This window comes from Kitasatospora sp. NPDC005751 (assembly GCF_040630835.1).
Taxonomy (GTDB): Bacteria; Actinomycetota; Actinomycetes; order Streptomycetales; family Streptomycetaceae; genus Kitasatospora.
Map to the genome: position 1 here is coordinate 1 of NZ_JBEXYC010000008.1, position 55161 is coordinate 55161.

General features: G+C 73.8%; 55 protein-coding genes (1 of these 55 only partly in view). 14 read left to right on the forward strand and 41 right to left on the reverse strand.

Annotation, left to right across the window (positions count from 1 at the left end; translation table 11 throughout):
* Positions 1–453 precede the first annotated feature (453 nt).
* Positions 454–1722 carry a tyrosine--tRNA ligase gene (gene tyrS, locus ABZ497_RS10820; protein ID WP_329492299.1) on the reverse strand — a complete coding sequence of 423 codons (1269 nt, stop codon included), beginning with the start codon at positions 1720–1722 and terminating at the stop codon, positions 454–456.
* Between the two features lie 339 nt (positions 1723–2061).
* On the opposite strand from tyrS, the gene ABZ497_RS10825 reads away from it, so the two are divergent.
* Positions 2062–2586, forward strand: coding sequence for an HNH endonuclease (locus ABZ497_RS10825; RefSeq protein ID WP_359804342.1), 525 nt, complete (start codon positions 2062–2064; stop codon positions 2584–2586).
* Between the two features lie 109 nt (positions 2587–2695).
* Here ABZ497_RS10825 and ABZ497_RS10830 read toward each other — a convergent pair whose 3' ends face one another.
* The 7 genes from ABZ497_RS10830 to ABZ497_RS10860 form a co-directional block, all read right to left on the reverse strand.
* Complete coding sequence (locus tag ABZ497_RS10830; protein WP_359804343.1) at positions 2696–4690, reverse strand: PQQ-binding-like beta-propeller repeat protein; 1995 nt, start codon at positions 4688–4690, stop codon at positions 2696–2698.
* 161 nt (positions 4691–4851) lie between these two features.
* A complete protein-coding gene (locus ABZ497_RS10835) occupies positions 4852–5154 on the reverse strand; it encodes a 4a-hydroxytetrahydrobiopterin dehydratase (RefSeq protein WP_359804344.1) in 303 nt (100 codons plus the stop codon).
* Between the two features lie 38 nt (positions 5155–5192).
* On the reverse strand, positions 5193–5369 hold the full coding sequence (locus ABZ497_RS10840) for a DUF1272 domain-containing protein (RefSeq protein WP_359804448.1): 177 nt from the start codon (positions 5367–5369) through the stop codon (positions 5193–5195).
* An 88-nt stretch (positions 5370–5457) separates the two neighbouring features.
* On the reverse strand, positions 5458–6216 hold the full coding sequence (locus tag ABZ497_RS10845; protein WP_359804345.1) for a sulfite exporter TauE/SafE family protein: 759 nt from the start codon (positions 6214–6216) through the stop codon (positions 5458–5460).
* A 261-nt stretch (positions 6217–6477) separates the two neighbouring features.
* Entirely contained in the window at positions 6478–7524 is a 1047-nt protein-coding gene (locus tag ABZ497_RS10850; protein WP_329490150.1) for an SPFH domain-containing protein, read from the reverse strand.
* A 10-nt stretch (positions 7525–7534) separates the two neighbouring features.
* Complete coding sequence (locus tag ABZ497_RS10855) at positions 7535–7957, reverse strand: NfeD family protein (RefSeq protein ID WP_359804346.1); 423 nt, start codon at positions 7955–7957, stop codon at positions 7535–7537.
* Positions 7958–8123: 166 nt separating this feature from the next.
* The gene (locus ABZ497_RS10860) at positions 8124–8915 is read right to left on the reverse strand and encodes an ABC transporter ATP-binding protein (RefSeq protein WP_329490148.1); all 792 of its coding nucleotides are present in this window, start codon (positions 8913–8915) and stop codon (positions 8124–8126) included.
* 147 nt (positions 8916–9062) lie between these two features.
* On the opposite strand from ABZ497_RS10860, the gene ABZ497_RS10865 reads away from it, so the two are divergent.
* Positions 9063–9860, forward strand: a complete 798-nt coding sequence (locus ABZ497_RS10865; protein ID WP_329490147.1) for a hypothetical protein — start codon at positions 9063–9065, stop codon at positions 9858–9860.
* A 30-nt stretch (positions 9861–9890) separates the two neighbouring features.
* Here the strand turns inward: ABZ497_RS10865 and ABZ497_RS10870 are convergent, their stop codons facing one another.
* The 3 genes from ABZ497_RS10870 to ABZ497_RS10880 all read right to left on the reverse strand — a co-directional run bounded on the left by ABZ497_RS10870 (position 9891) and on the right by ABZ497_RS10880 (position 14555).
* Positions 9891–10547, reverse strand: coding sequence for a response regulator transcription factor (locus ABZ497_RS10870; protein WP_329490146.1), 657 nt, complete (start codon positions 10545–10547; stop codon positions 9891–9893).
* Positions 10540–11637: a GAF domain-containing sensor histidine kinase gene (locus tag ABZ497_RS10875; RefSeq protein WP_352297545.1), complete on the reverse strand. Its 1098-nt coding sequence runs from the start codon at positions 11635–11637 to the stop codon at positions 10540–10542. Before ABZ497_RS10875 ends, ABZ497_RS10870 begins: the two co-directional genes overlap by 8 nt.
* A 338-nt stretch (positions 11638–11975) precedes the next feature.
* Positions 11976–14555, reverse strand: coding sequence for an FHA domain-containing protein (locus ABZ497_RS10880; protein ID WP_359804347.1), 2580 nt, complete (start codon positions 14553–14555; stop codon positions 11976–11978).
* A 301-nt stretch (positions 14556–14856) separates the two neighbouring features.
* On the opposite strand from ABZ497_RS10880, the gene serB reads away from it, so the two are divergent.
* Positions 14857–16113: a phosphoserine phosphatase SerB gene (serB, locus tag ABZ497_RS10885; RefSeq protein ID WP_329490144.1), complete on the forward strand. Its 1257-nt coding sequence runs from the start codon at positions 14857–14859 to the stop codon at positions 16111–16113.
* A 94-nt stretch (positions 16114–16207) separates the two neighbouring features.
* On the opposite strand, the gene ABZ497_RS10890 is transcribed toward serB, so the two are convergent.
* The 3 genes from ABZ497_RS10890 to ABZ497_RS10900 form a co-directional block, all read right to left on the reverse strand.
* On the reverse strand, positions 16208–16735 hold the full coding sequence (locus ABZ497_RS10890; RefSeq protein WP_352297539.1) for a histidine phosphatase family protein: 528 nt from the start codon (positions 16733–16735) through the stop codon (positions 16208–16210).
* Positions 16736–16926: 191 nt separating this feature from the next.
* Complete coding sequence (locus tag ABZ497_RS10895) at positions 16927–17049, reverse strand: SGM_5486 family transporter-associated protein (RefSeq protein WP_329490142.1); 123 nt, start codon at positions 17047–17049, stop codon at positions 16927–16929.
* 46 nt (positions 17050–17095) lie between these two features.
* A complete protein-coding gene (locus tag ABZ497_RS10900) occupies positions 17096–18397 on the reverse strand; it encodes an MFS transporter (protein WP_329490141.1) in 1302 nt (433 codons plus the stop codon).
* A gap of 129 nt (positions 18398–18526) precedes the next feature.
* On the opposite strand from ABZ497_RS10900, the gene ABZ497_RS10905 reads away from it, so the two are divergent.
* A complete protein-coding gene (locus ABZ497_RS10905) occupies positions 18527–19201 on the forward strand; it encodes a FadR/GntR family transcriptional regulator (protein ID WP_329490140.1) in 675 nt (224 codons plus the stop codon).
* A gap of 97 nt (positions 19202–19298) precedes the next feature.
* Here ABZ497_RS10905 and fabI read toward each other — a convergent pair whose 3' ends face one another.
* Positions 19299–20066: an enoyl-ACP reductase FabI gene (gene fabI / locus ABZ497_RS10910; RefSeq protein ID WP_329490139.1), complete on the reverse strand. Its 768-nt coding sequence runs from the start codon at positions 20064–20066 to the stop codon at positions 19299–19301.
* Positions 20067–20068: 2 nt separating this feature from the next.
* Entirely contained in the window at positions 20069–20788 is a 720-nt protein-coding gene (gene fabG, locus ABZ497_RS10915; RefSeq protein ID WP_329490138.1) for a 3-oxoacyl-[acyl-carrier-protein] reductase, read from the reverse strand.
* A 341-nt stretch (positions 20789–21129) separates the two neighbouring features.
* Between fabG and ABZ497_RS10920 the strand changes: the two genes are divergently transcribed.
* The 6 genes from ABZ497_RS10920 to ABZ497_RS10945 all read left to right on the forward strand — a co-directional run bounded on the left by ABZ497_RS10920 (position 21130) and on the right by ABZ497_RS10945 (position 26958).
* On the forward strand, positions 21130–22275 hold the full coding sequence (locus ABZ497_RS10920; RefSeq protein ID WP_329490137.1) for an MBL fold metallo-hydrolase: 1146 nt from the start codon (positions 21130–21132) through the stop codon (positions 22273–22275).
* Between the two features lie 146 nt (positions 22276–22421).
* A complete protein-coding gene (locus ABZ497_RS10925; protein ID WP_359804449.1) occupies positions 22422–23975 on the forward strand; it encodes a TldD/PmbA family protein in 1554 nt (517 codons plus the stop codon).
* On the forward strand, positions 23975–25372 hold the full coding sequence (locus tag ABZ497_RS10930) for a metallopeptidase TldD-related protein (RefSeq protein ID WP_359804348.1): 1398 nt from the start codon (positions 23975–23977) through the stop codon (positions 25370–25372). The genes ABZ497_RS10925 and ABZ497_RS10930 overlap by 1 nt, the downstream gene beginning before the upstream one ends.
* A gap of 28 nt (positions 25373–25400) precedes the next feature.
* Entirely contained in the window at positions 25401–25949 is a 549-nt protein-coding gene (locus tag ABZ497_RS10935) for an RNA 2'-phosphotransferase (RefSeq protein ID WP_359804349.1), read from the forward strand.
* Positions 25950–26052: 103 nt separating this feature from the next.
* Positions 26053–26436 (forward strand): DUF3099 domain-containing protein, encoded by a 384-nt coding sequence (locus ABZ497_RS10940; protein WP_359804350.1) that lies wholly within the window; start codon positions 26053–26055, stop codon positions 26434–26436.
* Between the two features lie 264 nt (positions 26437–26700).
* Positions 26701–26958, forward strand: coding sequence for a hypothetical protein (locus ABZ497_RS10945; RefSeq protein ID WP_329490133.1), 258 nt, complete (start codon positions 26701–26703; stop codon positions 26956–26958).
* Positions 26959–27005: 47 nt separating this feature from the next.
* Here ABZ497_RS10945 and moaA read toward each other — a convergent pair whose 3' ends face one another.
* From moaA to ABZ497_RS10965, 4 genes are all read right to left on the reverse strand, one after another.
* The gene (moaA, locus tag ABZ497_RS10950; protein ID WP_359804351.1) at positions 27006–27995 is read right to left on the reverse strand and encodes a GTP 3',8-cyclase MoaA; all 990 of its coding nucleotides are present in this window, start codon (positions 27993–27995) and stop codon (positions 27006–27008) included.
* 92 nt (positions 27996–28087) lie between these two features.
* On the reverse strand, positions 28088–29698 hold the full coding sequence (locus tag ABZ497_RS10955; protein WP_359804352.1) for a cation acetate symporter: 1611 nt from the start codon (positions 29696–29698) through the stop codon (positions 28088–28090).
* On the reverse strand, positions 29695–30051 hold the full coding sequence (locus tag ABZ497_RS10960) for a DUF485 domain-containing protein (protein ID WP_329490130.1): 357 nt from the start codon (positions 30049–30051) through the stop codon (positions 29695–29697). The genes ABZ497_RS10955 and ABZ497_RS10960 overlap by 4 nt, the downstream gene beginning before the upstream one ends.
* 250 nt (positions 30052–30301) lie before the next feature.
* Positions 30302–31345, reverse strand: a complete 1044-nt coding sequence (locus tag ABZ497_RS10965) for a zinc-dependent alcohol dehydrogenase family protein (RefSeq protein ID WP_329490129.1) — start codon at positions 31343–31345, stop codon at positions 30302–30304.
* 159 nt (positions 31346–31504) lie between these two features.
* On the opposite strand from ABZ497_RS10965, the gene ABZ497_RS10970 reads away from it, so the two are divergent.
* Both ABZ497_RS10970 and ABZ497_RS10975 read left to right on the forward strand, forming a co-directional pair.
* On the forward strand, positions 31505–32500 hold the full coding sequence (locus ABZ497_RS10970) for a DEDDh family exonuclease (RefSeq protein ID WP_329490128.1): 996 nt from the start codon (positions 31505–31507) through the stop codon (positions 32498–32500).
* 31 nt (positions 32501–32531) lie between these two features.
* Positions 32532–33332, forward strand: coding sequence for an SURF1 family protein (locus tag ABZ497_RS10975; RefSeq protein WP_329490127.1), 801 nt, complete (start codon positions 32532–32534; stop codon positions 33330–33332).
* Between the two features lie 8 nt (positions 33333–33340).
* Here the strand turns inward: ABZ497_RS10975 and ABZ497_RS10980 are convergent, their stop codons facing one another.
* Together ABZ497_RS10980 and ABZ497_RS10985 are read right to left on the reverse strand one after the other, a co-directional pair.
* Positions 33341–33673 (reverse strand): thioredoxin domain-containing protein, encoded by a 333-nt coding sequence (locus ABZ497_RS10980; RefSeq protein WP_329490126.1) that lies wholly within the window; start codon positions 33671–33673, stop codon positions 33341–33343.
* Positions 33674–34099, reverse strand: a complete 426-nt coding sequence (locus tag ABZ497_RS10985; protein WP_329490125.1) for a MerR family transcriptional regulator — start codon at positions 34097–34099, stop codon at positions 33674–33676.
* 178 nt (positions 34100–34277) lie between these two features.
* Between ABZ497_RS10985 and ABZ497_RS10990 the strand changes: the two genes are divergently transcribed.
* Positions 34278–35048, forward strand: a complete 771-nt coding sequence (locus ABZ497_RS10990) for an SDR family oxidoreductase (protein WP_329490124.1) — start codon at positions 34278–34280, stop codon at positions 35046–35048.
* 28 nt (positions 35049–35076) lie between these two features.
* Here ABZ497_RS10990 and ABZ497_RS10995 read toward each other — a convergent pair whose 3' ends face one another.
* From ABZ497_RS10995 to ABZ497_RS11035, 9 genes are all read right to left on the reverse strand, one after another.
* Positions 35077–35718: an alkaline shock response membrane anchor protein AmaP gene (locus ABZ497_RS10995; protein WP_329490123.1), complete on the reverse strand. Its 642-nt coding sequence runs from the start codon at positions 35716–35718 to the stop codon at positions 35077–35079.
* Positions 35719–35797: 79 nt separating this feature from the next.
* Entirely contained in the window at positions 35798–36472 is a 675-nt protein-coding gene (locus tag ABZ497_RS11000; RefSeq protein ID WP_359804353.1) for a DUF6286 domain-containing protein, read from the reverse strand.
* Positions 36473–36582: 110 nt separating this feature from the next.
* Positions 36583–36972 carry a hypothetical protein gene (locus ABZ497_RS11005; protein WP_359804354.1) on the reverse strand — a complete coding sequence of 130 codons (390 nt, stop codon included), beginning with the start codon at positions 36970–36972 and terminating at the stop codon, positions 36583–36585.
* Positions 36972–37163, reverse strand: coding sequence for a hypothetical protein (locus ABZ497_RS11010; RefSeq protein ID WP_329490120.1), 192 nt, complete (start codon positions 37161–37163; stop codon positions 36972–36974). Before ABZ497_RS11010 ends, ABZ497_RS11005 begins: the two co-directional genes overlap by 1 nt.
* Before the next feature lie 42 nt (positions 37164–37205).
* A complete protein-coding gene (locus tag ABZ497_RS11015; protein WP_329490119.1) occupies positions 37206–37712 on the reverse strand; it encodes an Asp23/Gls24 family envelope stress response protein in 507 nt (168 codons plus the stop codon).
* A 165-nt stretch (positions 37713–37877) separates the two neighbouring features.
* A complete protein-coding gene (locus ABZ497_RS11020; protein WP_352288345.1) occupies positions 37878–38684 on the reverse strand; it encodes an enoyl-CoA hydratase/isomerase family protein in 807 nt (268 codons plus the stop codon).
* A gap of 231 nt (positions 38685–38915) precedes the next feature.
* Complete coding sequence (locus ABZ497_RS11025) at positions 38916–39149, reverse strand: helix-turn-helix domain-containing protein (protein WP_049658450.1); 234 nt, start codon at positions 39147–39149, stop codon at positions 38916–38918.
* A gap of 361 nt (positions 39150–39510) precedes the next feature.
* Positions 39511–41109, reverse strand: coding sequence for an ABC-F family ATP-binding cassette domain-containing protein (locus ABZ497_RS11030; protein WP_329490117.1), 1599 nt, complete (start codon positions 41107–41109; stop codon positions 39511–39513).
* A 203-nt stretch (positions 41110–41312) separates the two neighbouring features.
* Positions 41313–42242, reverse strand: coding sequence for a hypothetical protein (locus ABZ497_RS11035; protein WP_359804355.1), 930 nt, complete (start codon positions 42240–42242; stop codon positions 41313–41315).
* A gap of 353 nt (positions 42243–42595) precedes the next feature.
* Here ABZ497_RS11035 and ABZ497_RS11040 point away from each other — a divergent pair, with 353 nt between their 5' ends.
* Positions 42596–43840 carry a glycosyl hydrolase gene (locus ABZ497_RS11040; RefSeq protein ID WP_359804356.1) on the forward strand — a complete coding sequence of 415 codons (1245 nt, stop codon included), beginning with the start codon at positions 42596–42598 and terminating at the stop codon, positions 43838–43840.
* A 34-nt stretch (positions 43841–43874) separates the two neighbouring features.
* On the opposite strand, the gene ABZ497_RS11045 is transcribed toward ABZ497_RS11040, so the two are convergent.
* The 10 genes from ABZ497_RS11045 to ABZ497_RS11090 form a co-directional block, all read right to left on the reverse strand.
* Positions 43875–45038, reverse strand: a complete 1164-nt coding sequence (locus ABZ497_RS11045; RefSeq protein ID WP_359804357.1) for a GNAT family N-acetyltransferase — start codon at positions 45036–45038, stop codon at positions 43875–43877.
* Positions 45035–45853, reverse strand: a complete 819-nt coding sequence (locus tag ABZ497_RS11050) for a Wzz/FepE/Etk N-terminal domain-containing protein (protein ID WP_359804358.1) — start codon at positions 45851–45853, stop codon at positions 45035–45037. The genes ABZ497_RS11045 and ABZ497_RS11050 overlap by 4 nt, the downstream gene beginning before the upstream one ends.
* A 65-nt stretch (positions 45854–45918) precedes the next feature.
* Positions 45919–47034: a glycosyltransferase gene (locus ABZ497_RS11055; protein ID WP_359804359.1), complete on the reverse strand. Its 1116-nt coding sequence runs from the start codon at positions 47032–47034 to the stop codon at positions 45919–45921.
* The gene (locus ABZ497_RS11060; protein WP_359804360.1) at positions 47031–48056 is read right to left on the reverse strand and encodes a polysaccharide deacetylase family protein; all 1026 of its coding nucleotides are present in this window, start codon (positions 48054–48056) and stop codon (positions 47031–47033) included. Before ABZ497_RS11060 ends, ABZ497_RS11055 begins: the two co-directional genes overlap by 4 nt.
* Entirely contained in the window at positions 48046–49755 is a 1710-nt protein-coding gene (locus ABZ497_RS11065) for a lipid II flippase MurJ (RefSeq protein WP_359804361.1), read from the reverse strand. The genes ABZ497_RS11060 and ABZ497_RS11065 overlap by 11 nt, the downstream gene beginning before the upstream one ends.
* A complete protein-coding gene (locus ABZ497_RS11070) occupies positions 49752–51080 on the reverse strand; it encodes an O-antigen ligase family protein (RefSeq protein ID WP_359804362.1) in 1329 nt (442 codons plus the stop codon). The genes ABZ497_RS11065 and ABZ497_RS11070 overlap by 4 nt, the downstream gene beginning before the upstream one ends.
* A 5-nt stretch (positions 51081–51085) precedes the next feature.
* A complete protein-coding gene (locus ABZ497_RS11075) occupies positions 51086–52609 on the reverse strand; it encodes an exopolysaccharide biosynthesis polyprenyl glycosylphosphotransferase (protein WP_329490108.1) in 1524 nt (507 codons plus the stop codon).
* A gap of 333 nt (positions 52610–52942) precedes the next feature.
* The gene (locus ABZ497_RS11080) at positions 52943–54097 is read right to left on the reverse strand and encodes a glycosyltransferase (protein ID WP_359804363.1); all 1155 of its coding nucleotides are present in this window, start codon (positions 54095–54097) and stop codon (positions 52943–52945) included.
* Between the two features lie 186 nt (positions 54098–54283).
* Positions 54284–54724 carry an SRPBCC family protein gene (locus tag ABZ497_RS11085; RefSeq protein WP_359804364.1) on the reverse strand — a complete coding sequence of 147 codons (441 nt, stop codon included), beginning with the start codon at positions 54722–54724 and terminating at the stop codon, positions 54284–54286.
* Between the two features lie 126 nt (positions 54725–54850).
* On the reverse strand, positions 54851–55161 hold the final stretch of the coding sequence (locus ABZ497_RS11090; RefSeq protein ID WP_359804365.1) for an ABC transporter permease. Its footprint extends 691 nt past the window's final position; only the last 311 of its 1002 coding nucleotides appear in the window; its start codon lies off the right edge, out of view — the gene reads right to left on this strand; the stop codon is at positions 54851–54853.

Below are 55161 nucleotides of genomic sequence, written 5' to 3' on the forward strand. Positions count from 1 at the left end.
CGCTGTTGAGTTCTCAAGGAACGGACACTTCCTTCGGACCGCCTTCCAGCGGGCCCTCCGGGCGCTTCGTTCTTTCGTGTTTCCAGCTTACCAGATGTTTTCCGCTCCGTTTTCCGGAGTTTCATTCATCCGACCCTTGCTGGGAAGGTCCGCTTTTCTGCGGCGACCTCCACATTAGCTTATTCCGGGACTGGCCCGAAATTCCCCGCTCCCACCGTTCGACGAAAACGCCGAGCGACCCAAGTTAATGGGCGACGAGTGAGAGTTGGACTTGCCGATTGCGATGGCCGCTCGGCCGACCCCCGGCTGCCTCTCGGCCCGCCGTGTGTCCGCCCGCTTCAGCGACTCGTCCAACACTAGGCCAGTCGGAGGAGGACGTCAAACACCGGAGGGCCGGATCTGTCCAGATCCGGCCCTCCGTGCTCAAAACCGCAGGTCAGCGGTGGTGCTTTTTCAGCCGGCCGCAACCAACTCGATGGCGGCCAGGTTGCGCTTGCCACGCCGCAGGACGAGCCAGCGGCCGTGCAGCAGATCGGCCTCGGCCGGCACCGCCTCCTCGTCCGTCACCTTGACGTTGTTGAGGTACGCGCCGCCCTCCTTGATCGTCCGGCGGGCGGCCGAGCGGCTCGGCGCCAGGCCGACGGCGACCAACAGGTCGACCACCGGCTGGAGTTCGGCCACCTCGGCCCTCGGCACCTCGGCCAGCGCGGCGGCCAGGGTCGGCGCCTCCAGGTCGGCGAGGTCACCCTGGCCGAAGAGCGCCTTGGACGCGGCGACCGCGCGGTCGTACTGCTCGGCGCCGTGCACCAGGGTGGTCAGTTCCTCGGCGAGTGCGCGCTGGGCGAGACGGGCGGCGGGGCGCTCAGTGGTCTCGCGCTCCAGCTCCTCGATCTCCTCCTTCGAGCGGAAGCTGAAGATCCGCAGGAAGGTGGAGACGTCCCGGTCGTCCGCGTTCAGCCAGAACTGGTAGAAGGCGTACGGGGTGGTGAGCTCGGGGTCGAGCCAGACCGTGCCCGACTCCGTCTTCCCGAACTTGGTGCCGTCCGCCTTGACGATCAGCGGAGTGGCCAGCGCATGCACGGACTTGGCCTCGGCCTTGCGGATGAGGTCCGTGCCGGCGGTCAGGTTGCCCCACTGGTCGCTGCCTCCGGTCTGCAGCGTGCAGCCGTAGCGGCGGTTCAGCTCCAGGTAGTCCATGCCCTGGAGGATCTGGTAGCTGAACTCGGTGTAGCTGATGCCCGCGTCGGAGTTGAGCCGCCGCGAGACGGCCTCCTTGGCGATCATGTTGTTGACGCGGAAGTACTTGCCCACGTCGCGCAGCAGGCCGATGGCCGACATCCCGGAGGTCCAGTCCAGGTTGTTGACCATGCGCGCCGCGTACGGGCCCTCGAAGTCGAGGAAGCGCGAGATCTGGCCACGCAGGCGGTCGACCCAGCCGGCCACCGTCTCGGGGTCGTTCAGGACGCGCTCGGCGGTCGGCTTGGGGTCGCCGATCAGGCCGGTGGCGCCGCCGACCAGGCCCAGCGGGAGGTTTCCCGCCTGCTGGATGCGGCGCATGGTCAGGATCTGCACCAGGTTCCCGAGGTGCAGGCTGGGGGCCGTCGGGTCGAAGCCGCAATAGAACGTGACCGGGCCGTCCGCGAACGCCTTGCGCAGTGCGTCCTCGTCGGTGGACAGGGCGATCAGCCCACGCCACCGCAGCTCGTCGACGATGTCCGTCACGGTCACGCTTCTCCTTGGATCGGGCGTCCGCCCGGTACGGACCCGGTTCGGTCGGGCCCCGGTACGGAACGGCTCCAGCGTGGTAGAGCCTACGCGGTCCCGGCCATCGGGTTTTCGCCGAGGCGTCCTACCGGGCGGCTTCCCGCAGCGCTCCCGCGGGCCGTACGGACTCCCGGCGGAACGCTCCCCCTCCCCTGCCCCACCCCTCACCTCCACCGGAAATTCCGTTGTTCGTCGGCCCGGGGCCCCTTCAGAGTGGTCCCACCGCCGTGCGGCGGCAGTGACGTGTGTGGAGACGGTCGTGCCGCCGTGGCACGCCCGGGGAAAGGGTGTGCCGAGGTGCGCAACACGCTGGTTCTGAACGCGAGCTACGAGCCCCTGACGACGGTGTCGCTCCAGCGCGCCGTGGTCCTGGTGCTCCAGGACAAGGCCGTGGTCGAGCAGGCCCATCCGCTGCGGAGCATCCGCGGTACGGGCGTCTCCGTCCCGGTGCCCCGGGTGATCAGACTGCAACGCTACGTGCGGGTGCCGTTCCGACAACAGGCTCCGTGGTCCCGCCGCGGTGTCCTCGTCCGGGACCAGCACCTGTGCGCCTACTGCGGGCGCCGGGCCACCACCGTGGACCACTTGCAGCCCCGCTCCCGCGGCGGGGCCGACAGCTGGCTGAACACGGTGGCCGCCTGTGCCGAGGACAACCAGCTCAAGGCCGACCGGACGCCGGAGCAGGCGGGGATGAAGCTGCTGCGCAAGCCGTTCGTCCCGACCCCGCAGGCAACCCTGATGATGGCGCTCGGCCTGCGCGGCTCGGACCTCCGGGACCTAACGGACTGGCTGCCTGCCCCGGTGACCGCCTCCGCCGCGTAGCCGCCCCGGCCGCACGGCCACCCCGACCGCCCCGGCCGTGAAGGACTGAGCCCCGGCCCCGAAGGGCTGAGCCCCGGCCGCGAAGGGCTGGGCCCCGGACGGCCGGGGCTCAGCCCTTGGCCTGGTACCCGGCCGCTATCCCGAAGTTGGCCGAGTGCTCGGGCACCGCGACGACCCGGCCACCGCCGATCAGGACGCGGCCGGAGACCAGCAGCGAGCCGGTGCCCTGCGGGAAGTTGCCGCCGACCGTCTCCTGGCCGCCGGCGAGTGCGAAGCGGCTGAGGTGGGCGGGCTGTTCGAGACGTTCGTCGGCGGCGAGCACCAGCGCGCCGCCGTCCACACCGACGGCCCGGGCGACGCCCTTCTCGGCGGCGGCCGCCTTCCAGCGCTGCTTGCCGCTGTCCAGGTCGTACCCGACGACGGAGATCGCACCGCCGCCGTTCGCCGGGGCCAGCGTGGTGACCATCGTCCGGTCCTGGAAGAAGACACCGGGGGTGGCCGAAAACGTCCCGTGGGCGGCGTCCAGCCTGCCCTCGCCGGCGGCGACCGGTATCTCGGCGGCCGGGTCGCCGGCCGGGCCCCAGGCGAACACCTTGTCGTCCTCCGGCCTGGCCCCCGTGGTCAGCACCACGGAGGGCTCGGCGGAGAGCACCGTGACCGTCTTCGGCTGGTTGTTGAGGCCGCGCCACCAGCTCACCTTGCCGTCGGCGGTGTTCAGCGAGACGGCCTGGTCGACGGGGGTGGAGTCGGCGCAGGAGCTCGCCACCATGACGGTCTTGCCGGTGACTCCACCGGAGAGGGTGCAGAACTTGCCCTGGCCGGTGTACTGCCAGACGTCCGTGCCGTCGGCCGACTCCCAGGCGACCACGTGGTCGTCGCCGACCGCGATCACCTTGTCCTCGGTGACGCCGACCCGCGCGGTGTAGCCGCCCTTCGCATCGGAGAGCGGCTTGCTCCACGCCGTCCGACCGGTCCTGCTGTCGACGGCGGCCACCACGGTGCACGGGCTCTTCGGGTCCGGCTGGCTCCGGAACAGCACGGCGCCCAGACCGGCCTGGTTGACGCCCGCCGAGAGCCCGCAGGGAGCGGCCCCGGCCACCGGGGGCTGAACCGACCAGGTCGGCCTGCCGGCCGCCAGGTCGTAGGCGTGGACGCCGGTGGCATCGGCCCGCACCACCGCGTCGGCCAGCAGCCAGCTGCCGACCAGCGTGTCGTCGGTGCCCGGCCGGAGTGCGGCGGCGGGCTGGGCCGACCAGGCCTTGGCGTGGGCGACGGTGAAGCCCGGTTCTCCCCCGGCGGCGGCCGTGCCGCCGCCCTGCGCACCGACCATCACGGCCGCCGCCACCAGGACGCCGAGCGCCGCCACCCCGGCGCCGGTCCGGACCATCAGGGCCCGCCGGCCGGGGGCGTGGTCGGCGGAGACCACCGCATCGGCCGCGGCCCGGGCCTTGGACCCGAAGCCGGCGGACCGCTTCCCGGCCTCCCGCGCGTCCGCGTCCGCGCGCACGTCCACCGCGGCGCCACGCCGCCGCCCGGTCGACCGGGGGCCACCACCGGCGGGCTTCGACGCGACGACGGCGGCCGGGGCGGGCTCGGGCTCGTCAACCGGCCCGGGCTCGCCGACCGGCTCGGGCTCGGGTTCAGACTCGGGCTCGGGCCGCACATAGCCGTCGGTGGAGTACGCGGCACCCGGCGGGGCGTACAGCTCCTCACCGGTCGGTTGCTGCGGGACGGCGTACGGGGCGTACTGCTGCTGCCCGTAGTCGCCGTACGGGTAGGACGGCTGGTGCTGCCCGCCCTGGCCGTACCCGGTCTGGGGGTACTCCGCGTATCCGGCCTGCGGATAGCCCGTATGCGGATAGCCGGCCTCCGGGTAGCCGGGCTGCGGGTAGCCCGTCTGCGGGTACACCGCCTGCGGGTACGCGGTCTGCGGGTAGCCGCCCTGCCCGTGGCCGTGCGGCAGGTGGCCGTCGGCCGGGTGGCCGGTACCGCCGTCGTACCCGTGGCCGCCCTGCCACTGCTGCTGGTCCGGGTACGCCGTCTGCCAGTCCTGCTGCGGGTACCACGGCTGCTGTGCGGCGTCTCCGAGGGGATCCTGCGCCATCCGTTCCGTCCCTCCCGACCGCCGGCGATGCGGCAGTCAGCATCTCACGCCGCCCGGAGCGCCTCCTTCCGGCCTCGACGGGGCCGGAAGGAGGCCCCCTGAGACACCACGAGGCCAGTGCGGCACGGGTGCGGGCAGGTGCGGGACAGGCCCGGGAGGCGTCAGGCGGACTCGGCCCGCAGGGCGGCGTCGATGCGGGCGGCCAGGGTGACGTCCAGCGAGGTGAGGCCACCCGCGCTGTGGGTGGAGAGCGCGAAGTGCAGCGTCCGCCAGCGGATGTCGATGTCCGGGTGGTGGTCCAGCGCCTCCGCCTGCTCCGCGACCGCGACGACCACCCGGATCGCCGCCGGGAAGTCCGCCGCGTCGGCGGTGCGGACGATGCTGTCGCCGTCCCGGCTCCACTCCGGCAGGTCGGCCAGGGCGGCCGTGATCTCGTCCTCCGTCAGACGCGCTCTGCTGCTCATCGAACCGCTCCCGGGTGTCGGGGGTGACTGGTGAAGGGTCAGGCCCTCCGGCGCGGACGGGGCACCAGTTCGCCGCCGCAGTTGGGGCAGGTGGCGGCCATGGCCTCGGCACAGTCCGGACAGAAGGTGCACTCGTAGGAGCATAGGGACGCCGGGCCGTCCGCCGTCAGCGACACCGCGCACCGTTCGCAGGTGTCGCGCGTCTCCAGGGCCATGGCTTCCTCCACATCGAATTCCGGGACCACGTCGAACAAGTCAGACAGCTCGGACAGGTCGAGAGGCACCGCGGCGACCGGCGGACCGTCAGCTGACGAGCAGCTTGGTGACGGCCACCAGGCCGACCACCACGATCACCCCGCGCAGCGCCGGCGGCGGCAGCTTGCGCCCGACCTTGGCACCGAGCAGGCCACCGCAGAGCGAGCCGACGGCGATCAGCCCGGCGGCGGCCCAGTTGATGGTCGAGGTGAAGAGGAAGAACACCGCGGCGACGCCGTTGACGATCATCGCCAGCGCGTTCTTCACCCCGTTGATCCGCTGCAGGTCCTCCTGGAGCAGCATGCCCATCAGGGCCAGCAGCAGGACTCCCTGCGCGGCACCGAAGTAGCCGCCGTAGATGCCGGTCAGGAAGACGCCGGCGAGCAGCGCCAGGCCGCCGTCGGGGTCGCCGCCGGGCCGGCGCCGGGCGGCGACCGCCTTGGCCACCCGGGGCTGGATCACCACCAGGACGAGGGCCAGCAGGATCAGCACCGGCACGATGGTGTCGAAGGCGCTGCTCGGCAGCTCGATCAGCAGCACGGCGCCGACCAGGCCGCCGAGAAGGGCGGCGATGCCGAGGCGGACCAGCCGGCGGCCCTGGTCGGCCAGTTCCCGCCGGTAGCCGACCACACCGCTGAGCGAGCCGGGCACCAGGCCGAAGGCGTTGGAGACGTTGGCGGTGACCGGCGGGATGCCGACGGCGAGCAGCACCGGGAAGGTGATCAGGGTCCCGGAGCCGACGATCACATTGATCATCCCCGCGCCGACACCCGCCACCAGGACGGCGATCGCCTCCCAGAGCGTCATGGGCCACCTCTCGTCTCGGACCTGTCCGAGGCGATCATGCCGGACGGCGGGGTGCCGCTACCAGGGTCCGCCCACGATTCGGGACGTACACCACACGCCCGTTCACCGGAGCCGACGGGCGCACGACGGACGCACGCCGGGCGCCGGGCGGACGCACGGCGGACGCACGGCGGACGCCGGGCAGAGGCGGAGCAGGCCGAGGGCCCGCCACCCGTGCGAGACGGGTGACGGGCCCTCGGCGCCGCGTGGGACGGGCTCAGCTCACTCCGGGTCGATCTTCCGGTACTCGCGGGCCGGGTCCACCCGGGGGCGGGCGGCGCCCTTGGTGTCGGTGTCCAGCGGGCGCGGACCGGCCGCCGGGTCGAGCGGGACCTGGGTCGCGGCCGGGGCCGGGGCGCTGGGGGCGGCGGCCGCACCGCCGTTGATGCCGCCGTTGCCGGCCAGGCCGGTGAAGGCGCCGCCGAGGCCCTTGAGCGCGTCGCCGACCTCGCTGGGAATGATCCACAGCTTGTTGGAGTCGCCCTTGGCGAGCTCGGGCAGGGTCTGCAGGTACTGGTAGGCGAGCAGCTTCTGGTCGGCGTCGCCGTCGTGGATCGCCTCGAAGACGGTGCGGATCGCGGCGGCCTCACCGTCGGCGCGCAGCACCGCGGCCTGCGCCTCACCCTCGGCCTTGAGCACCTCGGCCTGCTTCTCACCCTCGGCCCGCAGGATCTGGGCCTGCCGGGCGCCCTCGGCGGTGAGGATCGCGGCGCGCTTGTCACGGTCGGCGCGCATCTGCTTCTCCATCGAGTCCTGGATGGAGGTCGGCGGCTCGATCGCCTTCAGCTCGACGCGGTTGACGCGGATGCCCCACTTGCCGGTGGCCTCGTCCAGGACGCCGCGCAGACCGGCGTTGATCACCTCGCGGGAGGTCAGCGTCGACTCCAGGTCCATCGAGCCGATGATGTTGCGCAGCGTGGTGACGGTCAGCTGCTCGATCGCCTGGATGTAGCTGGCGACCTCGTAGGTGGCGGCCCGGGCGTCGGTGACCTGGTAGTAGATCACCGTGTCGATGTTGACCACCAGGTTGTCCTGGGTGATCACCGGCTGCGGCGGGAAGGGCACGACCTGCTCGCGCAGGTCGATGCGGTTGCGGACCCGGTCGATGAACGGGACGACGATGTTCAGTCCCGCGTTGAGCGTCCGGGTGTAGCGGCCGAAGCGCTCCACGATCGCGGCGCTGGCCTGCGGGATGACCTGAATCGTCTTGATCAGCGCGATGAATGCCACCACGACCAGGACGACCAGGACGATAAGGACGGGTTCCACGGACTCTCCCCTAGACGACCAGGGCGGTCGCGCCCTGGATTTCGACGACGTCGACCTGCTGCCCCGGCTCGTACACGCTGCCGGGGTTGAGCGCGCGGGCCGACCAGATCTCGCCCTTGAGCTTGATCCGCCCGCCCTCCCCGTCGACTCTTTCCGCGACGATCGCGGTGGCGCCCGGAAGCGCCTCGATGCCCATCCTGATCTGCGGGCCCTTCCTGAGCTGCCGGTACGCGATCGGGCGAACCACGACCAGCAGGGCGACCGAGACCACGACGAAGGTCAGGACCTGGACCACCGCCCCGGCGCCGAGCCCCGCGACACCGGCCGCGGCGAGCGCGCCGACCGCGAACATCGCGAACTCCGGCATCGCGGTGACGACCAGGGGTATGCCGAGGCCGACGGCGGCCAGGAGCCACCAGATCCAGCTGTCCACGTGTCCATCCTAGGGAGCGAAGGGCCTTCGAGGCGGACAGTTCCCGCAGGTGGAGGGGCGGAAACCGGTCGCACGTGCGACCGGCTCCAGTTCAGTGGAGTTCAGCCGGATTCCCCGGGCTCCGGCCGGGGCCCGCGGGAGGCCGGCGCACGGCCCGGCGCGGGCCTCAGCCGAGCGGCAGGCCCTGCGCGGACCAGCGGTCGCCGTGGCGCTCCAGGGTCAGCGGCAGGCCGAAGCACCTGGAGAGGTTGCGCGCCGTCAGCTCGGTGTCGATCGGACCGGCGGTGAGCACCTTGCCCTGGCGGATCATCAGCACGTGGGTGAAGCCCGGCGCGATCTCCTCCACGTGGTGGGTGACCATGGCCATGGCCGGGGCGAACTCGTCCTGGGCGAGCGCGCCGAGGCGGCGCACCAGGTCCTCGCGGCCGCCGAGGTCCAGTCCGGCGGCGGGCTCGTCCAGCAGCAGCAGCTCGGGGTCGGTCATCAGGGCGCGGGCGATCAGGGTGCGCTTCTTCTCGCCCTCGGAGAGGGTGCCGAACTTGCGCTCGGTCAGCCCGGCCATGCCGAGGCGGTCCAGCAGGGCGAGCGCGCGGGACTCGTCCGCCTGCTCGTACTTCTCCTGCCAGCTGACCGTCATGCCGTAGGCGGCGGTGAGCACGGTCTGCAGCACGCTCTGGCCGGCGGGCAGCTTGTCGAACATGGCGGCGCCGGCCAGGCCGATCCGGGAGCGCAGCTCGAAGACGTCGACCTCGCCGAGCTTCTCGCCGAGGACGGACACCTTGCCGGTGGTCGGGAAGAGGTACGTGGAGGCGATCTGCAGCAGGGTCGTCTTCCCGGCGCCGTTGGGGCCGAGGATGACCCAGCGCTCGCCCTCGGAGATGGACCACGAGACCTGGTCGACCAGCGCGCGCTCCTCCCGGACCACGGATACGTCCACCAGCTCCAGCACGTCGCTCATGCCTATGCCTTCCCCAAAACAGAAATTCGGCCGTCGGTGCGGGCGGGCAGCCTACTCCGGCGGCCGGTGGGCACGGAGTGGGTGCGCCGCACGCGCATGGGCAAACCTACGCCACGCGGATGACCGCCGATTCCGTAGGCTGGCCGGATGCTCGCGACTCCTGCCGACAATCCGTACGAAGAGCCCCGTTCGGGGCGGCTGGCCGCTTGGGGCAACGCCCTGTTGGCCGGTCTGGTACCGCCCGACGACGCCGCCTCGGCGGTGCTGGGCAGTGACGAGAGCCACCGGGTGACCGGACTGCCGGGCGACGAGCCGGGCGAGCGGCACGGGCTCACCTGGGCACTGGGGCGGCTGAGGGTGCTGGGGGTGCGGGGGCTTCGGCTGGCCCTGCCGTCCGCCGGCCACCCGCTCGGGCTGACCGGTCCGGCGCCCTTCAACGCCCGGGCGCTGGGCGCGGGCGAGGCCGTGCTGGCGGTCGGAGCGCCGCTCGGGCTGGTGCCGGAGATCGAGGTGTTCGGGCCGGTCGGGGACCGCTCGGCGATGGTGCTCTGGCGCTGCTCGGAGGTGAACGACGCGCCCCCGGCCGACGTGCCGTCGCTGCACGAGGCGGAGCGCGAGCTGGCGGACGGGCTGCGGGAGGCGACGGCGATGCTGGCCCGGCTGGACGTGGCCGGGGCCGGACCGGAGGCGCTGCGGGCGCTGGAGGCGTACCGGCGGCGGGGGCACGTCGAGCTGCTCGCCCCGGGGTACCCGCCGCGTGCCGTCCGGGTGCTGGAGTCGGCCCGGCAGGTGACGGCGCTGCTGGCGATCGCCTCGGGTGGGCACGGCGCGGCGGTCAGCGCCTCGGAGATGGCCTCCCGCCAGGCGGTGCTGGACCCCCTGCGGCGGACCGCCCGGCGGGCCCAGGTGGCGGCGTACAACGCGCTGGTCGACGAGAAGGGCTGATTTCCGCCCCCGTCCCGGCCGCGCCGGCCGCTACGCCTCACGGGCCTCGCCGTGCCGGACGGCCCAGAGCGCCGCCTGGGTGCGGTCGGCGAGGTCCAGCTTCATCAGGATGTTGGAGACGTGCGTCTTCACCGTCTTCTCCGACAGGTGCAGGCTCCGCGCGATCTCCCGGTTGGAGCGCCCGTCGGCGATGTGGCCGAGCACCTCGCGCTCGCGCTCGGTGAGGGTGGCGCCGCGGCCCTGCGGCTGGCGGGGGCCGTCGTCGGCGAGCAGCGCCTCCGCGAGCTCGGGCTGGAGCAGCACGTGGCCGGCGTGGACCGAGCGGATCGCCCCGGCCAGCGCCTCCGGGTCGACGTCCTTGTACACGTACCCGGCGGCGCCGGCCCGCAGCGCGGGGACCATGGTGCGGTGCTCGGTGAAGCTGGTGACGATCAGGATCCGGGCCCGGCTGCCCTCGCCCTTGAGCGTGCGCAGCGCCTCGATGCCGTCGACACCGGGCATCTTGAGGTCCATCAGGACGACGTCGGGGTCGAGCTCCCGGGCCCGGTCGACGCCTTCGGCGCCGTCGGCGGCCTCGCCGACCACCTCGATGTCGTCCTGGACCTCCAGGAAGGTGCGCAGACCGCGGCGGACCACCTGGTGGTCGTCGACCAGCAGGACGCGGATCGCTGGCGTGGTGTCAGGCACCGGGGACCTCCATCTCGACGACCGTCCCCTTCCCGGGGGCCGAGTCCAGGGTGAGCGTGCCGCCGACGGCGGCGGCGCGGTCGCGCATCGAGGCCAGGCCGAGGTGGCGGCCGGCCCGGCGGACCGACTCGGGGTCGAAGCCCCGGCCGTCGTCGCGCACCCGCAGGACGGCGCCGCGCGCGGGCGTGCCGGTCAGGGTGACGGTGACGCTGCGGGCGTCGGAGTGGCGCAGCGCGTTGTGCAGGGCCTCCTGCGCGATCCGCAGCAGGGCCGCCTCCTGGGCCGGCGGCAGGGCGCGGACGCCTTCGGCGGCGAAGGCGACGTCGGCGCTGTGGGCGCGGTCGAGGACCTGTACCTGCGAGGCGAGGGTGGCGCTGAGGCCGTCCTCCTCCAGGGCGGCGGGGCGCAGCTCGACCACGACGGCGCGCAGCTCGTCGGCGGCCTCGGCGGCGAGTTTGGCGACCTCGGCGAGTTCGGCGCGGGCCCGGGCCGGGTCGCGGTCGACGAGCTTGGCGGCGGCCTTGGCGGTGAGGCGCAGCGAGAAGAGCTTCTGCGAGACGGCGTCGTGCAGGTCGTGGGCGATCCGGGCGCGCTCGCCGGCCAGGGTCAGCTCGCGGCTGCGCTCGTAGAGTCGGGCGTTGGAGAGGGCGAGGGCGGCGTGCGCGGCGAGGATCCGCAGCAGTTCCTCGTCGTGGTCGGTGAAGCCGCCGCCACCGCGCTTGTTGGCGAGGAAGATCACGCCCATCACGTGCGGCTCGTCCTCGGCGGCGTCGGTGTCGAGGACGGGCATCCCGAGGAAGGCGTCCATCTCGGGGTGGGCGGCGGGCCAGCCGCCGAAGGCGGGGGCCTCGCGGACGTCGGCGAGCCGGATGGGGCCGGTCTCGTGCAGCATCTCGGCGAGCACGCCGTGCTGGCGGGGCAGCGGGCCGATGGCCCGCCACTGCTCGTCGGTGACGCCGTCGACGACGAACTGGGCGAAGCCGCCGTGGTCGTCGGGCACGCCGAGGGCGGCGTACTCGGCGCCGAGCAGGCCGCGGGCGGAGGCGGTGATCCGCCGCAGCACCTCGCGGACCTCCAGGTGGCGGCTCATCGCGAGCAGGGCCTGGCTGATGGCCTCGATCCCGGCCAGGCAGGGCTCGCAGGCGGGCAGCGGGCCGGCGGCCGGCGGGCCGACCGGGATCCGGTCGACGGGCAGCAGGCCGGCCGGCGGCCGGCGGTCACTGGGCGCGGTGGGCATACGGCCAAACTACCGCCGCCGGGGCGGCCTCCGCGTCGGTCCACGGGCGCGCGGGGAGCAGGTCCACGGACCTAGGCCCGAGACCCTGCGGCGAGGTGGCCGGTAAGCGGACGGGTGCCGGTACGCCGGGGGGCGGCCCCGCCCGTCGCCGGGTGGGGCCGCCCCTGGGTGAGCGGTGCGGTGCGGGCGGGTCAGCCCTTCTGCATGACCTCGGGCTCGTGGCGGCGCTGGAGGCGCGTCACGATGACGCCGATGACGATCGACATCACGATCAGGATGCCGCCGTCCAGCACCAGCTGGCCGACGTTGTGGCCCCAGATCGCGTCGTACTCGGGGTTCTTGAAGTCCTTGTTCCAGGGCCCGAGCAGCTTGGACAGGTCGAGCGTGGTGGCGACCATGCCGACGCCCCAGCGGGCCGGCATCAGCCAGGCGAACTGCTCCAGGCCCGGCTTGCTGAAGATCTGGAAGAGGCAGCCGGTGAAGACGACCTGGATGATCGCGAACATGACCAGCAGCGGCATGGTCTTCTCGGCGGTCTTCACCAGGGCGGAGATCATCAGGCCGAACATCATCGAGGCGAAGCTCAGCAGGATCAGGCCGATGCTCATCTCGATGATCGGCAGGTCCTTGATGATCAGACCGTGCTCGGGCAGCTTGCGCGGCAGGTAGCCGACGGCCGAGATGATCGCGCCCTGGACCACGCTGAAGAAGCCCAGCACGATGATCTTGGACATCATGTACGCCGACCGGGAGAGGCCGGTGGCCCGTTCCCGTTCGTAGATCGCCCGTTCCTTGATCAGCTCCCGGACCGAGTTGGCGGCTCCGGAGAAGCAGGCGCCGATCGCCAGGATCAGCATGATCGTCGCGGCGCCGCTGTTGATCCCGAGCTGCGACTTCGGGTTCGGCGCCAGCCCGGGATCGTTCGGGATCAGCACGCTGACCGCGCCGAGCACCGCCGGGAGCAGGATCGACAGCGCCAGGAACCCGCGGTCGGAGGCGAGCACCGAGGCGTAGCGGCGGATCAGCGTCCACAGCTGCGAGCCCCAGCTCTGCGGCTTCGGCGGGCGGACGGCCTCCTGGACGATCTGGGCGGACTGCACGGCCCCGGCGTCCACGTCGGCGGAGTACTGCTGGTAGTGCACCGACCCCCGGTAGCGGCCGGCCCAGTCGTGGTCCGGGTAGTTCTCGAAGGCCTGGAAGACGTCGGCCCAGGTCTCGTACCCGAAGAAGTGCAGCGCCTCGTCCGGCGGCCCGAAGTAGGCCACCGAGCCGCCCGGAGCCATCACCAGGAGCCGGTCGCAGAGGGCGAGTTCGGCCACCGAGTGGGTGACGACCAGGATGGTGCGGCCGTCGTCGGCGAGGCCGCGCAGCATCTGCATGACCTCGCGGTCCATGCCCGGGTCGAGGCCGGAGGTGGGCTCGTCCAGGAAGATCAGCGAGGGCTTGGTGAGCAGCTCAAGGGCGACCGAGACGCGCTTCTGCTGGCCGCCGGAGAGCGCGGTGATCCGGTTGTCGGCGCGCTTGTCCAGGCGCAGCTCGTAGAGCACCTCGTCGATCCGCGCCTCGCGCTCGCGCGCCTCGGTGTCACCGGGGAACCGGAGCCGGGCCGCGTACTTGAGGCCGGTGCGGACGGTCAGCTCCTTGTGCAGGATCTCCGACTGCGGCACCAGGCCGATCCGCGAGCGCAGTTCGGCGAACTGCTTGTAGAGGTTGCGGCCGTCGTAGAGGACGTCGCCGCGGTCGGCCGGGCGGTAGCCGGTGAGGGCGCGCAGCAGGGTCGACTTGCCGGAGCCGGACGGGCCGATGACGGCGACCAGCGACTTCTCCGGGACGCCGAAGCTGACGTCGTTGAGCAGGACCTTCTTGCCGCCCTTGAAGTCGACCTCGACGGTCAGGTGGCGGGCGGAGAAGGAGACCGCGCCGGTGTCGACGAACTCCTGCAGCTGGTCGCCGACCAGGACGAAGCTGGAGTGGCCGACCGTCAGGCGGTCCTGCGGCCCCATCAGCTGGCGCTGGACGGGCCGGCCGTTGAGGAAGATGCCGTTGTGGCTGCCCAGGTCGACGATCTCGTACCGGCCGTCCGGCAGCTGGCGCAGCTCGGCGTGGTGACGGGACACCTGGAGGTCGGAGACGACGATGTCGTTGTCGAGCGCGCGACCGATCCGGACGGTGTTCATCCCCGCCGTCAGGTTGCGGATCATCGTCGGCTGCGGGCCGCCGGCCTCGTGCTGCGGCGCCTGCTGCTGCGGGAAGCCGCCGTGCTGGGGCGCCTGCGGGGGGAAGCCCTGCTGCTGCGGGAAGGCCGGCGGCTGCCCGCCGCCCCACTGCTGCTGGACCGGCGGCTGGTAGGCCTGCTGCTGCGCCGGCGGCTGCTGCTGGGCCCACGGCTGCTGGACGGGCGCCTGCTGCTGGGCGGGCGGGACGTGGCTGCGGCTGGTGGCGGCCTCGTGCCAGGCGGGGGCGGGCGCGGCGGCCTGGGCGGGCGCGGAGAAGCTCAGCCGGGGGCCGTTCTCGGCGTTGCCGAGGTTGACCACCGCGCCGGGGAAGAGCGGGGCCTGCTGGGTCCGGGCGCCGGCGGTGTACGTGCCGTTGGTGCTCCCGTGGTCGTCGAGCTGCCAACCGGCCCCGTTGAACGAGATGGTGGCGTGCTGCCAGGAGACCCTGGCGTCGTCGAACGGGAAGTCCGACTGCGGGTTGCGCCCGATGGTGTACGACCGCCCCGGCTCCAGAGTCCGCTGCTGTCCGTTGATATCAATGACGAGTTGCGGCACTGCTCGCCTGCCCCGCTCTCTCGGTCCCCCGATTTTGCCCCCGGTCGGGGGTGCGATGTCCTGAATCCGACGGGGGGAATCATTCCAGCCCGCCGCCCGTTGGTGAAAGTCACCCCCGGTGACTGTGACCAGGCGGCAACGATTCGCGGACGCCCCCGCCACCGTCCCCGGGGCGTCGCCCGCGCGCCACCGTCCGGTCACCCGGGTGGTGCGCACACCGCCCACACCCCGTCCACACCCCCGTCCACGACGCGGACGGGTGCCGTGGCGCCGCCGGCCGGCGGGTAGCGTGGGAGCCACCATGAACGCATCGCCCTTGGCCGCCGAGCCGTTCCCCGCCCCGCAGCCCCGGACCGAGGACGAGCGCACCCTGCTCGTCAAGGTGTTCGGCAAGGACCGCCCCGGCATCACCGCCGGTCTCTTCGCCACCCTGTCCGGGTTCGGCGTCGACGTCATCGACATCGAGCAGGTCGTCACCCGCGGCCGGATAACGCTGTGCGCCCTGGTCACCCCGCCGACCGCGCCCGGTGCCGAGGGCGAGCTGCGTTCCACCGTGCACCGCTGGGCCGAGGAGCAGAAGCTCCAGGCCGAGATCATCTCCGGCATCGGCGACAACCGGCCGCGCCGCGAGGGCCGTTCGCACGTCACCGTGCTCGGCCACCCGCTGACCGCCACCGCGGTGTCGGCGCTCACCTCCCGGATCACCGACTCGGGCGGCAACATCGACCGCGTCTTCCGGCTGGCCAAGTACCCGGTGACCGCGGTCGAGCTGGCCGTCTCCGGTGTCGCCACGGACACGCTGCGCGCCGCGCTGGCCCAGGAGGCGGCCCAGCAGCGGGTGGACATCGCGGTGGTCGCGGCGGGCCTGGAACGCCGGGCCAAGCGCCTGGTGGTGATGGACGTCGACTCCACGCTGATCCAGGACGAGGTGATCGAGCTCTTCGCCGCCCACGCGGGCTGCGAGGCGGAGGTCGCCGCGGTGACGGCCGCGGCGATGCGCGGCGAGCTGGACTTCGCCGAGTCGCTGCACGCCCGGGTCGCGCTGCTGGCCGGCCTGGACGCCGGGGTGACCGAGAAGGTCCGCGCCGAGGTCAGGTTCACCCCGGGCGCGCGGACCCTGATCCGCACGCTGCAGCGGCTGGGCTTCCAGGTCGCGGTGGTCTCCGGCGGCTTCACCCAGGTCACCGACCACCTGGTGGAGCAGCTGGGCCTGGACTTCGCGGCGGCCAACACCCTGGAGGTGGTGGACGGCAGGTTCACCGGCCGGGTGGTCGGCGAGATCGTGGACCGGGCCGGCAAGGCCCGCTGGCTGGCCCGCTTCGCCGAGCAGGCGAAGGTGCCGCTGGAGCAGACCGTCGCGATCGGCGACGGCGCCAACGACCTGGACATGCTGAACGCGGCCGGGCTGGGCGTGGCGTTCAACGCCAAGCCGGTGGTCCGGGAGGCCGCCGACACCGCGGTGAACGTGCCCTTCCTGGACACCGTGCTGTACCTGCTGGGCATCACCCGCGAAGAGGTCGAGGCGGCCGACGCACTGGACGGCACGCCGACCGAGTAGCCGCGGCCGGACGCACCCGAGGGGCACGAGGACCGGTCCTCGTGCCCCTCTTCGGCCACCGCGCCCGGACCGGGCGGCGCGGGGGCCGTTCGGCTCAGTCCTGCGGCGTGAAGTACGAGACCAGCGCGGCCACGCCCGGCTCGACGCCCTTCCAGGAGCCGTCGAAGCTGAGCACCGCGACGGCCGCGGTCGGGAAGCCGCCGAGCCGCAGCCGCTCCAGCGCCTCCCGGTCGCCCTCGTCACCGGCCAGCACCTGGGTCAGCCCGAGCACGCCCGGGTTGTGGCCCACCAGCACCACGTCGGGGTGGTCCTCGGGGGTCTCCTGGAGGACGGCGATGATCTCCCCGGGGCTGGCCTCGTAGATCCGGTCCTCGTACACCGTCCTGCGGGCGCGCTTCGGCAGTTCGTGTGCGGCGAGCTTCCAGGTCTCACGGGTGCGCAGGGCCGTGGAGCAGAGCACGTAGTCGGGGTTGATGCCGGAGTCGGCGAGCCAGCGGCCGGCTTCCGGGGCCTGGTGGCGGCCCCGGTCGGCCAGCGGCCGCTCGTGGTCGTCGACGCCGTTGGGCCAGTCGGCCTTGGCATGGCGGAGAACGATGATCCTGCGGGGCGTGTCGGCGCTCATACCCAGCAAGCTTGGCAGAAAAGCGGCCCGGGGGCGCGATGCCGCCGGTTGCCGCCACTCTCCGGGGTGCCGGGTGTCATCGTGCGCCGTTCACCGGCGGTCGGCGTGCGGTACCGCGGCCGGTCCGCGGGCGCGGACCGGCCGAGCGTCGCTGACCGGCCGGATCGGCCCCGGCGGGGCCGCGCGGCGGATCAGCCGAGGTTCTGGGCCACCGTGGCGACGATCGCCAGCAGCACCACGATGCCGACGATCAGTGCGGCGATCTGGCCGAGCTTCTTGTGGCCGTCGGTGGGGTTCGGGTCGAGTACGGGCATGACCGGATTCTCCCACCCCGGTCGTGCCCGCCCGTCAGCGGCCCCGCTACGCCGCGGCGCCGGCGGCGGCCGGGAGGACCGCCTCGTCCTCGATGTGCCGGGCCCGCGCGGCCCGCAGGCCGAACAGCATCTGGGGCACCAGCAGCACGGCGAGGAAGCCCAGCGGCAGGTACCACTCACCGGTGGCCTGGTACAGCCGGCCGATCAGGATCGGGCCGGGGATGGAGATGAGGTAGCCGACGCCCTGGGCGAACGCGGAGAGCTGGGCCACCCCGCCGGCCGTCCGGGCCCGCAGGCCGATCATGGTGAGCACCAGCGGGAAGGCGCAGTTGGAGAGGCCGACCAGGGTCGCCCAGACCCACGGCACGCCGGCCGGCGCCAGCGCCAGCCCGGCGTACCCGGCGATGCCGCAGGAGGCCAGCACCACGACGAAGAGCCGCTGGTCGCCGCGGCGCGCGGCGAGGTTGGGCAGCACGAAGGAGACCGGGACGCCGATCACCATGGTCAGGGCCAGCAGCACCCCGGAGGTGCCCTCGGAGACCCCGGCGTCCTGGAAGATCTTCGGCAGCCAGCCCATCACCACGTAGGCGCCGGTGGCCTGGAGGCCGAAGAAGCAGGCCATCGCCCAGGCGGTCCGGCTACGGGTGATCGGCAGCTTGGCGACCGCCCCGCCGGTCTTCCCGCCGCGCTCGCGCCTGGTCACCGCGACCGGCAGCCAGAGCAGCAGCGCGACCGCGCCGAGGGCCGCCCAGACGCCCAGGCCGACCCGCCAGTCCCCGCCGAGCGCGCTGGTCAGCGGCACGGTGACGGCGGCGGCGAGCGCGGTGCCGGCCGACAGCGACATGGAGTACAGGCCGATCATCGGGCCGACCTTCTCCGGGAAGTAGCGCTTGATCACCACCGGGATCAGCACGTTGGAGACCGCCACCCCGGCCAGCGCGAGGGCGGTGAGCAGCAGGAACACCGCCGTGCCGCCGGCGAACGAGCGGGCCAGCACGCCGGCCGTGATCGCTCCCATGCCGGCCGCGACCACCGCGATCGGCCCGAACCGCCGGGCCATGCCGGGCGCGGCGAAGCCGAACAGCGCGAAACAGAGCGAGGGGACGGCGGTCAGCAGGCCGGCCAACGTCGGGTTCATCCCGAGGTCGGTGCGGACCTGGTCGAGCAGCGGCCCGAGGCTGGTGACCACGGGCCGGAGGTTGAAGGCGGCGGCGGCGATCGCGACGGCGAACAGCCAGCCGAGGTACGTGCCCCGGCGGGCGGAGGCGGATGCGCCGGTGGCGGGCCGCTCGGTCTGCGGTCCGGCCCCGGTCCGTGGGGTGGTGGTGGTGTCTGCTGCGGAAGGCATGGGAGCCATCATAGAATGATGGGATGAATTAGCGCATCCTCGACTTGGCATGATGTCCCGACCCGCCCCAAGCCGACCCACCCGCCGGCCGACGCCCCCACCGCCGACCCGAAGCCGCAAGGAGTCCCCGTGGCGCTGTCCTCTCCGAGGCGCACCCCGCTGTCCGACCAGGTGATCGCGCAACTGCGCGCCCAGATCACCTCGGGCGAGTGGCCCGTCGGCTCACGCATCCCGACCGAGGCCGCGCTGGTCGAGGAGCTCGGCGTGGCCCGCAACACCGTCCGCGAGGCGGTCCGCGCCCTCGCCCACAACGGGCTGCTGGACATCCGCCAGGGTTCGGGCACCTACGTCCTGGCCACCAGCGAACTGGCCGGCGTCATGCACCGCCGCTTCGCCGACGCCGACCAGTCGCAGGTCGCCGAGCTGCGGGTGACCCTGGAGACCTCCGCGGCCGGCCTGGCCGCCACCCGCCGCACCGCGCGCGACCTCGCCCTGCTGGACGCCACGCTGGCCCGCCGCGAGGACGCCTGGCGCTCCGGCGACGCCGAGGACTTCATCCAGGCCGACGCCGCCTTCCACCAGGCCGTGGTCGCCGCCGCCCACAACGACGTCCTCGCCGCCGTCTACGCCGACCTCGGCGAGGTCACCCGCGCCCACCTGCGCCACGACGTCGGCCCGGAGCTGATCGCCGAGCGCTACCTCGGGCACGACAAGATCCTCGACGCGATCCGGGCCGGCGACCCGCAGCGCGCCTCGGTCGAGGCCGGCCGTGCCATCGGCGCCTGCACCCCGCCCGACGCCTGACGCCCGATGCCGTGCGCACCGGCGCGCGGGGCCCCGCACAGCACCGCGGCCCGGCACCCCCAGGAGGGGTGCCGGGCCGCGGTGGTGCGGGCAGCGGTCAGGCGCCGATGGCGTGCAGGCCGCCGTCCACGTGGACGATCTCGCCGGTGGTCTTCGGGAACCAGTCCGAGAGCAGGGCGACGACGCCGCGGCCGGCCGGCTCCGGGTCGGAGAGGTCCCACTTCAGCGGGGAGCGGGTGTCCCAGGTGGCGGCGAGGTCCGCGAAGCCCGGGATGGACTTGGCGGCCATCGAGCCGATCGGGCCGGCCGAGACCAGGTTGACCCGGATGTTGCGGTCGCCGAGCTCACGGGCCATGTAGCGGGAGGTGGCCTCCAGCGCGGCCTTGGCCGGGCCCATCCAGTCGTACTTCGGCCAGGCGAACTGCGCGTCGAAGGTCAGACCGACGACCGAGCCGCCGTCCTGCATCAGCGGCAGCAGCGCCGTGGTGAGCGACTTCAGCGAGAACGCCGAGACGTGCATGGCGGTCGCCACGGACTCCCACGGCGTGTTCAGGAAGTTGCCGCCCAGGGCGTCCTGCGGGGCGAAGCCGATCGAGTGGACGATGCCGTCCAGGGTCGGCAGGTGCTCGCGGACCTGGTCGGCGATGCCGGCCAGCTGCTCCTCGCTGGAGACGTCCAGCTCCAGCACCTTGACCGGGTTCGGCAGCTTCTTGGCGATCCGCTCGGTGAGGCTGGGCCGGGGGAAGGCGGTGAGGATGATCTCCGCGCCCTGCTCCTGCGCGAGCTTCGCGGTGTGGAAGGCGATGGAGGACTCCATCAGCACTCCGGTGATCAGGATCCGCTTGCCCTCAAGGATTCCACTCATGCTCAGTGACCCATGCCCAATCCGCCGTCTACGGGAATGACGGCTCCGGTGATGTACGCGGCCTCGTCCGAACCGAGGAACCGCACGGTGTTGGCGACCTCGGCGGGCGCCGCGTAGCGGCCCAGCGGCACGCCCGAGACGATCTCCGCGCGGCGCTCGTCGCTGAGCACTGCGGTCATGTCGGTGTCGACGAAGCCGGGGGCGACCACGTTGACGGTGATGTTGCGCGGGCCGAGCTCACGCGCCAGCGAGCGCGCGAAGCCGACCAGGCCGGCCTTGGAGGCGGCGTAGTTGGCCTGGCCCGGGGAGCCGGTGAGACCGACCACCGAGGAGATCAGCACGACCCGGCCCTTGCGCGCGCGCATCATCAGCTTGGAGGCGCGCTTGACCACCCGGAACGCCCCGGTCAGGTTGGTGTCCACGACGGAGGTGAAGTCCTCTTCGGACATCCGCAGCAGCAGGGTGTCGTGGGTGATGCCCGCGTTGGCGACCAGCACCTCGACCCCGCCGTGCTTGGCCTCGATCTCCGTGAACGCCGCGTCGACCTGCGCGTTGTCGGTGATGTCGCAGCGCACCGCGAGCACGTCGTACTTGGCCAGCTCCGCGGGAACCTCACCCGAGCGGCTGGTGATGGCGACCTTGTCGCCCGCCTCGGCGAAGGCCAGGGCGATCGCGAGGCCGATGCCCCGGTTTCCTCCGGTGACGAGAACCGAGCGGCTCAACGATCCACCTCTCTCCGTAGTGTGCGCGTACGTCGGTATGAGCACGCAGTGTGACGCTATCGGTCGGCCCCGGGCGGCGACGAATCGGGCTCCCACAGCGCCTCACCGAAGGAACTGTCGCAATCCGACAATCCGTACCGGGGCCCGCCCGTCCCCGGTCCCCGACCGCCCCGGCCTACCCTTGTGGCGTCCACTGCGGCGGTTTTCCGGGAACAACGCGACGGGGCGCACCCGTTGCCCCCGTGGTGCGGGACGACCGGGGCCGGCCGTACCGAAGTTCCCGGACGGGTCCCGGCGCGCGGGGCCCGGCGGCCACGGCGACGAGCGAAGGCAGAGCACGGATGAGCGACGCACAGTCCGGTACCACCCACCGGCGGGGACGACTGCTGGCCCTGGCCGCCCTGGCGGCCGGCGCGGGAGCGGCCGCCTGGTCGCTGCGCGACCTGCCGGCGGCCTTCGGACGGCGGCCGGACGCCGCCCGGGAGGCCCGGGTGCGCAACTCCCCGCAGTACCGGGACGGCGTCTTCCACAACGCACCGTCCACCCTGGCCCGGGCCAAGTCCGCGCCGGACATCGACCGGGACACCGTGCGCCGGATGCTGTTCCAGCGCGAGGGCCGGGTCCCGGCCCACCCGGTGCCCACCGTCCGCCCGGCCGGCGGACCGCGCGAGGCCGCCGAGGGCGTGGAGATCACCTGGTACGGGCACGCCTCCGCGCTGGTCGAGATCGAGGGCACCCGGGTGCTGCTCGACCCGGTCTGGAGCGAGCGCTGCTCCCCCACGGCGCACGTCGGCCCCAAGCGGCTGCACCCGGTGCCGGTCGAGCTGGAGGAGCTGCCGCAGGTCGACGCGGTGCTCATCTCGCACGACCACTACGACCACCTGGACATGGCGACGGTCAAGCGGCTGGTCCGCAGCCAGTCCGCGCCCTTCGCGGTGCCGCTCGGCATCGGCGGCCACCTGCGCCGCTGGGGCGTCCCGGAGCACCGGATCATCGAGCTGGACTGGGACGAGACCTGCACGCTCGGCGAACTCGCCGTCACGCTCACCTCCGCCCACCACTTCTCAGGGCGCGGTCTGACCCGCAACACCACGCTCTGGGGCTCCTGGGTGATCGCCGGGCCGACCCGCAAGGTCTTCTACACCGGGGACTCCGGCTACTTCGAGGGCTACGCGCGGATCGGCGAGCAGCACGGCCCGTTCGACGCCGCCCTGATGCAGATCGGCGCCTACGACACGGCCTGGGCGGACATCCACATGACGCCGGAGGACGCCGTCCTCGCGCACCGCGAGCTGAACGCCGGCCTGCTGGTGCCCGTCCACTGGTGCACCTTCAACCTGGGCCTGCACCCCTGGGCCGAGCCGATCGAGCGGCTGCTGGTCGAGGCCAAGGCGCAGGCCGTCCCGCTCGCGGTGCCGCGCCCCGGCGAGCGGGTGGACGTCGACAACCCGCCGGAGCTGGACGGCTGGTGGGAGACGGTCGGCTGACCGGATCCCCGGGGCCGGCGGCCGCCGCGTGTCACCGCCCGAATGCGCTGGCCGAAACCCCCTGAACGGGACATGATGCCGTGCGGGTACCCGGTTCGGAGTACCCGCACCGTCATCCCCCCGACCAGGGAGCCCGCTTGCCTCCGATGTCCCCGACCAGCAGTTCCGGCGCCCCGCACGGGCGCGCCGTCGACCCGCTGTTCCTCGCCTACCCGCTGCGCGCCCTGGCCGACGCGGCACTCACCCGCGCCCGGGAACTCGGCGCCGAACACGCCGACTTCCGCCTGGAGCGGGTCCGCAGCGCGTCCTGGCGGCTGCGCGACGCCCGGCCGGCCGGCACCTCCGACAGCGTCCAGCTCGGCTTCGCCGTCCGGGTGCTGCTGGACGGCGCCTGGGGCTTCGCCGCCGGGGTCGACCTCACCGGGGCCGCGGCGGCGCGGGTCGCCGAACAGGCCGTCGCGGTGGCCCGGCTGTCCGGCGGGATCAGCCGGGCGGCCGGTGCGAAGGAGCGCGTCGAGCTGGCGGACGAGCCGGTCTACCCGGACGCCACCTGGGTCTCCGCGTACGAGCTGAACCCCTTCGAGGTGCCGGACGCGGAGAAGACCGCGCTGCTCGCCGACTGGAGCGCGCGCCTGCTCGGCGCCGAGGGCGTCTCGCACGTCAGCGCCAGCCTGCTGACGGTGCAGGAGAACAAGTTCTACGCCGACACCGCCGGCACCGTCACCACCCAGCAGCGGATCCGGCTGCACCCCTCGCTGGAGGCCACCTCGGTGGACGAGCGCACCGGGGCCTTCGACTCGATGCGCACGCTGGCCCCGCCGGCCGGGCGCGGCTTCGAGTACCTGCGCGGCACCGGCTGGGACTGGGACGCCGAGCTGGCCGAGCTGCCCGCCCTGCTGGCCGAGAAGATGAAGGCGCCGAGCGTCGAGCCGGGCCGCTACGACCTGGTCGTCGACCCGTCCAACCTCTGGCTGACGATCCACGAGTCGATCGGCCACGCCACCGAGCTGGACCGCGCGCTCGGCTACGAGGCCGCCTACGCCGGCACCTCCTTCGCCACCTTCGACAAGCTGGGCTCGCTGCGCTACGGCTCCGAGCTGATGCACGTCACCGGCGACCGCACCGCCGAGCACGGCCTCTCCACCATCGGCTACGACGACGAGGGCGTCGCGACGCAGTCCTGGGACCTCGTCAAGGACGGTGTCCTGGTCGGCTACCAGCTCGACCGCGGCATGGCGAAGCTCAAGGGCTTCGACCGCTCCAACGGCTGCGCCTTCGCCGACTCCCCCGCCCACGTCCCGGTCCAGCGGATGGCCAACGTCTCGCTCCAGCCCGCCGCCGACGGCCCCGACACCGAGGGCCTCTTCGCCGGCGTGGAGAACGGCCTGTACATCGTCGGCGACCGCTCCTGGTCGATCGACATGCAGCGCTACAACTTCCAGTTCACCGGTCAGCGCGCCTACGCCATCCGCAACGGCGAACTCGCGGGCCAGGTCAAGGACTTCGCCTACCAGGCCACCACCACCGACTTCTGGGGCTCGATGGCGGCCGTCGGCGGCCCGCAGACCTACGTGCTCGGCGGGGCCTTCAACTGCGGCAAGGCCCAGCCCGGCCAGGTCGCGGCGGTCAGCCACGGCTGCCCCTCGGCGCTGTTCCGCAACGTCAACGTGCTCAACACCCAGCAGGAGGCGGGTCACTGATGACCGCGATTCAGCCCCACGAACTCGTCGAGCTGGCGCTCGGCCTCTCCCGCGCCGACGGCTGCGTGGTGATCGCCGACGAGGAGTCGACCGCCAACCTGCGCTGGGCCGGCAACGCGCTCACCACCAACGGGGTGACCAGGGGCCGGCGGCTCACCGTGATCGCCACGGTGGCCGGCGCCGAGGGCACCGCCTCCGGCGTGGTCTCCCGCGAGGCCGTCACCGCGGACGAGGTGGAGGGCCTGGTGCGGGCCGCCGAGCAGGCCGCCCTGGCGGCCGGTCCGGCCGAGGACGCGCAGCCGCTGGTGGCCGACCGGCCGTCCTCGCCCGACTTCGCCGGGCCGCCGGCCGAGACCTCGATCGAGGTCTTCGCGGCCTTCGCGCCCGCCCTCGGCGAGGCCTTCGCCCGGGCCGCCGCCCAGGGCGAGCTGCTGTACGGCTTCGCCCGGCACGAGGTGGTCTCCAGCTACCTGGGCACCTCCACCGGCCTGCGGCTGCGCCACGACCAGCCGACCGGCACGGTCGAGCTGAACGCCAAGACCGCCGACCTGTCCGGCTCCGCCTGGGCGGGCGCCGCCACCCGGGACTTCGCCGACGTGGACGTCGCCGCGCTGCACACCGAGCTGACCAAGCGGCTGGCCTGGGGCGCCCGGAAGATCGACCTGCCGGCCGGCCGCTACGAGACGCTGCTGCCGCCCTCGGCCGTGGCCGACCTGATGGTCTACCTCAGCTGGTCCGCCGGCGGCCGGGACGCCGCCGAGGGCCGGACGGTCTTCTCCAAGCCGGGCGGCGGCACCAGGGTGGGCGACAAGCTGGCCGCCCTGCCGCTGACGCTGCGCTCCGACCCGGCCGAGCCCGGGCTGGAGGCGGCGCCCTTCGTACTGACCCACTCCACCGGCGGGGACTCCTCGGTCTTCGACAACGGCCTGGAGCTCACCGCCACCGAGTGGATCCGCGACGGCGAGCTGGCCGAGCTGATCACCACCCGGCACTCCGCCGGGCTCACCGGCCTGGCACTGCGCCCGGCGGTGGACAACCTGGTGCTGGAGACGGCCGACGGGGCTGGCGCGCCGACCCTGGACGAGATGATCGCCCGCACCGAGCGCGGCCTGCTGGTCACCTGCCTCTGGTACATCCGCGAGGTGGACCCGGCGAACCTGCTGCTCACCGGCCTCACCCGGGACGGCGTGTACCTGGTGGAGAACGGCCAGGTGGTCGGCGCGGTGAACAACTTCAGGTTCAACGAGTCGCCGGTCGACCTGCTCGGCCGGATCACCGAGGTGGGCCGGACGGAGCGCTGCCTGCCGCGTGAGTGGGGCGACTGGTTCACCCGGGCCGCGATGCCGCCGGTGCGGGTCGCGGGATTCAACATGAGTTCGGTGAGCCAGGCCTCCTAGCCGGCTCGGGGGCGAGGGATCGGGAGAGATGGACGAGAAGCGCACGGTCAGGACCAGCAAGGCGCTGTCCCGCGTCCTGCGGCACGAGCCCGAGCGGATCGGGATCACGCTGGACGAGGCCGGCTGGGTCGGGGTGGACGTGCTGCTCGCCGCGCTGGCGGCGAACGGCACCCGGCTGACCAGGTCCGAGCTGGACCACGTGGTGGCGACCAACAACAAGCGCCGCTTCGCCTACTCCGACGACGGTCTCTCGATCCGCGCCAGCCAGGGGCACACGGTGGCGGTCGACCTCGGTCTGGCCGCCGCCGAGCCGCCGGCCCGGCTGTTCCACGGCACCGCCTCCCGGAGCCTGGACGCGATATTCCGCCAGGGCCTGCGGCCGATGGCCCGCCAGGACGTCCACCTCTCGGCCGACACCGACACCGCGCTGCGGGTCGGCTCCCGGCACGGCCGGCCGGTGGTCCTGGCGGTCGACGCCGCCGCCATGGCGGCGGCCGGTCACACCTTCCGGATCAGCGCCAACGGCGTCTGGCTGACCGACGCGGTACCCCCGGAGTACCTCTCCCTACTCCATTAGGACGCGGCGTCCGCCCCCGGTCTCGTCGGCCGCCCCCGCGCGGCGTACCGTGAAGTGGCCGCGCCGCGAGGCACGGCAGGTGCGTGGACGAGGGCGGTAGGACATGGGCAAGAGCGCCGGCGGTGGACAGGTCCACCGGATCACGGGGGCACGCAGCAGCCTCACCGAGGACGTCCGGGGCCGACAGCGCCGCTACGTGGCCTCGATGCTGCTCCGCACCGTCTGCGTGCTGCTCGCGGTGGTCCTGTGGGACGTCCAGCGGGTGCTCGCGTTCGCCGCACTCGCGGGCGCGGTGCTGCTGCCCTACTTCGCGGTGCTGATCGCCAACGCCGGCCGCGAGCGGGCGCCGGGGCTGCCGAGCACCTTCGACGTACCGCCGGAGACCGTGCTGATGCTCGGCCCCGGTGGTACGGGTGGGGCCGGCGCTTCGCATGGTGCCGGTGTGGCACAGAGCGTGCCCACCGATTCTTCACAGCCATCGAGCTGACTGTCCGTTTTAGGGGGTTTTCCAGCGACTCCCTCGACAGAAAGCTCAAAAGAACCTCAGATTAATCATGCAAGACCTCCCCATGCTGGGGTCCTGCCGTGACATACTGCGTACGCGCTCCGCATCCCCCGTCGGAGCGACGGACCGACGCCGGGCGGCTCCCCCCGTGGCTGCCCGGCGTCGCCATGCCCGGACGCGCCGTCGCCGTCCGGGAGCGTGAAAGACTGGCGGTGCAGACGACCCGCTATCGCTGAGGACGGCACCATGGAATCCCCGGGCTCCCCGCAGACGCAGGCACCGGTCTGCTCGGCCAAGGGCTGCCGGGCGGACGCCCGGTGGGTGCTGGTCTGGAACAACCCGAAGCTGCACACCCCCGACCGCCGCAAGACCTGGGCGGCCTGCGGGGAGCACCGCGAGCACCTCTCGCAGTTCCTCGGCGTGCGCGGCTTCCTCAAGGAGGTCGTCGCCCTCGCCGACTGGACCGCGCCGGACGCGCCGGGCCCCGCCGAGCCGTCCGCGTAGCGTCCGGCGACAGGGCCCGGCGACAGGGCCCGGCGGTACGGAGCCGGTCAGCCGCCGATCGCGGACATCGGCCGCACGGGCTGCAGGAACTCCGGGGCGTCGATCCCGGCCCCGGCCTTCTTGCCCCACATCGCCGCACGCCAGAGCTCGGCGATCTCGTCGTCCCCGGCGCCCGACCGCAGCGCCGTCCGCAGGTCCGTCTCGCCGGTCGCGAACAGGCAGTTGCGGACCTGGCCGTCGGCGGTCAGCCGGGTGCGGTCGCAGGCGCGGCAGAACGGCCGGGTGACCGAGGCGATCACGCCGACCCGGCCCGGGCCGCCGTCCACCAGCCAGCGCTCGGCCGGAGCCGCGCCGCGGCGGTCCGAGGGCTCGGGGGTCAGCGTGAACCGGGTGGCGAGCCGTTCCAGGATCTCCCCGGCGGTCACCATCGACGAGCGGTCCCAGCCGTGCTGGGCGTCCAGCGGCATCTGCTCGATGAACCGCAGCTCGTAGCCCTCCGCCAGGCACCGGGCGAGCAGCTCGGGCGCCTCGTGGTCGTTGACCCCGCGCATCAGGACGGCGTTCAGCTTGACCGGCGTCAGCCCGGCGGCGACGGCGGCGCTCAGCCCGTCCAGCACGTCCTGGTGGCGGCGGCGACGGGTGAGGGTGTGGAAGGTGTCCGGGTCGAGGGTGTCGAGCGAGACGTTGACCCGGTCCAGCCCGGCGGCGCGCAGCGCCCCGGCGGTCCGGGCGAGGCCGATGCCGTTGGTGGTCAGCGAGAGTTCGGGGCGGGGTTCGAGCGCGGAGCAGGCGGCGACGATGCCGACCAGTCCCGGGCGCAGCAGCGGCTCACCCCCGGTGAACCGGACCTCCCGGACGCCGAGCTCGCGCACGGCGAGGCCGACCAGCCGGACGATCTCCTCGTCGGTGAGCAGGTCGGGCTTGGCCAGCCACTGCAGGCCCTCCTCGGGCATGCAGTAGGTGCAGCGCAGGTTGCACCGGTCGGTGAGGGAGACCCGCAGGTCGACGGCCTGCCGGCCGAAGGTGTCGAGCAGCACGGCGGTCCCTTCCCGTGAGTGTGCGGCCGGGAGTGCGGCCGGCCCGGTCCCCGCTCCCGCGGGGCCGGGCCAGCTTAGTCACCACCCGCCCGTCAGTGGGCGCCCAGCCCGGTCAGCGAGCGGACCTCCAGTTCAGCGTACTTCGCCGCGTCGGCCTTCTCCTTGGAGAGCAGGGTGCCGATCCAGCCGGCCAGGAAGCCGATCGGGATGGAGACCAGTCCGGGGTTCTCCAGCGGGAACCAGTGGAAGTCGGCGTCCGGGAAGAGCGAGGCCTTGCCGCCGGAGACGACCGGCGAGAAGAACACCAGCGTCACCGAGCTGACCAGCCCGGCGTAGACCGAGCTGACCGCGCCGGTCGTGGTGAAGCGCTTCCAGAACAGCGAGTAGAGCAGCGTGGGCAGGTTGGCGGAGGCGGCCACCGCGAAGGCCAGCGCGACCAGGGCGGCGGTGTTGAGCTTCCCCGCGAAGAGGCTGAGCACGATGGCGACCGCGCCGATCGCGACCGCGGCCCACTTGGCCGAGAGGATCTCCTCCTTCTCGGACGCCTTGCCGCGCCGGATGACGTTGGCGTAGAGGTCATGGGCGAAGGAGGCCGAGGAGGCCAGGGTGAGGCCTGCCACCACGGCCAGGATGGTGGCGAAGGCCACCGCCGAGATCACCGCGAGCAGGATCGCGCCACCGGTGGTGCCCGGGCCGCCGCCGAGCTGCTCGGCGAGCTGCGGGGCGGCGGTGTTGCCGGCCGGGTTGGCCGCCTTGATCGCCTTGGGGCCGACCAGCGCGGCCGCGCCGAAGCCGAGCGCCAGGGTCATCAGGTAGAAGCCGCCGATGATGCCGATCGCCCAGAGCACGGACTTCCGGGCGGCCTTGGCGGTGGGGACGGTGTAGAAGCGGACCAGGATGTGCGGCAGGCCCGCGGTGCCGAGCACCAGCGCGATCCCGAGGCTGAGGAAGTCGAGCTTGGTCGTCCCGTTCACCCCGTACTTCAGCCCCGGTTCGAGGAACGCGGCGCCCTTGCCACTGGCGTCGGCGGCGGCGCCGAGCAGCGCGGAGGGGTTGAAGTGGTACTTGGCCAGCACCAGGACGGTCATCAGCGCGGTGCCCGCGATCAGCAGCACCGCCTTGACGATCTGCACCCAGGTGGTGCCCTTCATGCCCCCTATCACCACGTAGATCACCATCAGGGCGCCGACCGCGACGATGGTCAGCCGCTTGGCGCCGTCCCCGCTGACGCCGAGCAGCAGGGCGACCAGCGTGCCGGCGCCGACCATCTGGGCGAGCAGGTAGAAGATCGACACCACGATGGTGGAGATGCCCGCGGCGGTCCGGACGGGGCGCTGCTTCATCCGGAAGGCCAGGACGTCGGCCATGGTGTAGCGGCCGGAGTTGCGCAGCGGTTCGGCGACCAGCAGCAGGGCGACCAGCCAGGCGACCAGGAAGCCGATCGAGTAGAGGAAGCCGTCGTAGCCGGAGAGCGCGATGGCGCCGGCGATGCCGAGGAAGGACGCGGCGGACATGTAGTCACCGGAGATGGCCAGGCCGTTCTGGAACCCGGTGAAGCTCCGGCCGCCGGCGTAGAAGTCGGCGGCGCCCTTGGTCTGCCGTCCGGCCCAGACGGTGATGCCGAGGGTGGCCAGGACGAAGAACCCGAACAGGGTCATCGTCAGACCGCGGTGCTCGGTGGCGGAGCTGGCGAGCAGGGTCATTCGGCGGCCTCCCGGGGAGCGTGGACCACGGCGCCCTGGGCTTCGCGGATCGCGGCGGCGGGCGGGTCGAGCCGCCGGTCCGCGTAGCGCGCGTACCAGGCCGCGATGGCGAAGGTGGTGACGAACTGCAGCAGCCCCAGCACCAGGGCGACGTTGATGTGCCCGGCCACCTTGGTGCCCATGAGGCCGGGGGCGTAGCTGGAGAGCAGGACGTAGAGCAGGTACCAGAGGACGAAGCCGATGGTGACCGGGAAGGCGAAGCTCCGGAACGAGCTTCGAAGGGTGCGGAACTCCTCGCCCTCTTCAATGAGTTGGACTTCGGTAGGGGCAGTGGTGATCGGCGGCGATTCCACGCTGTCTCCTCACTCCTTCGGCGTAGTGGTCGCACCAGTGGAACGATCGGACGTGAGGGGCGTCACAGTCCGGATGCGCGCCGCGCAATGCTAGGAGGGTCGTGCCCGCTCCGAAAGGGGTTGTCCGTGACCAGCCATCCGTTCACCCGCTCGCGCTAGTCAATTGGCCGAAAACCATCACTTCCCGACTACGGGAAGGGCGGCACCGATGTGCGGTGCCGCCCTTCGTGGAGCCTGTGGTGACGATGCGTCAGAAAGCGATCCGTACCTTCAGCGCGGAGCGGTCGTCCATCGCCCGGTAGCCGTCCGGGACACCGTCCAGGTCGACGGTGCGGTCGAAGACCAGGCCGGGCTCGATGGCGCCGGAGAGGACGTCCGGCAGCAGCTCGGGGATGTACGCGCGGGCCGGCGCGACTCCGCCCCTGAGCGAAACGTTTCGGCCGAACATCTGGCCGATGTCCACGCCGGCGCTACCGCCGTGCGGGACGCCCACGTACCCGACCGCGCCGCCGTCCCGGGCGATCGAGATCGCGGTCCGCATCGACTCCTCGGTACCGACGGCCTCCAGCACGGCGTGCGCGCCCTGTCCCCCGGTCAGCTCCTTGACCGCCTCGATCGCCGCCTCGCCGCGCTCGGCGACCACGTCCGTCGCGCCGAAGCGCCGGGCCAGGTCGGTACGGGCGGTGTGCCGGCCGAGCGCGATGATCCGGCCCGCGCCGAGCCGGTGCGCCGCCAGGACGCCGCACAGGCCGACCGCGCCGTCGCCGACCACCGCGACGGTGGCACCGGCGCGCACGCCCGCCGTGACGGCCGCGTGGTGGCCGGTGGCCATCACGTCGGAGAGGGCGAGCAGGTTCGGCAGCAGCTTCTCGTCACCCGCCGCCTCGCCGGGCAGCCGCACCAGGGTGCCGTCGGCGAACGGCACGCGCACGGCCTCGCCCTGGCCGCCGTCCGAGCCGACCTCGCCCCAGAAGCCGCCGTGCGGGCAGGAGGTCTGCAGGCCCTCGCGACAGAAGTCACACGTGCCGTCCGACCAGACGAACGGGGCGACCACGAAGTCGCCCGGGCGCACGTCGCGGACCTCGGTGCCGACCTCCTCGACCACGCCGAGGAACTCGTGCCCGATCCGCTGCCCGGCCGTCCGCGCCGCCACGCCCCGGTAGGCCCAGAGGTCGCTGCCGCAGATACAGGCGTTCACCACGCGCACCACGGCATCGGTCGGGCGTTGGATCACCGGGTCCGGCACCTCCTCGATCCGGATGTCGTTCGGGCCGTGGATCACGGTGGCGCGCATGGGGGATTCGTCCTTCGCAGAGACGGCCGCGTGGGGGTGTGGTGCGGCCGGGGGATATTCGACTGGGTGTACGACGAATACGCGTCCCACTCTATTCCGGCCGACCGGTACGAACATTTCGGCCGAGCCCGGTCGCGACGGCGCTTATTCTGTTTGACCATGCATGCGATCCAGCCCGAGACGAACGGCGCGCCGCGGACCGTCCCCGTCCCCGCCCAGCGCTCCGCCGCCCCCGACGAGGGCTTCGCGGTGGTCGACGTCGAGACCACCGGGCTCGGCCGCTCGGACCGCGTCATCTCGGCCGGCCTCTACCAGCTGGACGCCGACGGGGAGGTCACCGACCACTGGTACACGCTGGTCAACCCCGGCCGCGATCCCGGCCCGGTCTGGATCCACGGCCTCACCGACGACGTGCTGGCGGGCGCGCCCACCTTCCCGGAGATCGCCGACGAGTTCGCCGAGCGGCTGCGCGGCCGGGTGATGGTCGCCCACAACGCGCTCTTCGACTGGAACATGATCTCCCGCGAATTCTCCCGGGCCGGCCTGCGCGCCCCGGTGGACCAGCGGCTCTGCACCATGGTCCTCTCCCGCGACCTGCGGCTGCCGCTGCCCAACGGCAAGCTGGCCTCGCTCGCGGCGTACTTCGGCGTCCGCCAGCGCCAGGCGCACAACGCCCTCGACGACGCCCGGGTGCTGGCCGAGGCGTTCCGGCCCAGCCTGCACCTGGCGCGCTCGGGGGGCGTCCCACTGCCGCTGCAGACCTGTGTGGCCGTCACCGACCTCGGCGCGGAGGAGCCCGCCTCCCCCGCCCGCGGCTCCTGGACCGGCGCCTCCTACCGGCAGGCCAGGAAGCGCCCGCCGTGCCCCTACCCGAACCCGGGACGCTGGGAGGACGGCAAGCCGCTGGTGCAGGGCATGCGGGTGGCGTTCACCGGCGACACCGCGACCGACCGCGAGGTGCTGGAGGACCGCGCGGTGGAGGCCGGCCTGCACATCGCCTCCTCGGTGAGCCGGCTCACCAGCCTGCTGGTCACCAACGAGCCCGGGGGCTGGAGCGGCAAGGCCCGCAAGGCCCGCGAGGTCGGCACGCCGGTCCTCGGCGAGGACGCCTTCCTGCATCTGCTGCGCGAGGTCGCCCCGCACCCCGGTGCGTGATCCGGTTGTGAGGTGGGCGTACCGTGCCCGTGTGTACCGTTTTCTGCTCTCGCGGCGCTGGGTGATCACGCTGCTGATCGCCCTGCTGCTGATCCCCACCACCATCCGGCTGGGGTTCTGGCAGCTGCACCGCCACGAGGCACGCGTGGCCCGCAACGAGCTCATCGCCCAGGCACTCACCGACCGGCCGGTCCCGTTCGACACGCTGTCGGGCTCGCCCGGCTTCACCGTCCCCAAGGACCTGACCTGGCGGACGGTGACGGCGACCGGGGAGTACGACCCGGCGCACGAGTTCGTGGTCCGCAAGCGGACCGGTTCCGGCGGGGACAAGATCGGCTACTTCGTCGTCACCCCGCTCCGGCTCTCCGACGGCAAGGGCAGCGTCCTGGTCAACCGCGGCTGGGTGGCGTCCGGCGGCTCCGCCACCGAGTACCCGCAGGTGCCGGCCGCGCCGGCCGGGGAGGTCACCCTCACCGGCCGCCTGCGCGCCGACGAGACCGCGGCCGGCAGCGGCATCCGGGACCGGGCCGGCCTGCCGGACCGGCAGTTCAATCTGATCAGCACCGAGCAGCAGGCCGGCGAGACCGGCGCCACCCTGCTCGGCGGCTACCTGGAGCTCACCGCCACCACCCCGGCCCCGGCCGACCAGCCCGAGCTGCTGCCCGAGCCCAACCACTCCGACATCGGCCCGCACATGGCGTACGCGGTCCAGTGGTGGCTGTTCACGGCGATGATCCCGGTCGGCTTCTGGGTGATGGTGCGCCGCGAGGCCAAGGACCGCGCCAAGGAGGCCGCCGAGGCCGAGGTGGAGCAGGAGAGCGTGCCGGCGTAGCCCGCGAGCTACAGCACGTCCTCCAGTTCGCGCAGCAGCCGCACCTTGGCCCGGGCGCCGACCATGGACTTCACCGGCTCACCGCCCCGGAAGACCATCAGTGTCGGCATCGACAGGACCCCGTACGCGGCCTGGGTCTGCGGATTGTGGTCCACGTCCACGGTGACCACCGTGAGCCGGTGCGCCTGCTCCTTCGCGATGTCGGCCAGCACCGGCACCATCTGGCGGCACGGCGGGCACCAGTCCGCCGTGAACTCCACCAGGACCGGCCCTTCGGCCCCCAGCACCTCGGTCGCGAACGTGTCGTCCGTGACCTCCGGCACTCCAGCGATCTTCCCCATCTACCGCTCCTCCCACTCGACTGCCAACTCACACTGCGGCGTCTGCCAGGCGGCCTCGGCCGCCAGCTCGTCACGGGCCTGCTCGGCCCGGGCGAACTGCTCGGCCACCTGCGTACGGACCTCCTGGAGCCGGGTGATGCACTCGTCCAGCTCGGCCAGCTTGCGCCGGTAGACCTCCAACGAGGCCGGGCAGGAGTCCCCCTCCGGGTGGCCCGCCCGCAGGCACTCGACGAACGGGCGGGTCTCCTCCAGTTCGAAACCGAAGTCCTGGAGCGTGCGGATCTGCTTCAGCAGCCGCAGATCGTCCTCGCCGTACGCGCGGTAGCCGTTGCCGGCCCGTCGGGCGGGTAAGAGCCCGAGCTGCTCGTAGTACCGCAGCGCCCGGGTGGTCGTCCCCGCCCGCTCCGCCAGCTCACCGATCCGCATGACCGCACCCGTTCCTTCCGACCGCCGTTCGAACGCCGTCGGGTACGACGGTAGACCTTGACGCGGGCGTCAAGGCCAGCTCCCGGACGCGGTCGGCCGAAACTCGCCGCCGCCCCGGGCCGCGGCGGCCGCCGTGCCCCCTACCCCGCCGCTCCCCCGACCCGGCAGGATGGGAGCCATGGATCTTGGACTGAAGGACACGGTGTACGTGGTCACCGGCGCCACCCGGGGCCTCGGCCTGGCGGCCGCCCGCGAGCTCGCCGCCGACGGCGCCCGGGTGCTGGTCAGCGGGCGGAACAAGGAGTCCGTCGACGCGGCGGTGGCCGAACTCGACGCCCTCGGCGGCAGCGGCGCGGCGCACGGCCTGGTCGCCGACAACGCGGACCCGGAGACCGCCGGGCGGCTGCTCGGCGCGGCCGTGGAGCGCTTCGGCCGACTGGACGGCGTGCTGATCAGCGTCGGCGGCCCGCCGCCCGGCCCGGTGAGCGCCGCCCCCGAGGAGGCCTGGCGCGGCGCCTTCGAGTCGGTCTTCCTCGGCGCCCTGCGGCTGGCCCGGGCCGCGGCCGAGGCGCTCGGCGAGGGCGGTGTGATCGGCTTCGTGCTCTCCGGTTCGGTCCGCGAGCCGATCCCCGGCCTGGGCATCTCCAACGGGCTGCGGCCGGGCCTGGCGATGGCCGCCAAGTCGCTCGCCGACGAGCTGGGCCCGCGCGGGATCCGGGTGGTCGGCCTGCTCCCGGCCAGGATCGACACCGACCGGGTCCGCGAACTGGACGCCCTCGGCGGCGACCCCGCCGCCGCCCGGGCCCGCAACAGCGCCGGCATCCCGCTCCGCCGCTACGGCACCCCGGCGGAGTTCGGGAAGGTCGCCGCCTTCGCGCTCTCCCCCGCCGCCTCCTATCTGACCGGTGTGATGATCCCGGTCGACGGCGGCGCCCTGCGCGGGCTCTGAGCCACCCGCCGGAGCCGGTCGCGGGCGGTTAGTCGACCCGCGGACGCCGACGCCGGCCGCCGCGCCCGCGCGCGGCGGCCGGCTTCGCCGCCTGCACCCGCACCCGGAGTTCGGCGGGCAGCTCGGCCAGGCCGAGGCTGGCGCGGGCGTCACCGCGCGGGCCGGTCTCGAAGTGCTCCACCAGCTCCGCCGGGTCACCGCCCGGGGTCAGCCGCACGGCCGCCCGCAGCCGCTGCCGACCGGAGCCCCGCAGCAGCCGGACGCTGACCCGTTCGACCTCCGGAAGGGCCACCGTCCCGGTCTCCAGCGCCTCCTCCAGGGCCCGGGTGCGCAGCCGCAGCCGCAGTCCGCCCACCCCCGGCGTGGGGAGGACGACGGTCGCCGGGCCGCTGCGGCGCAGCTGGGCGAAGAGCCACCAGCCGGTACCGAGGACGACCAGGACCAGCCCGGCGGTCACGGCCGGCCACCACCACGTCTCGTCGGACCAGCGGGTCCGCGAGCTGGAGCTGACCACCGGCTGGTCCGGCGAGGTGAGCGGCCACCGGCTCGGCGGATCCACCCCCAGCCGTGCGTAGAGGTCGAGCCCGCCGGCCAGCACCAGCAGGCCGACCGCCAGCAGCAGCACGGCGGCGGCGCCCAGCAGCACCCGGTTGACGGTGGACCGACTCACCGCACCATCACCACCCCTCCTCGTCCGACCTTCACCCGCGTGTCCGTCCTCCGCCGCCCGGCTCCGGGCGGTGTCCCGCTCATCCGACCCCGCCGACCCCGCCGACCCCGCCGGCCGCCGCCGTGCCCGGGACCGCCGCGGTGCCGTCCGGCGGCCCGGGCACGGCGCCGTCGCCCGCGCCGCCCCCGCCCCGCTTCGCCCGGACGTCGAGGCGCAGCGGCCGGGCCAGGCTGATCTTCCCGAGCTCCGCGCGCAGCTGCCGCTGCACCGAGGCCGGGTCGGCCGGGCCCGTGAGCACCGCCTTCACCCGGCGGCGGTTGACCCGGACGGTGAGGTGCTCGATGCCCGGCAGTCCGGCCGCCCGGTCGTGCAGGAGGGTGCCGACGCCGGCGCGGTCGATGGCGGCGGAGGTCCCGCCGAGCGGGCGCAGCGGCAGCCAGCGGCGCAGCCCGGGGGCGAGGGCGAGCCAGAGCAGCCAGGCCCCGAGCAGGACGGCCGCCCCGGCGCCGACGAGCACCCAGGGGTCGTCCAGGTGGCGGGTGGCCAGTTCGTCCGCGACCTCGGCCCGCCAGCGGCGGGCGGCGTGCCCGGTGCGCACGGCGATCACGTCGTAGAGCAGTGCGGCGCCGACCACCAGCACGACGGTGGCGACGACTACGGCGGCGACCGTGCGGGGGGCCCGCAGCCGGGGCACCTTGACCGTGACCGGCTCGGGCTCGCCGGCCTCCGGCGGGAGAGCACTCGCCCCGCTCAAACCCGGCGGCGACGACCCCGGCGGGAGAGCGCCCGACCCACCCGAACCCGGCGGCGACGACCCCGGCGGGAGAGCGCCCGGCGGAACGGCGTCCGGTGTCGGCCCGGTCGTCACCGCGGCCCCCCGGTGACCAGTCGTTCGACGACCACCACCACCTCGCCGACCCGCGTCCCGGTCAGACCGCCGACCTGCGCGGCGATCCGCTCCCGGACGGCCCGGGCGAGCGCGGCGAGGTCGGCGGGGAACGGCAGCTCGACGGAGACCCGGACGGTGACGGTGCTGCCCGGCACGGCGACCGAGACCTTCGGCGGCGCACCCCGCTCCGTCCGGCCGCGCCACGCGTCGTCGAGCGCCTCACGGGCGGCCCGGGCGGCGATCCGGGCGTAGACCCGGTCGGCCACCCGCAGCCGCCCGCGGACGCCGGGCTCGCGGCGGCGGGCGGCGGGGGTGACCGCGGTGGTGGAGGTGGCCGAGGTGGCAGGGGTGACGGGGGACGCCATCAGCGGCGCCGGTCGCGGCCGCGCAGCAGGTCGCCGAGATCACCGATCTCGATGTCGCCCTCCAGCAGGCGCCCGACCACGAAGCCGACCACGCCCAGCGCGGCCACCAGCAGGAACGCCGCGAAGCCGCCGAAATAGCCGGCGAAGCCGAGGGCCATACCCACCACCAGGCCGACGATGGCCAGGTTCATCCGCTACTCCTCGTCTTCCACTGCTGCTGTCCCCCGACGGGGCTACTTCAACTTGGGCCGCTGTCCGGAGGGGACGCTCTCCTCTTCCTCCTCCTCGACGTCCGGCTCGTCGGGCAGATGGACGTCGTTGACCGCGATGTTGACCTCGACGACCTCCAGGCCGGTCATCCGCTCCACCGCGTCGATGATGTTCTCCCGTACCTGACGGGCCAGTTCGGGGATGACCACGCCGTACTCGACGACCAGGGCGATGTCGATGGCGGTCTGCTTCTCCCCCACCTCGGCCTTGATCCCTCGCCCGACGGCGGACTTGCCGCCGGGCACCCGGTCGCGCATCGCGCCGAAGGTCCGGGACAGGCCGGAGCCGAGGGCGTGGATGCCGGAGACCTCGCGGGCGGCCATGCCGGCGATCTTCTCGACCACACCGACGGCCAGGGCGGTACGGCCGCGGTCGGTCACCCCCCGGCCGGTGTCGGCCGCCGGGGCGACCGGTCCGGGCGCGGCGGAGGGGTTCTTGTGCATGGTGGCGGGCGTCGGAGTGTCAGGCATGGGTGGTTCTCCCGTCGTACGGCTCCAGCTATATCGCAAATCGCTCCAACTCTGGCATTTCGCCACGATTCGCGCCCCCGGAGCGGCGACCGGGGGAGCCGCGACGCCGAAGGCCCGGCTCCGGGGGCGGTCCCCCGGAGCCGGGCCTTCGGCGTGCTCGTGCGGTCAGTCGCCGATGCCGGCCAGATCGCGCAGGCGGCGAGCCTGTGCCGCCCGTTCGGCCGAACGCTGCTCGTCGTACGAGCGTCCGCCCGCACCCTGGAGCAGCGCCTTGGTCTCGATGACGGCGCTGCGCGGGGCGGCGAGCAGCGCGGCGGCGAGGTCGCGGGCGGCGGCGTCCAGCTCCGCGCCGGGGACGGCCAGGTTGGCCAGCCCGATCGCGGTGGCCTCCTCGGCGCCGACCCAGCGGCCGGTCGCGCAGATCTCCAGCGCCCGGGCGTAGCCGACGAGCTCGGTGAGCGGCTTGGTGCCGGCCAGGTCGGGGACGAGACCGAGCGAGGTCTCCTTCATGGCGAACCGGGCGTCGTCGGCGACCACGCGCAGGTCGCAGCCGAGGGCGAGCTGGAAGCCGGCGCCGACGGCGTGGCCCTGGACGGCGGCGATCGTGACCACGTCGGGCCGGCGCCACCAGGAGAAGGCCTCCTGGTAGTACGCGATGGTGTCGTCGAGGTCCTTGTCCTCGGCGGCGGCCAGCTGGAGGAAGGTGACCTCGCCGGGGATCCCCTCGGGGGTGAACATCGCGCGGTCCAGGCCGGCCGAGAAGGAGAGGCCCTCGGCGCGCAGCAGCACCACCCGGACGGCGCCGGGCAGCTCCCGGCCGACTGCGGCCAGCGCGCGCCACATCGCGGGCGACTGGGCGTTGCGCCGTTCGGGCTGACAGAGGGTGACGACGGCGAGTTCGCCGTCGATCTCCAGGCGGACGCCGTCCTGCTCCCAGCTCGGGGCCTGCGGGTCGGTGGCGGGGGCGGTCATGCGGGGACCTCCGGTGGCGAGGGACTTGGCTACCGGAGAGTAACAAAACTGGGCGCGCTGCGGCAGGGCAGCGGCGCCCAGTGTTTCGGACGGGTCCGGGCCGGGCCCGGACGGACGGCGGCGGGCATGACGATCGGCGGCCGGTTCGCTCCGACCGGAGGCGGACGACCGACGTCGTCCATCCGGCCCGCGCCCTGCCGCCGAGTCATCCGTCGAAGAACTGACGGACCGTCAGGAGCTGGCTCCAGCAGTAGCTTTGTTCTTGCCCCGCGTGGCACCGCCGCGGCCCCGGAGGATCACTCCGGACTCGCTCAGCATCCGGTGCACGAAGCCGTACGAGCGACCGGTCTCCTCCGCGAGAGCGCGAATGCTCGCCCCGGAGTCGTACTTCTTCTTGAGATCGGCCGCGAGCTTCTCACGCGCGGCACCGGTCACCCGGCTGCCCTTTTTCAGAGTCTCGGCCACCCGTGCCTCCTCGTAGCGTTGCTCGGTCAGATTCCCATGATCACCCATCCACAGCCTCCTGGCCACCCATTCGACAAGGTCGATGCCGGGAATGCGCGTTCCGTCGGTGGTGATCCGAGCGCACAAGGGCGCTCACGCAGAGTGCACGCCCCCGGAGCGATACCGCCATTCGGCGCGAAAGAGCTGATCAGCAGTGTCGGCCCGACCACGATCGAGTGGCGGGCCGACGGAAGCTTCTCAAACGGAATCCCGGACCTCTTCATTCCCGGACACGCCGTAAGTACTAGTCTTTCTGGTCCGAAAAGTGGACGAGGCGTCTACTCCAGGCCGGCGGAGGCCGGACCGGATCAAGGGAGCCGGATCAGGCGAGCGAGACCAGGTCGTTGTAGGCCGGGCTCCAGAGGTCCTCCACGCCGTCCGGCAGCAGGATGATCCGCTCCGGCTGGAGCGCGTCGACCGCGCCCTCGTCGTGGGTCACCAGCACGACCGCGCCGCTGAACTCGCGCAGCGCGCCCAGGATCTCCTCGCGGCTGGCCGGGTCGAGGTTGTTGGTGGGCTCGTCGAGCAGCAGCACGTTGGCGCTGGAGACCACCAGCGAGGCCAGCGCCAGCCTGGTCTTCTCACCACCGGAGAGCACCCCGGCCGGCTTGTCGACGTCGTCGCCGGAGAACAGGAAGGAGCCGAGGATCTTGCGGATCTGGACCAGGTCGGTGTCGGGCGCCGAGGAGCGCATGTTCTCCAGCACCGTGCGCTCCGGGTCCAGGGTCTCGTGCTCCTGGGCGTAGTAGCCGATCTTCAGGCCGTGGCCCGGGATCACCTCGCCGGTGTCCGGCTTCTCCACCCCGGCCAGCATCCGCAGCAGGGTGGTCTTGCCCGCGCCGTTGAGGCCCAGCACCACGACCCGCGAGCCGCGGTCGATGGCCAGGTCCACGCCGGTGAAGATCTCCAGCGAGCCGTAGGACTTGGAGAGGTCGGCGGCGGTCAGCGGGGTCTTCCCGCAGGGCGCCGGGTCCGGGAAGCGCAGCTTGGCGACCTTGTCGTTCAGCCGGACCTGCTCCAGGCCGGACAGCAGCTTCTCCGCACGGCGGGCCATGTTCTGCGCGGCCACCGTCTTGGTCGCCTTGGCACGCATCTTGTCGGCCTGCGCGTTCAGGGTCGCGGCCTTCTTCTCCGCGTTGGCCCGCTCGCGCTTGCGGCGCTTCTCGTCGTCCTCGCGCTGCTGCTGGTACTGCTTCCAGCCCATGTTGTAGACGTCGATCGCGGAGCGGTTGGCGTCCAGGTAGAAGACCTTGTTGACGACCGTCTCGACCAGCTCGACATCGTGCGAGATGACGATGAAGCCGCCCTTGTAGGTCTTCAGGAAGTCCCGCAGCCAGGCGATCGAGTCGGCGTCGAGGTGGTTGGTGGGCTCGTCGAGCAGCAGCACGTCGGAGTCCGAGAAGAGGATCCGGGCCAGCTCGACGCGGCGGCGCTGACCACCGGAGAGGGTGTGCAGCTGCTGTTCGAGGATGCGGTCCGGCAGGCCCAGCGCGGCGGCGATGGTGGCGGCCTCGGCCTCGGCGGCGTACCCGCCCTTGGTGAGGAACTCCGTCTCCAGGCGCGAGTACTTCTTCATCGCGTTGTCCCGGGTGGCGCCCTTGCCGTTCGCCATCCGCTCCTCGTTCTCGCGCATCTTCTTCAGCACGCTGTCGAGGCCGCGGGCGGAGAGGATGCGGTCCTTGGCGAGGACGTCGAGGTCACCGGTGCGCGGGTCCTGCGGGAGGTAGCCGACCTCACCGGAGCGGGTGACCGTGCCCGAGGCCGGCAGGCCCTCGCCGGCCAGCACCTTGGTGAGCGTGGTCTTCCCGGCGCCGTTGCGCCCGACCAGACCGATCCGGTCACCCGGGGCGACCTTGAAGCTCGCGGACTCGATCAGGATGCGGGCGCCGGCGCGCAGCTCAAGGGCGTTGGCGGAAATCATGGCTGGGACTACTCCTGGGACGTGGGCGGGCGCCTGGGCATGGCACAGGGCCGGGGCAGCGGAAGGGGGCGACGTCGGCAGACCGGCGGACCGCCCGGGGGCGGCGCCGCTCGTCCGCTAGTGCCCGGAGAGAACAGCCATGACGGCAAGTCTACCGGGCCCCGTGACGGGGCCCGGAGGCTTTTACCGCCGGGGTACCGGTCTCAGGACTGCGGGGCGTCCTCCGCGGCGTCGCAGCTGCCCTGCGGGCGGACGGCGGCGAAGGGCTCGGCCGGGCTGCCGCAGGCCGCCTCGGGGGCCGCCGCCTGGGTGTCGAACACCTTGGGGCCGACGATCGGACCGTCCGAGATCAGCACCCGGCGGCCGTCCAGGGCCTTCAGCGACACCCCCGGGCCGGCGGCCAGCTGCCAGCCGGTGCTGTCCAGCCGGTAGCCGGTGATGCCGCCGGAGACCGGCTGGCCGGTGCTGTTGGCGCAGCTGCGCGGCACGAGCACCGCGAAGTCGGTGCCCACCGTGCGGGTCGGGTCGTAGACGCAGTTGCCGGCCGGCTTGGAGTTGTAGCGGAGGTCACCGTCGGCGTCGCGGAAGCCCATGGTCAGCTCGGGGGTGACCACGGCCACCCAGGGCGCGGACTGCTGGACGGTGTGCAGGGCCGCCGCGGCGCGCTCCCGCTGGAGCTGCCTGCGCTGCTCGTCGGTCCGCTTCTCGGCGCCCGGCTCGCCCTGGCCGCTCATCCAGTCCGCCAGGCCGGGTACCGCGCGGTGCCAGCGCACCTCGTGGTCGCCGGGGCGCACCGAGGTGACCAGGCCGTCGTCCCAGACCACCACGGCGTTCTCGCCCGCCATCGCCAGGTACAGCGCGGTGGCGCCCTCCCGGCGGTAGGACCAGGCGGGCTCGCCGGTGTCCCGGTTGTGGGCCTCCAGGCCGGGGCCCACCTTCAGCTCCAGACCGTCCGCGCCCAACGACTGCGAGTTGACCGGGCTGGCGTCCGCGCCGCCCGGCCCGGCCACCCGGTCACCGAACGGCACCGGCTTGTTGGCATGCGCGGCCGCGCCCGCCACAAGGACCAGCAGGACCGCCAGGGCAGGGAGGATCGATCGGGGGGTGAGGACACGCAGCGGCTTCCAGGACACGGGCGGAGCGTACCTTTCGGCACCGTCACGAGTCAGCCGGACCCGGCCGGACGGCGGGGCGGCGCGGGCGCGGCCGGCCGATTCGCGCCCTTCGCCGGATCCGCCCGCCCACCTGCGCCGTCGGACCCGCGGCCGCCCGGGAGGCGCTCCGGGCGGGCGGCCGCGGTACGGCCTCCAGGGCCGTCCGGACTGTTACAGAGGTGATACACGGCACGTTGCGGCAGACGGCGTTCGAATACCGCCCACTTTAGGGTGACATTCGGCTTTTCCGACGCCTGCGGGGCCTACTGTCTGCGAGCGGGGTATCACGGTCCGTCCCGCTGTCCCCGCCCCGTGACGCCGGAGGAGAGACCATGCGACTCGGCCGCCTGACGCTGGCTGCCGCCGCCCTGCTGATGCTGACCACCGCGAGCGTCCCCACCGGGACCCCGCTCAGCCAGACCGAACGGCACGCCCTCTCCTCGGACGCGTTCCAGCCCCGCGGCGCCGCCCCCCGGCCGGTCGTCCAGCGGCCGAAGCACGAGGCCCCGTTCGGTGCCTTCGTCGGCTCGTGGGACAAGTACATCCCCCAGCTGGGCCGCTACGCGCAGTGGCTGAACAACGCCAACGTGCAGGTCGGCCACACCTATCTGGCCGGCAACAGCTGGGCGGACGTCGAGGGCGAGCCGGTGGTGCTCGGCATGTGGTCGCAGTGGCGGCTGGCCGACCCCTCCCGGATGCTGATCCTCGGCGTCCCGATGCTGGTGCCCAGCGAGGCCGCCGTGCCGGACGGCGAGGTGGCCAAGCTGCTCGCCCAGGGCGCCCGGGGGGACTTCGACCGGCACTTCCTGCGGCTCGCCCGCCGGCTGGTGGCGCTCGGCGGGGCGGACACCGTGCTCACCCTCGGCTGGGAGATGAACGGCACCACCTACACCCACCGCTGCAAGCCCGACCCGACCGCCTGGAAGGCGTACTGGCGGCGGATCGTCTCCGTGATGCGCTCGGTGCCCGGTCAGCGGTTCCGCTTCGACTTCACCCCCAACCGGGGGCTGGACGCGATCCCGTGGACCAAGTGCTACCCCGGCGACGACGTGGTCGACATCATCGGCATGGACAGCTACGACCAGCCCGCCGGCGCCACCTTCGACGACTACGTCCGCGAGCCGTACGGGCTGCAGGACCAGGTCGAGTTCGCCGCCAAGCGCGGCAAGCCGGTCTCGTACCCGGAGTGGGGGCTGTTCCGCAACGGCGACAACCCGGAGTTCGTGCAGCGGATGGTGGAGTGGATCCGCACCCACGACACCAGCTACCAGACGGTCACCGACTACTGCCCGCACGGGTTCTGGCAGTGCGCGCAGAACCCGCGCTCCAGCAGCCGGTTCAAGCAGCTGATGGCCGGGTCCCAGGGGGCCCCGGTCACCGCTGTGCCGGCACCGCCGGCGGTCACCCCGCAGCCGGGGGCCGCCGGGTCGGGCTCGCCGGGCGCCTCGCCGGCCGCGGCCGCCTCCGGAACCCCCTCCGCACCGGCCTCGCCGTCCGCGCCACCGTCCCCCTCGCCCGCCACGCCGCCCTCACCGTCCGCCGCACCCGCGCCGGGCGGGCTGCCGGCCCGGCGCTGAAGGCGGGCGGCCGGCCCCGCAGGCGGGGCGGGGCTCAGCTCCGCCGGCGGGCCGCCAGCGCCTCCTTGAGCCTCGGCAGCCGGGTGCGCAGGACGTGCACCGCGACCTGCCGGGCCCGGACCGAGCCGGCCCGGGCGGCGGCCGCCGGCGCCGGCCCGCGCGGACCGAACAGCAGCCGCTGGTTGAACAGCTGGTCCGGCCGCCAGCGCTGCTTGTAGGGCTCCTGGCCGCGCAACAGGCTGAGCAGCGGGATCCCGGCGTCGACCGTCGCGTCCAGCGCCGCCCCGAACAGCAGACCGGCGATGTCCAGGCGCTCGCGCAGCCGGGGGTGCGCGCCGTACAGGTAGAGACCGCCGAAGGACGGGCAGAGCAGCAGCAGGTTCACCGCGACCAGCTCGCCGTCCAGCCAGTACTGGTGCACCGCGGCGCGGCCGGTGGCGACCAGGCCGGTGGTGGACTCGGCGAGGTGCCGGGCGAACCGCCCGGTGCGGTGCTCCGGGGTGACGCCGCGCTCGTGCCACTGCTCGAAGTGCAGTCGGAGCAGCCCCTCCAGGGCCTCGGGCACCTCCTCCGGGGGCGTCGAACGGACCTCGACCCCGGCCTCGGCGATCTTGCGGAGCTTCACCCGGCTGCGCTGGGCGGTCTTGCCGGGCACCCGCTTGAGCAACTGCTCCATCGGGACGGCCGGCAGGTACTGGCAGAGCGAGTCGCCGAACCGGCGCCGCCGGCCCCGCCACTGCTCGAAGACCCGCTGGACGGCCGCCTCGGGGTGCACCTCGCGCAGCTCCAGGCTGTGCCAGGGGCGGGTGAGCGGCAGGGCCGCGGCGAACTCGGCCGCCGCGCGATCGGCGCAGGAGTCGTCGAGCAGGATGTCGGTGAAGTCGATCAGCCCGTCGCCGAGGCCGGTCAGCCCGCCGAGCGGGCCGGGGCGCCGCCGGAACGCTCCCGCGCCGACCAGCCGGCCGTTCCGGCGGACCAGCAGGACCAGCAGGTCGCCCGGGCGGCCGTACTGGCGCCACCAGGAGCGCTGCCAGACCGCGGCCTGGAAGAAGGTGGCCGTCCGGCAGCGGGTGACCAGGTCGTCCCACTCCTCGGCGAGGACGTCCAGGGCATCGTCCTCGCGGTGCAGCTCGGTGGTCCAGCGGGGCGCGCCGGCCTGGGCGGGGAAACCGGTGGTGGCCGGCGCCTCGGTGCTCATCGACCGCTCCCGGCGGCGCTCTTCTCCTTGGCCGGGGCCTTCTCGGCGGGCGACTTCCCGCCGGCCGCCTTCCCGCTCGTGGGCTGCGCCGGGGCGGCCTGCTCGGGGACGGCCTGCCCGGTGCCGGGCCGCTCCGCCGCGGCCGGTTCGGCCGGGGCCGGGGCCTCGGCCGTCGGGGCCTCCTCGGCGCGCGGGCGCGGGGTGGCCGGGGCGGCGGGCTCCGTGCCGGGCGTCGCCACGGCGGCCGGACCGGCCTCACCGCCCCGGCGGCGGGTCATCATGACCAGCGCGCCGATCAGCACCCCGGCGGCGGCGCCGACCGCGACGTCCAGCTGCGCGGACGGCGTGGTCGGCTTGTCGGGCTCGGCGGCGGGGGCCAGCGGGACCAGCCGGACGCCGGTCTCCTTGCTGCTGGTGTTGGCGAAGGCGACCAGCGACCGGGCGACCGCGTCGGCGGCCAGCACCGCCTCCCGGGGCCGCGCGCCGGTGCCGGTGATCTCGATCATCGGGGCGTCCGGGGAGGTGGTGCCGTGCACCAGGGTCTCCAGTTCGGTGCGGCTGTGCCCGGTCTCGGCGGCGGCGGCCGCGAGCACCTGGGGCTGACCGGCCAGCCGGCCGTACGCCTGGGCGAAGTTGATCGCCGAGGCGCTCTCCCCCTGGTTCTCCGGCACCACGATCACATAGGAGTTGGCGGCGTACGAGGGGTGCGCGACGACGGCGTACCCGGCGCCGGCGGCGGCGCCCAGCGGCACCGCGAGGACCACCGGCCACCAGCGGCGGGCCAGGCTGCGGACGCTTCGGCGCGGTTCGGACATGGGGTGCTCCTTGGATATGGGGGCCGCCCGGCCGGCGGCCCGGGGGTTCGGCGGCTGCCGGCGGCTCAAGCGGGTGCCAGGCGGTCGTAGAGGGCGCCGAGGTCGGCGGCCACCCGGACGATGTCGTAGTGGCCGACCGCCGGGGGCCGGGGCAGGGGCTCGGGGCTGTGGTCGTTGAGGTGGCGCAGCTCGCGCAGCGCGGTGGTGTAGGCGGCGGCGTCGGAGGGGATCCGGCGGGCCTGCGGAGCGGCGGCCGGCGGGAGTTCGTCCAGGGCCGGACAGGCGCTGTGGCGGACCGGCAGGCCGGCCGCCAGGCCCTCCAGGACGCCGAGGCCGAAGGTCTCCGCGGTCGAGGGGGCGGCCAGCACGTCCAGCGCGGCCAGCAGGTCGGGGACGTCGTCGCGCTCGCCGGTGAGGACCAGGCGGTCGCGGACGCCGAGTTCGGCGGCCCGCCGCTCCAGGGCGCCGCGTTCGGGGCCCTCGCCGACCAGCACCAGCCGGGCGGCCGGGTCGAGGCCGGCGAGCGCCTCCAGCAGGACGTGGAACCGCTTGCCGGGCACCAGCCGGCCGACCCCGCCGACCACCCAGCTCGCCGCCGGGAGGCCGAGGTCGGCGCGCAGCCGGTGCCGGGCCGCGGCCCGGTCGGCGTCCGGACGGCGGTAGCGGGCGGCGTCGATGCCGTTGGGGATCAGCTCGACCCGGCCCGGCGGCACGCCCCAGGCGTGCAGGGTCTGGGCGACCTGCCGGGACACCGCGACGGTGGTGGTGCCCAGGCGCTCGGCCGCCAGGTAGAGACCCTTGACGCCGCGGGTGACCGGGCGGCCCTCGATCACCCCCGCGTGCAGCGAGTGCTCGGTGGCCACCACCGCCCGGACGCCGGCCAGCCGGGCGGCCAGCCGCCCGTACAGGCCGGCCCGGTAGAGGTGGGTGTGGACGAGGTCGTAGCGGCCGGACCGGATCAGCCGGACCAGCCGGGGCAGCGCGCCGACGTCGCGGTTGCCGCGCATCGCCAGGTGGTGGACGGTGACGCCCTCGGCGCGCAGCGCGGTGGCCACCGTGCCGGGGGTGGTCAGCGCGACCACCTCGCAGTGCTGGTGCGCGGGCAGGTGGCGCAGCAGCAGCTGGAGCTGGCGCTCGGCGCCGCCGGAGGCGAGACCGGTGACGATGTGCAGCACCCTCACCGGTCGGCCCCCCGCCGGCCCGCACGCTCCCCGGCGGGGCGCTCGGACCCGCCCGCGGTGCTCCGGGCCCCGGCGCTCCCCTGCGGCTCCTCGCGCTCGGCGCCGGCCCGGCCCTTCGACGCGGAGCGTGCCGCGAGGCGGTTGCGGCGCAGCTCGGTGACGGTGTCGCGGAGGCGGAGGCGGCCGCGCTTGGCGCGCAGCCGCCAGGCGCCGTCGCGGTCGCCGACGTAGCAGCGGGGCAGCGCGTAGCGGCCGGTGAGCGGGGAGTGCGCGATGGCGCAGGCGTAGTCGTAGCCGGCGTCGCGCACGGCCAGCGTGGCGGGCAGGTCGACGGCGCCGTACGGGTAGCAGAAGCCGGTGACCGGACCGCCGACGACCTCCTCCAGCACGCGCCGGCTCTCCCGGGTCTGGGTGGCCAGGACGTCGGCGGGCAGGCCGGGCAGGGCCTGGTGGCCGAGGCCGTGGGAGCCGATCTCCCAGCCGGCGGCCGCGAGTTCGGTGACCTCCTGGACGGTGAGCAGCTTCTTGCGCGGGCCCTTGACGTCCCAGTCGTTGGCCCGGCCCAGCAGGTCGGCGACCACGTAGGCGGTCGCGGTGAACCCGTACGCCTGCAGAATCGGTACGGCGAAGCGGCCGAAGTCCGCGTAGCCGTCGTCGAAGGTCAGGCCGACCATGTTGTCGGCCCGGCCGGCGGCCCTGGCCCGCATCAGCTCGCGGACCGAGACGCCGCGCCGGCCGCGCCGGTGCAGCCAGGCGATCTGCTCGGCGAAGCGCTCCGGGCTGACGGTCAGCTGGTACGGGTCGTCCTCCTCGACGGCCACCGAGTGGTACATCAGGATCCACGGCGAGGTGGCCTCCTGGACGGGTGCCCGGGTGGCGGGTCGGCGACTTCGGGGCAGCTGTGCCTCCGGGCGGCGGCCCTCGGCGCGCGGCACCTCGGTCCGTGGACCGGCTGCCGCCGGCGCGCCGGAGCGGCGTACGCCCGACAGCACCGACCGTACGGATCCCCGTTCAGCGTCCATGGGGAGGCTTCCCTTCATCGGCAACGGATGGCGGGCACAGGGCCCGGACGACGGCGAGGACCGGTCCGCGCACCTCGCGGGCACCGAGACCGGTGCCGAGGGCGGCGAAGGCGAGCGCCACGGTGAGGCCCCCGAGCAGCGTCGAGAGCAGGGGGTCGGCGGGGAGTCCGGCGGCGGGGGTGCCGAGGACGGCCGCCCCGGCGGCGGCGGCCAGCAACCGGGCGTGGCCGCCGAGGACCAGCCGCAGGCGCAGCGCGATGCCGCGCAGGACGAGCCCGCGCAGCAGCAGCGCCGCGGTGGTGGTGATGCCGGCCGCGTTCCCGGCGGCCAGGCCGAGGGCGCCGAAGCGGGGCGTGGCGAGCAGGCCGACGGCGACGGTGACGACCAGGCCGAGCACCATGGCGGCGGCCGGGTACCAGTCGAGCAGCCGGCGGCCGCCGTCGTCGGTGCTCGGGTCGCCGGCGCGGCGGACCACCGGGCGGAGCGAGAAGTAGGGGCGGATCATCACGCCGATCAGCGCCTGCGCGGGCAGTCCGAAGCTGTAGACGCGGATGACGGCCGCGGTGGCGGCGGTGTCCTGGGCGCCGAAGGCGCCGCGCTGGAAGAGCAGGGCGACCACCGAGGGGGCGCAGGCCAGCAGGAAGGCGGTGCCGAACAGGACGACCGCGGCCGCCTGGCCGAGGTCCTTCTCGACCCGGTCGCGGGCGGCGGTGAGGTCCCCGGCGGCGAGCGCCCGGGCGACCAGCGGGAAGGTCACCGTGCAGATCAGGATGGCCGCCGTCATGGCCAGTTGGGAGACCTTGGCGGCGTAGTTGAGGTGCGAGATGGTGCCGGGCGGCAGCGCGGAGCCGAGGAAGCGCTCGATGAAGACCTGAGCCTGCCGGGTGAGCGTGAAGGCGGCCACCGGCAGCAGCGCGAGCGGGATCAGCACGAGTGCGGGGCGGGCCCGGCGGCCCGCGGCGGCGCGGCCGGACCGCAGCCGGCGCAGGAACGGGACGACCAGCAGACCGGCCATCAGCAGGCTGCCGAGGGCGACGCCGATCGCGGCGGAGCGGACGCCCCAGAGCGCCTGGCAGCTGAGCAGGACGCCGAGGATGCCGACGTTGTAGGCGACGTAGATGCCGGCCGGGGCGGTGAAGCTGTGGTGCGCCCGGAGTGCGGCGGCGAGGTAGCCGGCCACGCCGAAGGGCAGCACGGTGCAGGCGGTGATCCGGGTGCAGGTGACGGCGAGCCCGGGGTCGGCCAGGCCGGGGGCGAGCAGGTCGACCAGCTGGGGGGCGCCGAGCGCGACGCCGAGCGAGAGCGCGGTGAGCGCCAGCAGCAGCCAGGGCAGGGTCGCGCGGACCAGCTGGCGGACCGGGTCGGGCCCGTCGGGGTGCTCCTCCCGCAGGACCAGGGCCAGGGCGAAGGCGGGCACCATGAGGAAGGACATGGCGTCCTCGATCAGCAGCGGTGCGGCGGTCTCCGGGACGGTCCAGGCGACCAGGAACGCGTCGGTGCCCTGGTTGGCGCCGAAGTAGCGGGCCAGCAGCAGGTCGCGGAGCAGGCCGAGGGCGGAGCCGGCGGCGCTGAGCACGGCGGTGATGCCGAAGGCCTTGGCGAGGAAGCCGCGCCGGGAGGCCGCCGTGGTCTCGGCGGCGGGTGCGGAGCGGGGGGCCGGCAGCGTCGGGGTGAGCGCGGTCGGCCGGTCGGTGGTCATCGGGGGGTCGCCTCCGGTGTGGCGCCGGCGGCGGTCCGGGCGGCGAGGCCGAGGACGACGGAGGTCAGCACGGTGGTGGTGCCGCCGATGTCCGCGTAGAGGAAGTCGACCAGGACCCAGACCAGCAGGGCGAGCGCCGCGAGGCCGCTGCCCCGGGCCCGGCGCAGGCACCCGATCAGCAGACCGAGGAACAGCGCGGCGTAGGCGACGATGCCGATCAGCCCCTGCTCGCTGAGGACCAGGAGGTACATGTTGTGCGGGGAGAGCAGCGGTTCGCGCTGGAATCCGATGGTGGCGTCGGCCGCGTCGCTGCCCGAGGAGAGCCGCAACGGGGCGTTGCTGTCGCGCAGTTGCTGGAAGGCCTTGGGGCCGGCGCCGCTGACCGGGTGGTCCTGCCAGATACGCCCGGCGGTGGACCAGAGGTCGTAGCGGTCGGACACCGACTGGTCGGGGGCGGCCGAGACGGAGCCGATGGAGCTGATCCGGGCGGTGACGCCGGAGGCCCCGAGGCCGAGGCCGCCGATCAGCACGACGGCGGCGGCCAGGCCGAGGACGGCGCTGCGGACCGCCAGCCGGGCGTCGGCCCGCAGCAGCAGGACGGCGGCGGCGGCGCCGGTGGCGATCCAGCTGCCGCGGCTGAACGAGACGGCGAGCGGGAAGGCCAGGAAGGCCGCGGCCGCGAACATCGCCCGGCGCAGCTTCGGCCGGCCGGCCGGGCCTCGCTCGGCGAGCCCCAGCGCGAGGGCCGCGAGCAGGCCGTAGCTGACCACGGTGGACATCGCCATGATGTCGAGCGCGCCGAAGGTGCCGACGGCGCGGATCGGCCGGCCGGTGTAGGAGGCGCCCGTCCCGGTGAGGTACTGGTGGGCGCCGACCACGCCCTGGACCAGCGCGGCGGCGACGAAGGAGCCGAGCACCAGCCGCCGGTCGGTGCGGTCGCGCAGCGAGCAGAGGACGGCGGCGGGCACCAGGACGAAGACCTGGGTGAGCCGGACGAAGCCGGTGAGGCTGGCGGCCGGGTCGATCGAGCCGACGGTGGCGACGGCGGCGGCGAACACGATCACGCCGAACTGCACGGCGGCGGTCCGGCCGATCGCGGGGGTGCGGCCGCGCAGCAGCTCGACGGCGGTGACCGCGACCAGGGCCAGCGAGGCGAGGTCGGCGGCGGTGACGTGGACGGCGGCGGTGACGTCCTTCTCTCCGGTGGGGACGCAGACCAGCAGCACGGTGGCGGCGGCGAGCAGGCTGGGCCGGGCGGCGAGCGCCGCGACCGTCCGGTGTAACGCCCGGGCGGGCGTCGGGACGAGATCGAGGGTGAGGGCCACGCTGGTCAGCTTCCGTCCGGGTGGAGCATCAGGGCCGCGGTGCGGCACAGGATCTTGACGTCCTGCCAGAGGCTCCAGCTCTCGATGTAGCGGTTGTCGAAGCGGGCCCGGTCCTCGATGGAGGTGTCCCCGCGCAGGCCGTTGACCTGGGCGAGGCCGGTGAGGCCGACCGGGACGCGGTGGCGGTCCGCGTACTCGGGGTAGGCCTGGCTGAACCGCATGACGAAGTAGGGGCGCTCGGGGCGCGGGCCGACCAGGCTCATGTCGCCGCGCAGCACGTTCCACAGTTGCGGCAGCTCGTCCAGGGAGCTGCGGCGCATCAGCTTGCCGACGGCGCCCATCCGGTGGTCCTGGGAGATGTTCCAGCGGGTCGCCGACTCGTGCTCGTTGCTGGGGCGCAGGGTGCGGAACTTGAGGACGGTGAAGACCCGGCCGTCCAGCCCGGTGCGCTGCTGGCGGAAGAGCACGCCGGGGCCGGTGTCGAAGCGGACGGCGAGCGCGCACAGGGCGAGTACGGGGGCGAGGGCGAGCAGGCCGAGGCCGGCGGCGGTGACGTCCAGGGCGCGCTTGGCGGCCCAGCCGGGGCGGCGCATCGCCGGGCGGTCCACCTTCAGGCAGGGGAAGCCCCAGAGGTGGTCGCCGCCGGTCGAGTGGCCGTTCTCCAGGGAGCCGTACTCGCGCAGCGCGGGCACCAGCCAGACCTGGCAGCCGAGCCGGGCGGCGTCGCGCAGGGCGGCGGCGGTCTCGGCCTCGTCGGCGGCGCCCGCGGTGGCGACGACGTGGTGGATCCGGTGGCGGCGGACCTCGCGCTCCAGCACCTCGCGGCCGCCGAGCACCGGCAGGTCGGTGTCGCCGGCCAGCAGCGGCGGGTCCGGGTCGAGGAAGCCGACCGGGCGCATGCCGTACTCGCCGCGCTCCCTGAGGGCCTCGGCGACCCGGCGGCCGAGCCGGCCGGCGCCGAGGACCAGTACGGGGCTGGGCCGGCTGCGGCGGATCCGGCGGACCAGGTGGAAGAGCAGCGTCCGGCCGCAGACGGCGAGCAGCAGCTGGGCGCCGAGCAGCGCGGTCAGCCGGGCCGGGGTGGCGGGGCCGGTGTCGGGCCAGCGGCCGTCCAGGCAGCCGGCCAGGGTGACGGCGAAGGCGGTGGCCACGACGGCCCGGACGGTCAGCGCGGGGAGCTCGTCGAGGACGGAGAGGGTGAGCCGGGCCCGGTAGAGGCCGCCGGCCAGGTTGAGCAGGAGCAGCAGCGGGAGCAGGGCGGCCACGCCCAGCAGCGGATCGACCCGGACTGCGGGGTCGAGGGCCCGGTTGGCGAGCCCGGTGGCGGTGCACAGGGCGAAGGCGTCGACGGCGGCCAGGGTGACGGGCAGGGCGAGCCGGGAGCGGACCGGTCGGCGGTGGCGGCGGAGCGCCGGGGTGCTGCGGGTCTGTGCGGACCTGGCGGGGCGGTCGAGCAGTCCGGTGGCGGGCCGGCGCGGGCCGGACAGGGGCCGACCGGGCCGTGGCACGCTGTCGTGGTCAATGGTCATCAGCGCACGAACTCCCCTGCTGTGTGCCCGGGGTGACGGCGGCCCGGCACCGGTTGGCCCGGGGCGGCCGTCCCGGCCCGGTGGGCGCGGTCCTGACTGCACCTGCTGCCGCTGGCGGCTTTCGGTTCTCTCGCGAATTCCCGGCGTGAAATCGAAATGAAGCAGGCAAAATCAGACAGTACCGAACGTGGCCCTGGATGCTGGAAGTTGACTTGCCATTTCATTCCAGCCGCCCATTAATAGGTATTTCCGATTTCACCCCTCGCCCACAAACCGGTTGAGGGTGCGAATACGACAGCTCCCAGCGGAGGGCATTCACGGCATGTGAAACGATCAGATCCGCTCTGGGACACGGGCACGGCGGCGTCCGGCCGCCGGCCCGGCGCCCAGTAGATCGCGGTAGAGCGCGTCCACCTGTTCGACCACCGATCGCACGTCATGGCGCGCCACGGCGTGCTCGCGCAGGCGCGCACCGCGTCGCTCGCACTCGATCGGGTCGGACAATGCTTCGGCCATTCGGGTGGCGAGCGCGGCGGCGTCCTCGGGCGGCACGACCGCGCACTTCCGCTCGGTCGGAGGCAGGCATTCACGGGCTCCGGGCACGTCCGTCAACAGGACCGGCCGGCCCGCCGCCATCGCCTCCAGCGGCGCCAGCGCCATCCCCTCCCAGCGCGAGGGCAGCACCACCAGATCGGCCGCCGCCAGCCACGGCCGCGGATCCGGCACCTCCCCGGCCAGCCGGATCCGGGACGGTTCGGCCGACTCCCGGACGGCGGCGGCCAGCCGGGCCTCCTCCGGACCGGTGCCGACCAGGGCCAGCCGGGCCTGCGGCACCAGCCGCAGCACCTCGGGCCACGCGTCGAGCAGCACGTCCTGGCCCTTCTGGCGGCAGAGCCGGCCCACGCAGACCGCCAGCGGCGCGTCGAGGTCGAGGCCGAGCGCGATCCGGGCGGCCCGGCGGTCGGCGGGCGCGTAGTGGCGCACGTCCACACCGTTGGGCACCACCGCCCAGTCGGCGTGCAGGCCCGCGGCGACGCCGTCCGCCCGCTCCTGGACGCTGACGCAGAGCAGGCGGTGCGCCCAGCGGGTCGCGTAGCGCTCCCAGCGCAGGGTGGCCGCGGCCAGCGCGCCGTCCACGGCGGCGAACGACCAGGCGTGCGGCTGGAACACGGTCGGCATCGCGCCCCGGATGGCCAGCCGGCCCGCCAGTCCGGCCTTGGCGCTGTGCAGGTGGACCATGTCGGGCGCGGCGGCGCGGACGATCCGGCGCAGCCGCCACGCCTCGGCGGCGACGGACGGGCCGGGCGAGCGGCGGGCGGGCCAGTCCTGGACCAGCGCCCCGGCGGCGGCGGCCTCCTCGGCCAGCCGGCCGCCGCGCGGGCAGGCGACCAGGACCCGGTGGCCGGCCTCGCGCTGGCCGCGGACCAGGTCGACGACGACGCGGGCGACCCCGCCGTCGACGGGCTGCGAAATGTGAAGGATCGTCATATGCACGGCGGCGAGCCTAGGGTGGCTCCGCCGTGCCCGGGAGCCGTCGTCACCCGCAGGTGGCGGCCGTCCACCCGTACGGCTTGCTTGTCGTACGGGTGGGCGAGGCCGTCGAATCTTCTTGCTGGTCCGGCGCCCGGGGCGGCGGCCGGCGGCCCTCCCCGGCCGGCCCGGACGCGCCCGGTCTCAGCGGACCTCGGCCGCCAGGTTGGCCAGGATCTGGTCGTGGATCCGGTTCAGGCCCTTCGGCGCGAAGGTGCGCTCGAAGAAGCCGCCGATGCCGCCCGCACCCTGCCAGGTGGCCGAGACGGTGACCTTCGACCGGCCCTCACCGGCCGCGGCGACCGTCCAGGTGATCACCATGCTGGAGTTGGCGTCCTTCTCCACCAGTTGGTCCGGCGTCGGCGCCGAGACGGTGAACAGGCAGTCCCGCACCCGCTTCTCGGTGGCCTGGAGCCGCCAGTGCACCTGGGTGCCCGCGCCGGTGCCGCCGACCCGGACCTCGTACTCGCTGTACTGCGCCGGCAGCAGCTTGGGGCGGGTCACCTGGTAGTCGGCCAGCGCCTCGTAGACCCGCTCGGGGGCCGCCTCGTAGACCCGCTCGGTGGTGGCCTGTACCTGTCCCATGACCGTGCTCTCCTCGTCTGGTACGTCCGGTTTCACCGGCTAGCCAACCACAGCGCACGGCCCGGGACGGTGCAGGGGCTCGGGGTGGCACCGCGTCCCGGCCGGCCGTGGCGCGCCGGGCCGGGCTCAGGACAGGCGCAGGCCCCCCGTCCGCTGCGCCCGCGCCTCGCCGAGGCGCAGCGCCAGTGCCGCGCCCGCCAGCAGCAGCACGCAGAGCACGGCCAGCCGGCCGAGCCCGGGGGCGAGTTCGCCGACCCCCTCCCGCTCCAGCAGCGCGCCGCGGACCACGGCCAGGCTGCCGGTCAGCGGCAGCGCCGCGCCGAGCATCCGCAGCACCCCGGGCAGCGCGAAGACCGGCAGCCGGACCCCGGCGACGAACCACATCGGATCGTCCAGCACGGTGTAGACGAAGGTGGAGTCGCGCGAGAACACCATCA

Bases quoted from the DNA above. Each gene is read 5' to 3' on its own strand.
- ABZ497_RS10865 (WP_329490147.1), top strand. From the start codon at position 9,063: ATGCTCGCGACTCCTGCCGACAATCCGTACGAAGAGCCCCGTTCGGGG.
- ABZ497_RS10940 (WP_359804350.1), top strand. From the start codon at position 26,053: ATGGGCAAGAGCGCCGGCGGTGGACAGGTCCACCGGATCACGGGGGCA.
- ABZ497_RS11050 (WP_359804358.1), bottom strand. From the start codon at position 45,853: ATGTCCGAACCGCGCCGAAGCGTCCGCAGCCTGGCCCGCCGCTGGTGG.
- ABZ497_RS10890 (WP_352297539.1), bottom strand. From the start codon at position 16,735: ATGAGCGCCGACACGCCCCGCAGGATCATCGTTCTCCGCCATGCCAAG.
- ABZ497_RS10835 (WP_359804344.1), bottom strand. From the start codon at position 5,154: ATGAGCAGCAGAGCGCGTCTGACGGAGGACGAGATCACGGCCGCCCTG.
- ABZ497_RS10930 (WP_359804348.1), top strand. From the start codon at position 23,975: ATGACCGCGATTCAGCCCCACGAACTCGTCGAGCTGGCGCTCGGCCTC.
- ABZ497_RS11020 (WP_352288345.1), bottom strand. From the start codon at position 38,684: ATGACCGCCCCCGCCACCGACCCGCAGGCCCCGAGCTGGGAGCAGGAC.
- ABZ497_RS11065 (WP_359804361.1), bottom strand. From the start codon at position 49,755: ATGACCACCGACCGGCCGACCGCGCTCACCCCGACGCTGCCGGCCCCC.
- ABZ497_RS11015 (WP_329490119.1), bottom strand. From the start codon at position 37,712: ATGCCTGACACTCCGACGCCCGCCACCATGCACAAGAACCCCTCCGCC.
- ABZ497_RS11005 (WP_359804354.1), bottom strand. From the start codon at position 36,972: ATGGCGTCCCCCGTCACCCCTGCCACCTCGGCCACCTCCACCACCGCG.
- ABZ497_RS10925 (WP_359804449.1), top strand. From the start codon at position 22,422: ATGTCCCCGACCAGCAGTTCCGGCGCCCCGCACGGGCGCGCCGTCGAC.
- ABZ497_RS10980 (WP_329490126.1), bottom strand. From the start codon at position 33,673: ATGGGGAAGATCGCTGGAGTGCCGGAGGTCACGGACGACACGTTCGCG.
- ABZ497_RS11075 (WP_329490108.1), bottom strand. From the start codon at position 52,609: ATGACCATTGACCACGACAGCGTGCCACGGCCCGGTCGGCCCCTGTCC.
- ABZ497_RS10935 (WP_359804349.1), top strand. From the start codon at position 25,401: ATGGACGAGAAGCGCACGGTCAGGACCAGCAAGGCGCTGTCCCGCGTC.
- ABZ497_RS11045 (WP_359804357.1), bottom strand. From the start codon at position 45,038: ATGAGCACCGAGGCGCCGGCCACCACCGGTTTCCCCGCCCAGGCCGGC.
- ABZ497_RS10830 (WP_359804343.1), bottom strand. From the start codon at position 4,690: ATGGCGCAGGATCCCCTCGGAGACGCCGCACAGCAGCCGTGGTACCCG.
- ABZ497_RS11085 (WP_359804364.1), bottom strand. From the start codon at position 54,724: ATGGGACAGGTACAGGCCACCACCGAGCGGGTCTACGAGGCGGCCCCC.
- ABZ497_RS11040 (WP_359804356.1), top strand. From the start codon at position 42,596: ATGCGACTCGGCCGCCTGACGCTGGCTGCCGCCGCCCTGCTGATGCTG.
- ABZ497_RS11080 (WP_359804363.1), bottom strand. From the start codon at position 54,097: ATGACGATCCTTCACATTTCGCAGCCCGTCGACGGCGGGGTCGCCCGC.
- ABZ497_RS10965 (WP_329490129.1), bottom strand. From the start codon at position 31,345: ATGCGCGCCACCGTGATCCACGGCCCGAACGACATCCGGATCGAGGAG.
- ABZ497_RS10955 (WP_359804352.1), bottom strand. From the start codon at position 29,698: ATGACCCTGCTCGCCAGCTCCGCCACCGAGCACCGCGGTCTGACGATG.
- ABZ497_RS10845 (WP_359804345.1), bottom strand. From the start codon at position 6,216: ATGACGCTCTGGGAGGCGATCGCCGTCCTGGTGGCGGGTGTCGGCGCG.
- ABZ497_RS10970 (WP_329490128.1), top strand. From the start codon at position 31,505: ATGCATGCGATCCAGCCCGAGACGAACGGCGCGCCGCGGACCGTCCCC.
- ABZ497_RS10875 (WP_352297545.1), bottom strand. From the start codon at position 11,637: ATGAGCCGCCACCTGGAGGTCCGCGAGGTGCTGCGGCGGATCACCGCC.
- ABZ497_RS11060 (WP_359804360.1), bottom strand. From the start codon at position 48,056: ATGGACGCTGAACGGGGATCCGTACGGTCGGTGCTGTCGGGCGTACGC.
- ABZ497_RS11010 (WP_329490120.1), bottom strand. From the start codon at position 37,163: ATGAACCTGGCCATCGTCGGCCTGGTGGTGGGTATGGCCCTCGGCTTC.
- ABZ497_RS11030 (WP_329490117.1), bottom strand. From the start codon at position 41,109: ATGATTTCCGCCAACGCCCTTGAGCTGCGCGCCGGCGCCCGCATCCTG.
- serB (WP_329490144.1), top strand. From the start codon at position 14,857: ATGAACGCATCGCCCTTGGCCGCCGAGCCGTTCCCCGCCCCGCAGCCC.
- ABZ497_RS10895 (WP_329490142.1), bottom strand. From the start codon at position 17,049: ATGCCCGTACTCGACCCGAACCCCACCGACGGCCACAAGAAGCTCGGC.
- fabI (WP_329490139.1), bottom strand. From the start codon at position 20,066: ATGAGTGGAATCCTTGAGGGCAAGCGGATCCTGATCACCGGAGTGCTG.
- ABZ497_RS10900 (WP_329490141.1), bottom strand. From the start codon at position 18,397: ATGCCTTCCGCAGCAGACACCACCACCACCCCACGGACCGGGGCCGGA.
- ABZ497_RS10945 (WP_329490133.1), top strand. From the start codon at position 26,701: ATGGAATCCCCGGGCTCCCCGCAGACGCAGGCACCGGTCTGCTCGGCC.
- ABZ497_RS10860 (WP_329490148.1), bottom strand. From the start codon at position 8,915: ATGAGCGACGTGCTGGAGCTGGTGGACGTATCCGTGGTCCGGGAGGAG.
- ABZ497_RS10985 (WP_329490125.1), bottom strand. From the start codon at position 34,099: ATGCGGATCGGTGAGCTGGCGGAGCGGGCGGGGACGACCACCCGGGCG.
- ABZ497_RS10990 (WP_329490124.1), top strand. From the start codon at position 34,278: ATGGATCTTGGACTGAAGGACACGGTGTACGTGGTCACCGGCGCCACC.
- ABZ497_RS10840 (WP_359804448.1), bottom strand. From the start codon at position 5,369: ATGGCCCTGGAGACGCGCGACACCTGCGAACGGTGCGCGGTGTCGCTG.
- ABZ497_RS10920 (WP_329490137.1), top strand. From the start codon at position 21,130: ATGAGCGACGCACAGTCCGGTACCACCCACCGGCGGGGACGACTGCTG.